56 protein-coding genes and 1 pseudogene are annotated in these 57,072 nt (G+C 34.6%); 20 read left to right on the top strand and 37 right to left on the bottom strand.

What is annotated here, in order from left to right:
* Together A9G32_RS12060 and A9G32_RS12055 are read left to right on the top strand one after the other, a co-directional pair.
* The coding region (locus tag A9G32_RS12060; protein ID WP_141672910.1) for an IS3 family transposase at nucleotides 1-880 on the top strand (880 nt) is incomplete at its 5' end.
* A 454-nt stretch (nucleotides 881-1,334) separates the two neighbouring features.
* Nucleotides 1,335-1,670: a zinc ribbon domain-containing protein YjdM gene (locus tag A9G32_RS12055; protein WP_034909519.1), complete on the top strand. Its 336-nt coding sequence runs from the start codon at nucleotides 1,335-1,337 to the stop codon at nucleotides 1,668-1,670.
* A gap of 206 nt (nucleotides 1,671-1,876) precedes the next feature.
* On the opposite strand, the gene fliR is transcribed toward A9G32_RS12055, so the two are convergent.
* From fliR to fliF, 13 genes and pseudogenes are all read right to left on the bottom strand, one after another.
* Nucleotides 1,877-2,671, bottom strand: a complete 795-nt coding sequence (fliR, locus tag A9G32_RS12050) for a flagellar biosynthetic protein FliR (RefSeq protein ID WP_065590635.1) — start codon at nucleotides 2,669-2,671, stop codon at nucleotides 1,877-1,879.
* A 5-nt stretch (nucleotides 2,672-2,676) separates the two neighbouring features.
* On the bottom strand, nucleotides 2,677-2,946 hold the full coding sequence (gene fliQ / locus A9G32_RS12045; protein ID WP_034909516.1) for a flagellar biosynthesis protein FliQ: 270 nt from the start codon (nucleotides 2,944-2,946) through the stop codon (nucleotides 2,677-2,679).
* A gap of 8 nt (nucleotides 2,947-2,954) precedes the next feature.
* A complete protein-coding gene (gene fliP / locus A9G32_RS12040) occupies nucleotides 2,955-3,692 on the bottom strand; it encodes a flagellar type III secretion system pore protein FliP (protein ID WP_065590634.1) in 738 nt (245 codons plus the stop codon).
* 6 nt (nucleotides 3,693-3,698) lie between these two features.
* On the bottom strand, nucleotides 3,699-4,136 hold the full coding sequence (gene fliO / locus A9G32_RS12035) for a flagellar biosynthetic protein FliO (RefSeq protein WP_065590633.1): 438 nt from the start codon (nucleotides 4,134-4,136) through the stop codon (nucleotides 3,699-3,701).
* A pseudogene (fliN, locus tag A9G32_RS12030) lies at nucleotides 4,136-4,444 on the bottom strand (flagellar motor switch protein FliN); the annotation flags it as partial. The gene fliO and the pseudogene fliN, both read right to left, overlap by 1 nt.
* Nucleotides 4,445-4,508: 64 nt before the next feature.
* Nucleotides 4,509-5,558, bottom strand: coding sequence for a flagellar motor switch protein FliM (gene fliM, locus A9G32_RS12025; RefSeq protein WP_065590631.1), 1,050 nt, complete (start codon nucleotides 5,556-5,558; stop codon nucleotides 4,509-4,511).
* 5 nt (nucleotides 5,559-5,563) lie between these two features.
* Nucleotides 5,564-6,031 carry a flagellar basal body-associated FliL family protein gene (locus A9G32_RS12020; RefSeq protein WP_065590630.1) on the bottom strand — a complete coding sequence of 156 codons (468 nt, stop codon included), beginning with the start codon at nucleotides 6,029-6,031 and terminating at the stop codon, nucleotides 5,564-5,566.
* 179 nt (nucleotides 6,032-6,210) lie between these two features.
* Nucleotides 6,211-7,317, bottom strand: coding sequence for a flagellar hook-length control protein FliK (locus A9G32_RS12015; protein ID WP_065590629.1), 1,107 nt, complete (start codon nucleotides 7,315-7,317; stop codon nucleotides 6,211-6,213).
* Nucleotides 7,307-7,768 carry a flagellar export protein FliJ gene (gene fliJ, locus A9G32_RS12010; protein WP_051634102.1) on the bottom strand — a complete coding sequence of 154 codons (462 nt, stop codon included), beginning with the start codon at nucleotides 7,766-7,768 and terminating at the stop codon, nucleotides 7,307-7,309. Before fliJ ends, A9G32_RS12015 begins: the two co-directional genes overlap by 11 nt.
* Before the next feature lie 12 nt (nucleotides 7,769-7,780).
* A complete protein-coding gene (fliI, locus tag A9G32_RS12005; protein WP_065590628.1) occupies nucleotides 7,781-9,160 on the bottom strand; it encodes a flagellar protein export ATPase FliI in 1,380 nt (459 codons plus the stop codon).
* Nucleotides 9,156-9,926 carry a flagellar assembly protein FliH gene (locus tag A9G32_RS12000; protein WP_176701354.1) on the bottom strand — a complete coding sequence of 257 codons (771 nt, stop codon included), beginning with the start codon at nucleotides 9,924-9,926 and terminating at the stop codon, nucleotides 9,156-9,158. The genes fliI and A9G32_RS12000 overlap by 5 nt, the downstream gene beginning before the upstream one ends.
* Nucleotides 9,919-10,917 carry a flagellar motor switch protein FliG gene (fliG, locus tag A9G32_RS11995; protein WP_065561660.1) on the bottom strand — a complete coding sequence of 333 codons (999 nt, stop codon included), beginning with the start codon at nucleotides 10,915-10,917 and terminating at the stop codon, nucleotides 9,919-9,921. The genes A9G32_RS12000 and fliG overlap by 8 nt, the downstream gene beginning before the upstream one ends.
* The gene (gene fliF / locus A9G32_RS11990; protein ID WP_065590626.1) at nucleotides 10,914-12,647 is read right to left on the bottom strand and encodes a flagellar basal-body MS-ring/collar protein FliF; all 1,734 of its coding nucleotides are present in this window, start codon (nucleotides 12,645-12,647) and stop codon (nucleotides 10,914-10,916) included. Before fliF ends, fliG begins: the two co-directional genes overlap by 4 nt.
* 175 nt (nucleotides 12,648-12,822) lie before the next feature.
* Between fliF and fliE the strand changes: the two genes are divergently transcribed.
* Nucleotides 12,823-13,131, top strand: coding sequence for a flagellar hook-basal body complex protein FliE (gene fliE, locus A9G32_RS11985; RefSeq protein ID WP_065590625.1), 309 nt, complete (start codon nucleotides 12,823-12,825; stop codon nucleotides 13,129-13,131).
* 164 nt (nucleotides 13,132-13,295) lie between these two features.
* Here fliE and fliT read toward each other — a convergent pair whose 3' ends face one another.
* From fliT to fliD, 3 genes are read right to left on the bottom strand one after another with little or no spacing between them, the layout of a single operon-like run.
* The gene (fliT, locus tag A9G32_RS11980; RefSeq protein WP_065590624.1) at nucleotides 13,296-13,643 is read right to left on the bottom strand and encodes a flagellar protein FliT; all 348 of its coding nucleotides are present in this window, start codon (nucleotides 13,641-13,643) and stop codon (nucleotides 13,296-13,298) included.
* Between the two features lie 12 nt (nucleotides 13,644-13,655).
* Complete coding sequence (gene fliS / locus A9G32_RS11975; protein WP_034909484.1) at nucleotides 13,656-14,036, bottom strand: flagellar export chaperone FliS; 381 nt, start codon at nucleotides 14,034-14,036, stop codon at nucleotides 13,656-13,658.
* Between the two features lie 9 nt (nucleotides 14,037-14,045).
* On the bottom strand, nucleotides 14,046-15,479 hold the full coding sequence (gene fliD, locus A9G32_RS11970) for a flagellar filament capping protein FliD (RefSeq protein WP_081296855.1): 1,434 nt from the start codon (nucleotides 15,477-15,479) through the stop codon (nucleotides 14,046-14,048).
* Nucleotides 15,480-15,808: 329 nt separating this feature from the next.
* Between fliD and A9G32_RS11965 the strand changes: the two genes are divergently transcribed.
* The 8 genes from A9G32_RS11965 to flgL all read left to right on the top strand — a co-directional run bounded on the left by A9G32_RS11965 (nucleotide 15,809) and on the right by flgL (nucleotide 23,243).
* Nucleotides 15,809-16,621 carry a flagellin N-terminal helical domain-containing protein gene (locus A9G32_RS11965; RefSeq protein WP_065590622.1) on the top strand — a complete coding sequence of 271 codons (813 nt, stop codon included), beginning with the start codon at nucleotides 15,809-15,811 and terminating at the stop codon, nucleotides 16,619-16,621.
* 183 nt (nucleotides 16,622-16,804) lie between these two features.
* Nucleotides 16,805-17,521: an RNA polymerase sigma factor FliA gene (locus A9G32_RS11960; RefSeq protein ID WP_065590621.1), complete on the top strand. Its 717-nt coding sequence runs from the start codon at nucleotides 16,805-16,807 to the stop codon at nucleotides 17,519-17,521.
* 181 nt (nucleotides 17,522-17,702) lie between these two features.
* Entirely contained in the window at nucleotides 17,703-18,032 is a 330-nt protein-coding gene (gene flhD, locus A9G32_RS11955) for a flagellar transcriptional regulator FlhD (protein ID WP_034909475.1), read from the top strand.
* A 13-nt stretch (nucleotides 18,033-18,045) separates the two neighbouring features.
* Nucleotides 18,046-18,654: a flagellar transcriptional regulator FlhC gene (gene flhC, locus A9G32_RS11950; RefSeq protein ID WP_065590620.1), complete on the top strand. Its 609-nt coding sequence runs from the start codon at nucleotides 18,046-18,048 to the stop codon at nucleotides 18,652-18,654.
* A 51-nt stretch (nucleotides 18,655-18,705) separates the two neighbouring features.
* Entirely contained in the window at nucleotides 18,706-19,593 is an 888-nt protein-coding gene (gene motA / locus A9G32_RS11945; protein ID WP_065590619.1) for a flagellar motor stator protein MotA, read from the top strand.
* On the top strand, nucleotides 19,593-20,486 hold the full coding sequence (gene motB, locus A9G32_RS11940) for a flagellar motor protein MotB (protein WP_065590618.1): 894 nt from the start codon (nucleotides 19,593-19,595) through the stop codon (nucleotides 20,484-20,486). The genes motA and motB overlap by 1 nt, the downstream gene beginning before the upstream one ends.
* Nucleotides 20,487-20,628: 142 nt before the next feature.
* Nucleotides 20,629-22,272 (top strand): flagellar hook-associated protein FlgK, encoded by a 1,644-nt coding sequence (gene flgK, locus A9G32_RS11935; RefSeq protein WP_065590617.1) that lies wholly within the window; start codon nucleotides 20,629-20,631, stop codon nucleotides 22,270-22,272.
* A 14-nt stretch (nucleotides 22,273-22,286) separates the two neighbouring features.
* Nucleotides 22,287-23,243 carry a flagellar hook-associated protein FlgL gene (flgL, locus tag A9G32_RS11930; RefSeq protein ID WP_065590616.1) on the top strand — a complete coding sequence of 319 codons (957 nt, stop codon included), beginning with the start codon at nucleotides 22,287-22,289 and terminating at the stop codon, nucleotides 23,241-23,243.
* Nucleotides 23,244-23,574: 331 nt separating this feature from the next.
* On the opposite strand, the gene flgJ is transcribed toward flgL, so the two are convergent.
* From flgJ to flgB, 9 genes are read right to left on the bottom strand one after another with little or no spacing between them, the layout of a single operon-like run.
* A complete protein-coding gene (flgJ, locus tag A9G32_RS11925) occupies nucleotides 23,575-24,600 on the bottom strand; it encodes a flagellar assembly peptidoglycan hydrolase FlgJ (RefSeq protein ID WP_065590615.1) in 1,026 nt (341 codons plus the stop codon).
* Between the two features lie 11 nt (nucleotides 24,601-24,611).
* Complete coding sequence (locus A9G32_RS11920) at nucleotides 24,612-25,721, bottom strand: flagellar basal body P-ring protein FlgI (protein WP_065590614.1); 1,110 nt, start codon at nucleotides 25,719-25,721, stop codon at nucleotides 24,612-24,614.
* Nucleotides 25,722-25,732: 11 nt separating this feature from the next.
* Nucleotides 25,733-26,410 (bottom strand): flagellar basal body L-ring protein FlgH, encoded by a 678-nt coding sequence (locus tag A9G32_RS11915; protein ID WP_081296853.1) that lies wholly within the window; start codon nucleotides 26,408-26,410, stop codon nucleotides 25,733-25,735.
* Nucleotides 26,411-26,432: 22 nt separating this feature from the next.
* A complete protein-coding gene (gene flgG / locus A9G32_RS11910; RefSeq protein WP_065590612.1) occupies nucleotides 26,433-27,215 on the bottom strand; it encodes a flagellar basal-body rod protein FlgG in 783 nt (260 codons plus the stop codon).
* Between the two features lie 29 nt (nucleotides 27,216-27,244).
* Nucleotides 27,245-28,000, bottom strand: a complete 756-nt coding sequence (locus tag A9G32_RS11905) for a flagellar basal body rod protein FlgF (protein WP_065590611.1) — start codon at nucleotides 27,998-28,000, stop codon at nucleotides 27,245-27,247.
* 14 nt (nucleotides 28,001-28,014) lie between these two features.
* Nucleotides 28,015-29,226, bottom strand: coding sequence for a flagellar hook protein FlgE (gene flgE / locus A9G32_RS11900; protein ID WP_065590610.1), 1,212 nt, complete (start codon nucleotides 29,224-29,226; stop codon nucleotides 28,015-28,017).
* A gap of 16 nt (nucleotides 29,227-29,242) precedes the next feature.
* A complete protein-coding gene (locus A9G32_RS11895; RefSeq protein WP_065590609.1) occupies nucleotides 29,243-29,962 on the bottom strand; it encodes a flagellar hook assembly protein FlgD in 720 nt (239 codons plus the stop codon).
* Nucleotides 29,963-29,975: 13 nt separating this feature from the next.
* Nucleotides 29,976-30,383: a flagellar basal body rod protein FlgC gene (flgC, locus tag A9G32_RS11890; RefSeq protein WP_034909448.1), complete on the bottom strand. Its 408-nt coding sequence runs from the start codon at nucleotides 30,381-30,383 to the stop codon at nucleotides 29,976-29,978.
* Nucleotides 30,384-30,385: 2 nt separating this feature from the next.
* Complete coding sequence (gene flgB / locus A9G32_RS11885; protein WP_034909444.1) at nucleotides 30,386-30,796, bottom strand: flagellar basal body rod protein FlgB; 411 nt, start codon at nucleotides 30,794-30,796, stop codon at nucleotides 30,386-30,388.
* Nucleotides 30,797-30,948: 152 nt separating this feature from the next.
* On the opposite strand from flgB, the gene flgA reads away from it, so the two are divergent.
* From flgA to flhA, 5 genes are all read left to right on the top strand, one after another.
* Entirely contained in the window at nucleotides 30,949-31,608 is a 660-nt protein-coding gene (flgA, locus tag A9G32_RS11880) for a flagellar basal body P-ring formation chaperone FlgA (RefSeq protein ID WP_065590608.1), read from the top strand.
* A 78-nt stretch (nucleotides 31,609-31,686) separates the two neighbouring features.
* Entirely contained in the window at nucleotides 31,687-31,980 is a 294-nt protein-coding gene (gene flgM, locus A9G32_RS11875) for a flagellar biosynthesis anti-sigma factor FlgM (RefSeq protein ID WP_065590607.1), read from the top strand.
* Between the two features lie 28 nt (nucleotides 31,981-32,008).
* Nucleotides 32,009-32,443, top strand: a complete 435-nt coding sequence (locus A9G32_RS11870) for a flagella synthesis protein FlgN (protein ID WP_034909433.1) — start codon at nucleotides 32,009-32,011, stop codon at nucleotides 32,441-32,443.
* 141 nt (nucleotides 32,444-32,584) lie between these two features.
* On the top strand, nucleotides 32,585-33,715 hold the full coding sequence (gene flhB, locus A9G32_RS11865) for a flagellar biosynthesis protein FlhB (RefSeq protein ID WP_065590606.1): 1,131 nt from the start codon (nucleotides 32,585-32,587) through the stop codon (nucleotides 33,713-33,715).
* 17 nt (nucleotides 33,716-33,732) lie between these two features.
* Nucleotides 33,733-35,820 (top strand): flagellar biosynthesis protein FlhA, encoded by a 2,088-nt coding sequence (gene flhA, locus A9G32_RS11860; protein ID WP_065590605.1) that lies wholly within the window; start codon nucleotides 33,733-33,735, stop codon nucleotides 35,818-35,820.
* Nucleotides 35,821-36,042: 222 nt separating this feature from the next.
* On the opposite strand, the gene A9G32_RS11855 is transcribed toward flhA, so the two are convergent.
* From A9G32_RS11855 to carA, 5 genes are all read right to left on the bottom strand, one after another.
* A complete protein-coding gene (locus A9G32_RS11855; RefSeq protein WP_176701353.1) occupies nucleotides 36,043-36,984 on the bottom strand; it encodes a hypothetical protein in 942 nt (313 codons plus the stop codon).
* 736 nt (nucleotides 36,985-37,720) lie between these two features.
* Entirely contained in the window at nucleotides 37,721-41,044 is a 3,324-nt protein-coding gene (cas3f, locus tag A9G32_RS11850; protein ID WP_065590603.1) for a type I-F CRISPR-associated helicase Cas3f, read from the bottom strand.
* Nucleotides 41,041-41,994, bottom strand: coding sequence for a type I-F CRISPR-associated endonuclease Cas1f (gene cas1f / locus A9G32_RS11845; RefSeq protein WP_065590602.1), 954 nt, complete (start codon nucleotides 41,992-41,994; stop codon nucleotides 41,041-41,043). The genes cas3f and cas1f overlap by 4 nt, the downstream gene beginning before the upstream one ends.
* 165 nt (nucleotides 41,995-42,159) lie before the next feature.
* On the bottom strand, nucleotides 42,160-45,375 hold the full coding sequence (gene carB / locus A9G32_RS11840; protein WP_065639641.1) for a carbamoyl-phosphate synthase large subunit: 3,216 nt from the start codon (nucleotides 45,373-45,375) through the stop codon (nucleotides 42,160-42,162).
* 2 nt (nucleotides 45,376-45,377) lie between these two features.
* Nucleotides 45,378-46,538 carry a glutamine-hydrolyzing carbamoyl-phosphate synthase small subunit gene (gene carA, locus A9G32_RS11835; protein WP_065590600.1) on the bottom strand — a complete coding sequence of 387 codons (1,161 nt, stop codon included), beginning with the start codon at nucleotides 46,536-46,538 and terminating at the stop codon, nucleotides 45,378-45,380.
* Nucleotides 46,539-46,808: 270 nt separating this feature from the next.
* On the opposite strand from carA, the gene argF reads away from it, so the two are divergent.
* Both argF and A9G32_RS11825 read left to right on the top strand, forming a co-directional pair.
* Nucleotides 46,809-47,819 carry an ornithine carbamoyltransferase gene (gene argF / locus A9G32_RS11830; RefSeq protein WP_065590599.1) on the top strand — a complete coding sequence of 337 codons (1,011 nt, stop codon included), beginning with the start codon at nucleotides 46,809-46,811 and terminating at the stop codon, nucleotides 47,817-47,819.
* Nucleotides 47,820-47,918: 99 nt separating this feature from the next.
* The gene (locus A9G32_RS11825; RefSeq protein WP_034947327.1) at nucleotides 47,919-48,416 is read left to right on the top strand and encodes a phosphatidylglycerophosphatase A family protein; all 498 of its coding nucleotides are present in this window, start codon (nucleotides 47,919-47,921) and stop codon (nucleotides 48,414-48,416) included.
* Between the two features lie 55 nt (nucleotides 48,417-48,471).
* Here A9G32_RS11825 and nadK read toward each other — a convergent pair whose 3' ends face one another.
* Nucleotides 48,472-49,350 (bottom strand): NAD(+) kinase, encoded by an 879-nt coding sequence (nadK, locus tag A9G32_RS11820; protein WP_065590598.1) that lies wholly within the window; start codon nucleotides 49,348-49,350, stop codon nucleotides 48,472-48,474.
* A gap of 158 nt (nucleotides 49,351-49,508) precedes the next feature.
* Here nadK and grpE point away from each other — a divergent pair, with 158 nt between their 5' ends.
* The gene (gene grpE, locus A9G32_RS11815) at nucleotides 49,509-50,093 is read left to right on the top strand and encodes a nucleotide exchange factor GrpE (protein ID WP_034909401.1); all 585 of its coding nucleotides are present in this window, start codon (nucleotides 49,509-49,511) and stop codon (nucleotides 50,091-50,093) included.
* Between the two features lie 44 nt (nucleotides 50,094-50,137).
* Here the strand turns inward: grpE and def are convergent, their stop codons facing one another.
* A complete protein-coding gene (gene def, locus A9G32_RS11810; RefSeq protein ID WP_065590597.1) occupies nucleotides 50,138-50,650 on the bottom strand; it encodes a peptide deformylase in 513 nt (170 codons plus the stop codon).
* A 156-nt stretch (nucleotides 50,651-50,806) separates the two neighbouring features.
* On the opposite strand from def, the gene dprA reads away from it, so the two are divergent.
* Nucleotides 50,807-51,913 carry a DNA-processing protein DprA gene (gene dprA, locus A9G32_RS11805; protein WP_141672756.1) on the top strand — a complete coding sequence of 369 codons (1,107 nt, stop codon included), beginning with the start codon at nucleotides 50,807-50,809 and terminating at the stop codon, nucleotides 51,911-51,913.
* Nucleotides 51,914-52,000: 87 nt separating this feature from the next.
* Here the strand turns inward: dprA and rraA are convergent, their stop codons facing one another.
* From rraA to A9G32_RS11780, 5 genes are all read right to left on the bottom strand, one after another.
* Nucleotides 52,001-52,492 carry a ribonuclease E activity regulator RraA gene (rraA, locus tag A9G32_RS11800; RefSeq protein ID WP_065590596.1) on the bottom strand — a complete coding sequence of 164 codons (492 nt, stop codon included), beginning with the start codon at nucleotides 52,490-52,492 and terminating at the stop codon, nucleotides 52,001-52,003.
* 89 nt (nucleotides 52,493-52,581) lie between these two features.
* Nucleotides 52,582-53,484 (bottom strand): 1,4-dihydroxy-2-naphthoate polyprenyltransferase, encoded by a 903-nt coding sequence (locus tag A9G32_RS11795; protein WP_065590595.1) that lies wholly within the window; start codon nucleotides 53,482-53,484, stop codon nucleotides 52,582-52,584.
* Between the two features lie 140 nt (nucleotides 53,485-53,624).
* A complete protein-coding gene (locus A9G32_RS11790) occupies nucleotides 53,625-54,785 on the bottom strand; it encodes an ABC transporter permease (protein WP_065590638.1) in 1,161 nt (386 codons plus the stop codon).
* A 17-nt stretch (nucleotides 54,786-54,802) separates the two neighbouring features.
* Nucleotides 54,803-55,942 (bottom strand): ABC transporter permease, encoded by a 1,140-nt coding sequence (locus A9G32_RS11785; protein ID WP_194240465.1) that lies wholly within the window; start codon nucleotides 55,940-55,942, stop codon nucleotides 54,803-54,805.
* Complete coding sequence (locus A9G32_RS11780; protein ID WP_065590594.1) at nucleotides 55,924-56,895, bottom strand: HlyD family secretion protein; 972 nt, start codon at nucleotides 56,893-56,895, stop codon at nucleotides 55,924-55,926. Before A9G32_RS11780 ends, A9G32_RS11785 begins: the two co-directional genes overlap by 19 nt.
* Between the last annotated feature and the right edge of the window lie 177 nt (nucleotides 56,896-57,072).

Genomic DNA, 57,072 nt, shown 5'->3' with positions numbered 1-57,072 from the left:
TAAAGCAAGCAGCACTGATAATAGGACGAAAATCGCTATCCTAAAAGCAAATCGGCATCGTTATAGCATAACAAAGCTATGTCAATATTTAGGATTATCAAGACATTATGCTTATTATCAGTGTAAATTGAATAGACAAAAATCAGTAGGGCTTTATGCCGATAAAATCGTGACGCTATTTAATCAGAGCTATCAGTCTTATGGTACAAGACGAATTCGATTTGATTTACAGAAAGAGAATATTTGGGTGTCACGCCGTTACATTGCTCGGGTGATGAAAGCCTTATTGCTGGTATCAAAATACACCGTTAAACGTTATCAATCTCACACTACGGAGGTGAATGAAACCGCCACAGAAAATCACCTGCAACGACAATTTGATGTAGGTGATAAAAAACAAATTGTTGTTGCGGATTTAACCTATATTCAAGTTAAGCAACGTTGGAACTATTTATGTGTTTTAGTGAACTTATCCGATAGGCAAATTGTCGGTTACCATGTTGGTCAACATAAAACAGCAGAGCTTGTTATGTCGGCATTAAGCCAAATTAAACAACCATTATCAAAATTAGATTTATTTCATTCAGACCGCGGTAAAGAGTTTGATAATCGGTTATTAGCGGATTGTTTTAAGACATTTAATATCACGCATTCATTAAGCAAGAAAGGATGTCCTTATGACAATGCGGTAGCGGAAGCGACATTTAAAACAATTAAAACGGAATTTGTAAAAGGCCAACGTTTCAACTCAACGGCTGAGTTACAACGCGCTTTTTCGGCTTATGCCTATTGGTATAATCATAAACGATTACATTCTTCGTTAGGCTACTTGCCTCCCGTTGAATTTAAAAAACACTTACCCCTTAATTTTTTTGTTTGAAAATGTGTTGCCATTCCATATTTTATCATAACTTTATTATTCCTCATACTTATCTTCTTAAATTTATTGTTATAAAATAAATAGTTAATGTTGTTTTTAGTAATTTTAGCATAAAGTAGTATATAACTACGCTACCATATTTAGAATAAAAACTTCATTTTTCACCTATTTTTTTGTAAAGTTTTGTTAAGCTCCTTCTTTAATAAAAGATCATCCATTGCTCTAAATTTTTTAATAATATAAGATAATGAATCTATTACTTAAAATCACATATTTGCTTATTAATATTAAGACTTAATCATTAACCTTTACAGAAACATAATTAATACTTCCTATATTTTTGTATATCGCTATTTTAGATCCTAACAATAGCGAATAGACAACATCCATGACTTAATAGCATTTTTTTGCTATAGTAAACGCCATTTTATTTAATCTATAAGAGTTATAAGCTATGGAATCTATACCTAATTGCCCTGTTTGCCAATCTGAACACACTTATCATGATGGCAGCTTTTGTGTTTGCCCTGAATGTGCCCACGAATGGGATCCAAACGAGGCTGTGTCTTCTGATGTTGGATTACAGGTAAAAGATAGCAATGGTAATTTACTTGCTGATGGCGACGATATTATTTTGATTAAGGATCTAAAATTGAAAGGATCTTCAACGGTGCTGAAAAAAGGCGCTAAAGCCAAAGGCATTCGTTTAGTCGAAGGTGATCACGAAATCGACTGCAAAATTGATGGCATGAAAATTATGCTAAAAGCCTGCTTTGTAAAAAAAGCTTAGTTAACTATTTTATTAATGCTGATTTTATCAGCATTAATCTGTTTTAGTGTTAATTAATATAATCTATCATACAATAAACATACTTAGTTAGATTATTGTTTTCAATTAAGTATTTATTGTTTTTTTGAAGAATTTATTTCCCATAGCCACAAAAAATAAGTCAAGTTGAATAGGTAAATTAAATACGACTGTGTGATCAATTTATATCACCGAGTTAAATACCATAAAATACTAGAAATTCGCTCAAACATTTGTTCAAAAATAAATTCAGTAAATGCGGGTAGTGTTGTAATTAAATAAGTTAGCATGATTAGCCCTAAAAATAGGGTCGCTGGATAACCAACCACAAATATAGATAGCTGTGGCGTCATTCTGTTAAGTAGTCCTAATGATATATTGATGATTAATAGCAATGTCATTAAAGGAAGCGCTAACATGATCGCGTTGATAAATAATAGTTTGCTGACTTCAATTAATGCTAAGTATCCATTCGCTTGTAATGGCATTACTGCAATCGGAATAATATCAAAACTATTTGATATGCCGTATAACAACCATAAATGACCATCAAGACTGAGAAATATTAATAAAGCAATGATGTTAATTAAGCGTGATAATACTGATGTAGATGGACCGCCAATAGGGTCAAAAAAGGTCGCCATTCCTAGCCCCATTTGCATCCCTATTAATTCTCCTGAAAATCGCACTGTCATAAATGCCAACTGCATGGTAAAACCAATAAGTATTCCAATCATTATTTGTTGTGCAATAATCCATATTCCTATAAATGAGTATATTTTTATATTGTCATCAATATGTGGATGTGGCAGTACAATCGTAGTGAGTAGCGCTAGACCAATTTTAACTCGATTAGGCGTTTCCTTTTCGCCAAAAATGGGCGCTACCATGATCAACGCTAAGATACGAACAAAAGGGAAAAAATAGTCCCTAATCCAAGAAAAGAAATCGATATTAAATAAATTGTTGATATCAAATTCCATTACATTTAACGGGTTAAGTTAGGAATATCTGTAATAACGGTTTGGATATAGTCGATCATGGTTGATAGCATTGATGGCCCCAATATTATTAAAACCACAATGACCACTATGATCTTGGGAATAAATGATAATGTCATTTCGTTAATTTGCGTCGCAGCTTGTAATAAGCTAATGATTAACCCTGTTACTAATGCGGCTAATAATAACGGTCCAGCTAATGATGCCGCAACTTTTATCGCTTGTATGGCTAACGTGCTGATATATTCAGATGACATAGTGCGACTCAACTAAAAAAGCTTTGTGCTAATGATCCAAGTAATAAATGCCAACCATCTGCCAAGACAAATAACATTAATTTGAATGGTAATGATACTGTCGCTGGTGGCACCATCATCATTCCTAATGCCATAAGCGTGCTTGCTACCACTAGATCAATTACTAAGAATGGAATAAAAATTGTAAAACCAATTTGAAACGCTGTTTTTAATTCACTCACCACAAAAGCAGGAACTAATACTTTTAGGGGAACGTCTTCACGTGTTTGAATGTCGTTTTGATGAGACATGTTAACAAATAACGCTAGGTCATTTTCTCGCGTTTGGGTAAGCATAAATTCTTGTAATGGTTTAGTTGCTTTTGTTAATCCTTCTTGCATGGTGATTTGATTTTGTGAATATGGCACATACGCTTCTTGATAAATTTTATCAATGACTGGCGACATAATAAAAAATGTCATAAAAAGCGAAATTCCCAAAATAACTTGATTCGGTGGTGCCGATTGCGTACCTAGGGCATTACGTAACAGACCTAACACAATGATAATTCTTGTAAAACTGGTCATCAATAATAATATTGCTGGTATAAAAGTGAGCAATGTTAAAAAGACTAATGTTTCAACTGGTAACGACCAATTTTGCCCACCTGTTAGGGACTGATTTATGTTAGTTAAAGCTGAAGTTTCAGCATGGCTAGATAAGCTAAATAGCAATAAACTTAGCAAAATAGTTAAATTTAATCGCACTTGTTGTTACTCCTTTTTCACTTTTAAAGCGGATTGTAATATCTGTTGAAATGAGTTAATTTTCGTAAGATTTTTATCTGCTCCATTTTGCGAAAGTAACACTTTGGTTCTTTCTTCATTGATAGTATGTAACAATGTCATTTGTTGAGGAGTAACACCTACCACTAATAATTGGTTATCAACGTGAATAACCATAATACGTTCTTTAGGATTAATGTTATATGTGGCTTTGACATCAATCCATTGTTCGGTCGTTTTTTTCCAACCCATTCGTTTTGCGAGCCATCCTAGCAATAAAATAAAACCGATGATCACAATAAGCGTTAATCCCATTGACGATCCAATTTCGGTATAAATATTTAAATCAGAAGACGATGGCGATAAGGTATTAGTATTGGTTGCACCAACCATAGGTTGAATCAAATTAGGTTGCTTTATTGTCATTAACGGCTTAATCTTCTTACACGCTCTGATGGAGTAATAATATCGGTGATACGTACACCATAGTTATCGCCAACTACCACAATTTCGCCTTGAGCTATTAAATAACCGTTAATTAATATATCTAATGGTTCTCCTGCAAGCCCATCTAATGCAATTACCGAACCTTGGGTTAGATTTAATAGATCTTTAATAGCTATTTTTGTTCGACCAAGTTCAACGCTTAAATCAACAGGTATATCTAATATAAGATTAATATCTTGCTTTTTATCTTTTGTTTGTTGAGGAGATAATGTTTCAAAAATAGCCTCTTTAGTGATGAGTTCATCACTCATTACTTTTTCTTCTTGGTCTTCGCCGTTATTTGGTATAATGTCAGTCATTGAACACTCCCTCATTCAGTTGTTCTATCACAGGATTAATGACCTGTTCTACTTGAATTGCATACTGTTTATTTACTTTACCGTAATGGCCTTTTAATACCGGTACACCACCAACTGTTACATCTATATTTGTTGGTTTTTCAATTGTTAAAATATCATCAACTTTTAACGCTAACAGTTTTTCAACAGTTGTATGAATATGGGTAAAATTGGCAACTAATTCGACAGATGATTGTTTAATTCCAGTGGTTAATGAACTCATCCAGATATTATCGTCTTGATAAGTCTGTTCTTCGATAGGAGGCTTTATTAGCAACTCTTTGATTGGTTCAACCATAGAATAAGGGATACAAATGCAAAATGTCGCTTTGCTATGACCCACTTCGACTTTGAAGTTTGTTGTTAGCACAACATCATCAGGCGAACTGGTAATGTTGGTAAATTTGCTTTGCATTTCAGAGCGAATATATTCGGTTTCAATTGGGTATACATCAGCCCATGAATTTTGATAAATAACTAATGCTAATTCTAATACTCGTTTTATGATTTGCTGTTCGGTGTGGGTAAATTCTCGTCCTTGTGTTTTTATTTTAGTTGTATGCCCGTCTCCCCCAAATAATGAATCAACGATAATAAAGACTAATTCAGGCGAAAATGAAAATAAGCTTGAACCTCTTAATGGGTTAAGATGAACTAAATTTAAATGGTTTTCTGATGAAATATTAGAAAACTCCTCAAATGTTTGTGGTTCAATCGGCGATGCAACTACGTCAGCATTGCGACGCAATCGATTAAATAGCCCAATTCTAAACTGACGAGCAAAACGTTCATTAATGATTTCTAATGCGGTTAATCGTTCAGGAATAAAGCGATGTTTTACCGATAAATCATAAGGTTTAACATCAACCTTTTTACCAGAAGGTAACGAAAAAGAAGAAACATCAATACTGCTATCGTCACCATCGTTAACAAAACTATCAGATAGTTGTTCTGCAGCACTATTTTCATTTAAATCTGTTGTGGGCTCTATCTTATCGGGCATAGTAATCACCGTATAATAAAATCAGTAAATAGAACTTCATCAACTTTTACCCAATGTTTTGCGTCATATTGTCTTGATAAGGTATTTTTTATCTGCTCTTGTAAATCGATCTTCCCCGATTCTTGCTTTAGTTTGTTAACATGCTGTTTTGAAGTTAAAAGTAGTACGTCACTTCTTACTTCAGGTAAATAATCTAATAGCACTGTTCTTTGGTTTTCATCGGCGATACGCAAAACTATTCCAATATAAATAATTTTATTAGTTTCGATATTATCTTCTGAGACAGGTAATGAAATAGTAAACGGTTTTAATGTTAAAAATACCGGTGACGTAACTTCGGGTTCTTCTTGTGCTTTAGTTGTACTTTGTGAGTGATTTTGAAACCACAAATAGGCCGCAACACTTATCGCTAACAACGTAATAAGAATAAGGATCAGATTTAAAACACTTACTTTTTTTTTCGTGGTAGGCATATTTATTCTTGTCTCTATAAATTTAAAAAGATTTATAACCCATTAATTAGGTATAGTTACAAGAATAATAAATCATATTTTTTAAATTGATTTGAAGAATAGGCAACAAAACATTACCTATTTAAACGTTTCAATTGATTTAAAATATAAAATTGCTCAAAAAATAATAATCTTATTAGTTAGGCAAATATACTAAGTCTAGATTTAATTGATCGACTTTCAACTAGAGATTGCTCAATACTATCGTCTATTACATCAAGTGATACGACTTTCTGGGTTTGATTGCTTTTTGTTTGTTGCGGTGTATCAGATTGTTTTGAATCATTCATCATTGAAAAATCACCGATATTTGTTTGCTCTAGTGTAATACCTTGATCTTCTAATGATGTTCTTAAAAAAGGTAAAGCCGATTCTAACATACCTTTAACAGCACTATGTGCAGCCATCATATGAAGATTCATTTTATCATCATTCATTGCAAGCTTAATGTACATTGAGCCTAACTCTTGTGGATGTAATTTTATTTCGGCAGTTTGAATACCTTGACGATTAAACATGATAATTTGTTCAGTTAATGAAGTTTGCCACTGCATAATATTTTGTGTAGGTAAATTTATTGTCGCTGATCTTGCGCTAATACTAGTTTGTGATAATAGCTGGTTTTGTCCATTGGTATTGGCTAACAAAAATGGCTCTTGATTAGTAGCCATTTGTCCTTCATCATCGTAATTATTTATTAATTGGACTTGATTCATCACTACTTTCTGCATAAATTCACTAGCTTTATGCGATTCATTTTTTGAGTTAGCAAAATTATTAATATTATCTTTAATATTTGTCGTTCCTTTATCCACAGGTTTAGTTTTTATTCCTGTTTGTGATGTTACTTTATTAATTAAATCTTCACTGTCATAAATAGAAGTAAGTAAATGCGTTGCTTGCTCATCGATTACCACTTCTGATGATGATCCATCGAATAAATTAACATTTAATGTTTCAGTATTTTGATCTATTTTTATATCACTATCTTGTGCTATTGGTGTTTGTATATTAAAGGGATAAATTTCCGTAATTAATATTTCAACATTATGATCATTATCTTCTTGCGCATCATCGATACCTTTTAATTTGGCATTAACTGTTTTTTTATTATGTTCGGTTTGATTTTCACTTTGTTGTAATAATTGTTGAAAGCAATCATTACCATTATTCGTTAAATTGGTTTCAACAAGATCTGATTGATGAGAAACAGTAGGGTTCAATCCATTGATAAGATTAACATTCATTTAATACTCTCCTTGCTAATTGTAACTGCGCAAATTCATCTGTCAGTTTTTGCTGTAACCGATTTTGTCGTTGCAAATATTGGTTATACTGCTTATTTAATAGTGTGGTATATGTGTTTAAGCTTTTTTGTGATTGATTAAGCTGATTTGTAATTTGTTTTTGTTTAATATCTAACGATAACAATAGTTTTTTTTGTTGCTCAATACCTTGTTCAATTGAAGCAATAAACGATTTAAAATTGTTTAACTCGCTACCTTTAATACCTTCAAATAAGGCATTATTTAATTTTTGTTGATATTCAACATAATAATTATTTAAAACATTTAGCTGTGATTGTGCATTTTGATGATTTTCATTTGCTTTTTTTAGTTTTATCAAATTATCGTCTACCGACTTTTGCGCCAATTTTTTTAATGTTGAAAATGCAAGTTGCGAAGGATTTTTATTCATTATGATATTTCCCTAACGAGCTAATGGTGGCTCAACAATGGCCGCTAATTGTTGATAAGCGTCTTGATAACAGCAATGTTCATTAATACCTTGTTGTAAAAATTTTTGCATGGCAGGATATAGCGTTATTGCTCTGTCTAATAATGGATCTGTGCCAGATACATAAGCACCAACATTAATCAAATCACGGTTTCGTTGAAAAATTGAAAATAATTGTTTAAATAATCTAGATTTTTTTTCATCTTCAGGGGCAGTAAGATCTGTCATTACGCGACTGATTGAAGCTTCAATATCAATAGCTGGATAATGCCCTGATTCAGCAAGAGATCGAGATAAAACAATGTGTCCATCTAAAATTGCTCGGGCCGAATCTGCAATCGGATCTTGTTGATCATCACCTTCGGTTAATACTGTATAAAATGCAGTAATTGAGCCTTTCCCTTCTTCATCATTACCAGCTCTTTCAACTAATGCGGGTAGCTTTGCAAAGACTGATGGTGGGTAACCTTTAGTTGCTGGGGGTTCACCTATTGCTAAAGCAATTTCTCGTTGTGCCATAGCATAACGAGTTAAAGAGTCCATAATCAATAAAACGTTAAAACCTTTATCACGAAAGTTTTCAGCAATTTTTGTTACATATGCCGCTCCTTGTAAGCGTAATAATGGTGAAACATCCGCTGGTGCCGCTACAACAACCGCTCGAGCCAATCCTTCTTCGCCTAAAATATTTTCGATAAAGTCTTTAACTTCTCGACCTCGTTCACCAATCAACCCGACAACAATAATGTCCGCTTGCGTATAACGAGCCATCATGCCTAGTAAGACACTTTTACCAACCCCTGATCCAGCAAATAAGCCCATTCGTTGCCCTTTGCCAACCGTTAGCAAGGCATTTATAGCTCTGACACCAACATCAAGAACCTGATGAACAGGAGTCCGTTGTAGTGGATTGAGGGATTTATTGGCTAATCCAGCATACTCAATATGCTCAGGTAATGGTTTATCATCCAAGGGATTTCCCATAGCATCAACCACTCGACCTAATAATCCCATTCCCATAGGTAATACTTTATGATTAAAATGTGTTAGATCATATTGCTTAGTATAGACTCGTGCCCCTAATAAAATACCGTCAGTTGATTCAAATGGCATTAAGTAAAGTGTTTTATCACTAAATCCAACTACCTCACACTCAACGGGCTCAATTCGACCGTCGGTTTGTCGTTCAACCAAGCAGTTAGACCCCAAAGGTAACTTTAGTCCAATAGCTTCTAGCACAAGTCCCGATGCTTTAATCAATCTTCCATATTGGCGGATTAGTGATAGTGATTCAAGTTGTTGTGTAGCTTGGTCAATTTTATTTAGCCATTGTGCAGAATATCTCACGTTAATGATTGTCCTCTTTTAAGCTATCAGACATTATTTGCCAGTGTTGATCGATATTTGCATCAATTTCATTAGTTTCGGTAAATATCTTGCATCCACCCTGTTCTAGGTTAGAATCGGCAATAAGTTGCCAATGATGTTGACTGATTTCATCATTCAGCATGGGTTCTAACCACAGTAAATCAGCTGGATTAAGATGCAATGCAATAGGTTCAGACAAAACTGAGCACTGTTCAACTAATGTTTTTATGGTATAAATAAGCTGTTTTTGCTTAGCTTTGGGTATCGTGCCTACTGTTTTTTGCGCAGCAATCAATGCTAAATCAAGCAGTTTAGGAACAATTAATTCATCGATCTCGTTAATCGAATTTTGAAAATTAGCTATTAAATTAGCTATAGCTTGAACGGCATTTAATTTTTCTTCATTAAGTTGTTGTTCAATGAACTGGCGCCCTTCTTGCTCGCCAATTTGATAGCCTTCATCATAACCAGCCTGTTTACCTGCATTGAAACCTTCTTGTTGACCTAAATTAAAACCGTCCTGATAAGCCTGTTTTTTTACCTCTTCTTTTAATTGCTCTAACTGTTGTGCCTGATTTAACTCTGGTTCAATTACAACATTATCTATCTCGGTAGCAGTTAGTTCTGTTTCAGGATCATCAGTTCCAACGTTTATAGCAACTTCATTTTTACTTAATTTCGGTAATTCGGGTAAAGAGAAATCTTGAAAACTTAATGGTTCCCAATTTAATCTATCTGGCCGATTACACATATTCATCATCACCGCTACTTAGGATCACTTCACCACTTTCTGCTAATCGACGAGCAATAGCCAATATTTTTTTCTGTTCAGTTTCAACTTGAGATAAACGTACAGGAGGTCGATTTTCTAAATCTTCACGTAAGATAGATGCCGCTCGCTGTGACATGTTACTCAATAGTTTTTCTCGTAATTCAACCGATGCACCTTTCAATGCAATTATTAATATTTCATTATCGACTTCTTTAAGTAAGCGTTGAATACTTCTATCATCCACTTCAACAAGATTTTCAAATAAGAACATTTCATCAATAATTTTTTGGGTTAACTCGCCATCATAATCACGCAATGCATTAATAACTTGCTCTTCTTGCTGCGTTTTCATTAAGTTAATAATTTCTGCCGCAGTACGTATACCACCAAGATTATTAAGTTTGATATTTTGACCATGTAGTAAAGTCGATAATGAAGTTGAGAGTAATTGAAGTGCAGAAGGCTCTACTCCTCCAAAAGTTGCAATACGTAACATGACATCGTTTCGTAATTCATCATCAAATAGATTTAGAATTTCTGCCGCTAAATCACGATTTAGATGAACTAAAATAGTTGCAATAATTTGTGGATGTTCTTTTTTGACCAAATCAACTGCTCTTGTAGCATCGACATAGTTGAGCATTTCAAGACCATCGGTTGCTTCTTCTTTTCCTGTATCTAATAATTCATCCAGTAAACGTTCGGCTTTTTCACTACCAAGAGATCGACCCAATATTGTACGTAAGTAACCATCTGGATCGGTATTTAAAACAGCGCATTCTTCAAGAGCAACTTGGCACTCGTTAAGTATACCTTTCAACTGTTCTTGCGAAAATTGAGGTAATGACATCATCGCACTACTAATTTGTTGCACTTCTTTATGGTTAAGATGTTGCATAACTTGTGCCGCTAACCCTTCACCTAACACCATTAAAATCGCAGCTACTTTTTGAGATTCACTTAATATCATTGCTCAGTGTCCTCCTTATTTATCCAATTACGAATAATTAGTGCCATTACACGCGGTTCTTTTTCAACAATTTTCCGTATATGCTGTTGTTGTTGCGTATTATCTTCAAATATTTTTTGCTGTTGTTTACTGTGAGCTTTATAATCTAACTTATCGTCTACGGTAGATTGAGAAACTAATGATTCTCCATTATCAATAAAGAATTTACGTTGTAATTTTATCCATACCGAACGTAAAACCTTACGCCACGCAAACCATAAAATAATAATATAAATTAGATACTTAATTACTGTTTTAGCAGAATCATAAAATTCAGGAGTTTTCCAAAATGCCATATTATCGTTGTCATCAAGTGTTTGATCGGTAAATTTCAAATTTGCAACAGTCAAGCTATCACCACGTAAATCAGAAAAACCCATTGCCTGACGGGCTAATGCTTCAATATTTTTCAGTTCATCACTATCTAGCTTTACCCATTGCTCAGTTATGGAAGATGACTTGTTTTTGTCATTGTCATTGTCATTATCACTGTCAACATCCTCAGATTTAACATTATCTGGCTCGGTTGTAACAAATTTATAATTCACCAAAACAGCAACCGATAAACGTTTAATACGACCTTCAGGTATTTGACTGTGTATAACCTTTCTATTTACTTCAAAATTAACGGTATTATTTGATTGCAAGCTGTAATTTCCTTGCTTATCGTGTTTTTCAGTCGATTCTTGTTCATCGATTGGCGCGCTAGATGCAGGTACAGGTTGATTAGACAACGCTCCTGGCACACCACCTACACCATAGCTTTTAGCTGATTGACGATTTTCTACTTGTTGCTTACTGCGAATAGTTTGATTAGCAATATCACTATTAGGATCATAAGTTTCTGATGTTGATTCTTGTCGACTGAAATCAATATCAGCATTCACTTGTACCTTGACATTATTTTTACCCAAAATTGGCGTGATAATTTTTTCTACTCGTTCACGAATATTATTTTCAATTCGCTCACCAAATTCGAGTTGAGCAACATTTGTGTTTCTATCACGATAACCTTCACCAGTTAACAGGTGACCATGCTGATCGATAATGGTCACTTTATCTGCTTGTAATTCTGGCACACTACTAGAAATTAAATGGATAATGGCATCGATTTGACCTTGTGATAACGATCGCCCAGGAAATAACGTTAATGCCACCGATGCTGAAGGAGATTTCCTTTCCCTGACAAATAAAGAAGGTTTAGGCATTGCTAAATGCACTCTAGCATCATCAATACTACTGATGATGGATATTGTTCGGGATAATTCGCCTTCTAAAGCTCGTTGATAATTTATTTGTTCATTGAATTGGCTCATACCAAAACTTTCTTTGTCGAGCAATTCAAAACCAACTGCCCCACCTTTTGGTAAACCCTGCTGAGCAATACGTAATCGGGTATCGTAAACTTTATCTTGCGGAATTAAGATTGTGGAACCAGAAGACGAAAATTGATAAGGAATATTCATCTTATCAAGTTGGCTAATAATTTCACCACCATCTTTATCATTTAAATTACTGAATAAAACTGCATAAGACTCATCTTTAGCCCATAAATAAATAAAACTAATAATGGCTATTATAATTACAGCTGCAATTAACAATGCCATTTTGGTGTTTTGTTTTAGTTGATTTATAAAAGGCAACTTATTTAATATTGATTCACCTTTATTATTGACTGTTTGACTAGCCATTGGCACCCTGACTCTAAACTATTTAGATTAACTCTGTTCGTTATTATCCATGTATTTAAAAAATTCAATGGCGAGAAAAGCGTGCACTTTTTCCCTTACTTATACCCTTTGTTTTTTTATTTATATGTTAAATTTAGCCATACAGTAACAAAAGAGCTAAAAAGCAGTTATCAAAATGAATACAATCAATACATTCAATCCAATTGAGCTAACTGATTTAAATAAATCAACGTCAATATCTCCAAAAACGCATTTTGCAGATAAAAACTTTGTTTCAGAATTAAAAACCGCTTTAGATAACATCAGTCAAATACAAATACAGGCAAATAATGAAGCAAAAGCTTTTGAAATGGGAGATGCAAATATTTCATTGAATGAAGTCATGGTTAATATGCAAAAATCATCGGTTTCATTGCAGTTTGGTATTCAAGTACGCAATAAACTAGTTGCTGCTTATCAAGACATTATGAATATGAATGTTTAATTCATAGCCTCTATTAGATAATAAATAAAAAGAGATATTTTTTGTGTGGTTGTTTTATGTATGATTATTTATTCTGGCATAAAATAATATATTTAATCAACACAGTAATAGATTTTTATGGCCTTATTATGAAAAATAAGGCCCGAATCAAACGCTTCTAAAATTTATACTAAACTCGCAATTTTTTGGTAGTTTCCTAATTTGTTATGATAATCAACATGTTTACCTATTAAACCTCTAAGCTGAGAATGACGAGTAATCATTAATTGGGTTAACTGCTGCTGATAGCTAAGTATATTTTTGATATACATTCTAATCATGTCTTGATGTTGCAATGGTAAGTTTTCAATTTTTGCAAAATCATCAACCAACATAATACCTTTCGATAATTGAAGGTATTTTGCCTGCCAACTCAACAATAAGTCCCATTTTTCATTCTGTGCATTAACCAACATTTGTTCCACAACATAGTTGAATTGTTCGTATTGTTCTAATAAGTTATTTCCTTGCATAATCATCCTTTTTTACTTAGCTATCTCACGCCACGACTCAGCAATATTGTTAAGTAAATCGAAACAAGTCTGTAATTTTTCTTGATCATTATGTAAATTAGCCAATAACAATTGTTGGCTAATATAGTGATATAAACGATCTAAATTTTCGGCAATTTCACCGCCTTTTTCTAAATCTAGACAGCTTTTAAGACCATTATCAACAATATTAATCGCTTTAGAAATTGCGTTACCTTTACCAACAATATTGCCTTTTTGAATATATAAGCTAGCCAATTTAATGGCGTTAAGTGCACCATCAAATAATAAGACAATCAATTGATGGGGAGACGCTTGACTAATACGTGTTTCTAAATTCACTTGCTCATAAGCATGAGATCCCATTTTATACATTACTATTCTCTATTTTTTTAAATTTGCCATCATATCAAATTGGGTAGTTAAATAATTACTCATACTATCTAATGAGTTGATTAAAATATCCAATTTAGTAAATTGAACTCGGTAACGCTCAATAGTTTGCTCAATAGAACTGCTTACTTGTTCATGCCGTTTATCTAATGATTTTAAGGTAGAATTTAAGCCATTGGTTGCTGAATCAATCATGCCATCACTATCAATAAACCCTCTCACTTTGGAAAAAATTTCATTAGCAATACCCGTTGTTTTACCATCACCAGTAAATAATATTGCCACCGCTTCACTGTTTTCACTGAGTGCTTTTTGTAGCTCGCTTTCTTTAATCGTTAACATGCCATTTTTGTCCATGTTAATGCCGATTTGAGCTAAAACAGAAAATTCTCCGTCTTGCCCTTTGGCAAATATTGAGCGGATACTTTGATCTATATTACGTAATGTTGAATCCCCAATAAGTGGACCATTATTGCTATTTAGTTCTTTTGAATTTGTCTCTTCTGCGGTGAATTTTGTTAATGTTGATATTGTTGTTTGTAATTGATTAAATGCCTCGACCCATTCTTTAATGGCTTCTTCCACTTTTTCATTATCCGCTGTTATAGCAAGATTCTGACTAATTGTTGTGGTCTGTTTTAATGTAATATCCACACCTTGAACCACATCTTTAACAGTATTAGAATTACTAGTTATGGCAATACCATTAAACGAAAATTTAGCATCTTGCGCTTTTGCAACTTCATTCATATGACTATTGCTGGGTTGATTAATATCAAATCCAATAACATTATTTAACATTTCGTCATCTGATGAAATAGACGTAATACTTTGTTGTTCACCTGTTTCTTTCGATGTGATGACTAATTGATAACCATCTGCTCCAGAACGAATAATGGCAGCATTCATTGTTGAAGGGCTGGTTGTTCCATCTTCATTAGTAACTTTGGTATTATTAATGGCATTTGCTATTGATTGCAAAGATGTCTCATCCTGAGATAAGGTTACATCAAGTTTTTGACCATTAGCTTGTTCAATCGTAATAGTTCGCGTTTGGTTATCATTACCTAACTTAGCATTTTTATCATTGATCGTCGATGTAGCAATACCATGAGATGTCGCTAATTGATCAACTGTCACTGTATAATTACCTAATGCTGCTTTGCTATTTGCTTTTACCAAAAAATAATTGTCATTTCCTGTTGCTATTCGGCTTTGAAAAAGCTCTTTTTTTTGAAGTTTTTCCGTTGCAGTATTAAATGTTGTTAATGCACTTTTTAATTTACCAAAACCACTAATTTTCGCATTAATTGCTTTTTGTTGCGTTGTAATTGGGGTTAAACGTGTTTTTTCAGCCACTTCTAGTTGATCTAAAATACCATTAAGATCGATTCCAGAACCAATGCCTAATGCGCTCATTGCCATGATTTAATCTACCTATAACAATTATTCAATATTGTTTATATCGGCTGACAATTAAAAAAATTTAGTCTTCTTTTAAATATTTATTTAATAAATTGATAACAATCTATTTTTTTGAATAAAAAATCATTGGGAAATTTTAAAAAAAAATAACAATATGATTTATTTAATAATATTATTTTAATTTGCAACTAAACTGCTGCTATAAAAAAATAATCATCAAAAATATTAAAGTTCCCTATTTTGTTACCGATAAGTTATTTGCCAGCAAGAATATTGAATTAAATTTAAATATCTTGTTGATTTTAATATTTATATTATTGGAGAAAAAAATGGCACAAGTAATTAATACAAATACAATGTCTTTAATGGCAAAAAATAACCTTAACAATTCTCAAAGCGTTCTTAGTACTTCTATTGAGCGCCTTTCATCAGGTATGCGTATTAATAGCGCAAAAGATGATGCAGCAGGTCAAGCAATTGCTAACCGTTTTTCATCAAACATCAAAGGATTAACACAAGCTGCTCGTAATGCAAATGATGGGATTTCACTTGCACAAACTACTGAAGGCGCATTAAACGAAATCAACAACAACGTACAACGTATTCGTGAATTAACTGTTCAAGCGGCAAATGGTACCAACTCTGAAAGTGATTTAGTATCAATTCAAAATGAAATTGATCAACGTCTAGATGAGATTGATCGTGTTTCTAAACAAACTGATTTCAATGGTTCTAAAGTATTATCTGAAGATAAAACACTTAAAATTCAAGTAGGTGCAAATGACGGCGAAACCATTGAAATCAATTTGAAAAAAATTGATAGCACTGAACTTGGTTTAAATGCATTTAATGTATCTGATTCACCAACAGCAGATCCATTAAAAACAATTGATACTGCACTATCAAAAATTGATGCATTACGAGGACAACTTGGTGCGGTGCAAAATCGTTTCGAATCAACAGTAACCAACATTAACAATACTGTAAATAACCTAAGTTCTGCACGTAGCCGTATTGAAGATGCGGATTATGCAACAGAAGTATCAAACATGACTCGAGGTCAAATTTTACAACAAGCAGGTACTTCAGTATTAGCACAAGCTAACCAAGTACCTCAATCTGTACTTTCTTTATTACAATAATTCTATTTTGATTTTTAGTTATTTTAACTCTGTCATATAGTCATGATAGCCATAACGGCATTTTATAATGCGGTTATGGCTAATAATGATAATTAGCTATTTTTTAGCCCTTTATTCAACCCATTAAATTTGCTAACCATCGTCATAATAATGTTAGACATTTTTTTTAACATTGGTTCAAAAATGGATGATAGCTTATATAACTCACGCGGTGTAATTCACCAAATCGATTGGCAGCAATATATTCATTTGGTGCGTAATGAAGCTTTAAAATTAGCAGTTCGTTTACCTGCAACAGTCGAGCTTGATGATTTATTACAAGTTGGCTATATCGGTTTATTAGACACTATAAAACGTTATGACTCATCTCAAGGCAGTGCTTTTGCTACATTTGCCATACCAAGAATTAAAGGTGCAATGCTTGATGAGTTACGTAGCCGAGATTGGTTACCAAGACAAACTCGTAAAAAAATTAGAGATGTTACAACTGCAATTAATGAATTAGAACAGAAGTTAGGTGCACCCCCTAGCGATTATCAGATTGCTAAATACTTAGAATTACCTATAAGCGAATACCGAAAAATTTTATTAGATTCAAATAATAGCCAAATATGTTCGTATGATGAAATTCATAAAAAACTGGGTGATAACATTGATACCATTATTAAATGTGATGAAGATAATAATCCTTTTTCAGCGCTAATAGATGAGGAAATTCGTAACACAATTATTCAACAAATAGAAAGACTACCTGAAAAGGAAAAACTTGTTTTATCGCTTTATTACCAAGAAGATCTCAATTTAAAAGAGATTGGTAAAGTAATGAATATCAGTGAATCAAGAGTAAGCCAATTACATAGCCAAGCGATCAAAAGAATACAAAGTAAAGTTAATTTTTAGAAAATATAAAAAGGCAATTAAAATAAAGTGTAATTAAAAGAAAAAATAATTGAAATTATTTTTTTATTGACCTTTTGCATTTAAAAATGTAATTTTAAGCAAAAAAAAACTAATGCTATTTAATTTTACTAGTTGTTCGTTTTTTTATGCGAAACAAAACAAATATGAATTGGTGACTAAATTGGGAAATTTATTAGATGACGATATTCTTAAATGTATACATCATTTGAATCTATCAACACTACTATTAAGCCAGAAAATGATTGAAAAAGATAAAGTTATGGCAATGTATCGATTAGGTATTGACGAAGAAACTGCTGACATACTTAGCCGTTTAAACACATCTCAAATGTTGATTCTATCAGAAACAAATCAATTAACTTTTCAGTTGCGATTTGAAAATGCTGAAATGATGAAAAAACTTACTGAAGAATCTCGCATTGGTGATATTAAACAGATGCATACAGGAATTCTTTTATCAAGTTTGCTATTAGATTCAATCAATAAGTAGCTAAGGAACTAAGATGACAAGTACAAGTATTATTCAAAAATATGAGGAAACTCAACTCGCTATCAAATTGATTTCCCTAGGTGGAAGAATTCAAATGCTGGAAAGTGAAACCAACTTAAGTCGAAATAAACTTATCAAGCTTTATAAAGAGATTCAAGGTTGTCCTCCACCTAAAGGTCTATTACCATTTTCAACCTCGTGGTTTATGACATGGGAACCGAATATCCATGCGAGTATTTTTTATAACGCATACTCTTATTTAGTTAAAAATGGTCTAAAATCAGGCATTCAAACTATCTTAAAAGCTTATCAACTTTATTTAGAGCAATGCCAATTTTTATCACATAAGGATAAACCTGTTTTAGGATTAACCAGAGCGTGGATATTAGTCAAATTTGTCGAAAAGAAAATAATGCAACAATCATGTTGTAACACATGTCGTGGACGTTTTATTACACACGCTTATCATCCGCAAAATACTTTTACTTGCAGTTTATGTCAGCCTCCATCAAGGGCAGATAAGAATAATAAAACACAAAAAGAAAACGACGAAAAATGCATGAAAGTGTTATCGAAACCAAGTTATTTAAATTTATCAGTTGCCAAACAGATCACTGCTTAAATAAATATTAAAGCAATTCAGCCGTTATTTTATGGAGAAAGAAGAAAGTCAATGCTAATAGTTATAGGATATATCGTAGTGATCGCTTCGGCGCTACTTGGCTATGTACTCAGTGGTGGTTATTTAGCCGTACTATTTCAGCCACTCGAATTGCTAATTATTGGTGGTGCTGCTATAGGCGCTTTTATTGTTAGTAATGAACAAAAAACAATAAAAGCCACACTTAAGTCTTTAGGTCAATTGTTTAAAACATCCAAATATAATAAGAATCTATATTTAACACTCATTAATTTTATGTATACCATTTTGACGAAGATTCGCCAAAGTGGAGGGCTATCCATTGAATCAGATATTGATAATCCGCATGAAAGTGAATTATTTAAACAATATCCACTTATTTTAGCTAATCCAAGAATTTGTGATTTTATCACTGATTACTTACGTCTTATGATTAGTGGCAATATGGATGTATTTGAAATAGAAACACTGATGAGTGAAGAAATTGAAACATTTGTCCACGAACTTGAAAAACCTGTAGATGCCATTTCAGGAATTGGTGATGGCCTACCTGCATTTGGGATCGTCGCTGCTGTAATGGGCGTAATTAATACACTTGCTCAAGCTGATAGACCAGCAAGTGAACTCGGTGAGCTTATCGCTCATGCTATGGTTGGGACTTTTTTAGGAATTTTGCTTGCTTATGGTTTTGTTTCGCCATTAGCTGCTTTATTAAAACAAAGAAACGCCGATACAGTGAAAGTTCTAGAATGTACCAAAGTAATACTTATTGCCAGCATGCATGATTATGCGCCACAAATTTGTATTGAATTTGGGCGAAAAACGTTATTTTCTCATGAAAGGCCATCATTCTTTGAATTAGAAAAATACATACAAGAAGTTAAAGACAAAAAATCTAATCCAAATGAAAATAAAGAATAATGAAAGATAAATCTGTAAGAATAATTATAAAGAAAAAATCAGGGCATGGTGGTGGACATCATGGCGGTTCGTGGAAAATCGCTTATGCCGACTTTATGACCGCAATGATGGCGTTATTTTTAGTCATGTGGTTAATTTCTACATCTACCCCTCAAGAATTGAAAGGGATTGCTGAATACTTTAGAACCCCTTTAATTCTTGGCTACAATGGTGGTAAAAATATTAGCGATAGTGAAAGTCCGATTCCTGGTGGTGGTGATGATGTTAGTAAACAACTTGGTGAAGAAAAGAGCTATCATTCTACCCTATCACAGAATGAAGTTGAGAAACAGCAACTTGAAAAAATACAGATGATTGAAGCGGCACGTAAAATTTATGATATTTTTGAAATTGATGAACGTCTAAAGAAATTAGCTCCTAATCTTATTATTGAATTAACTGAAATGGGGTTACGGATTCAAATTTTAGCTTCAGATGATAAACCCATGTTTGATGTTGGTAGTACAACCATTGATCCTAATATGCAAGAAATTCTGCATGCATTAGCGCCAATTATCAATTCTTTACCAAATAAAATCACTTTGTCAGGCCATACTGATGAACGCCAATATACAACAGGTGATAGAGGATATAGCAATTGGGAACTATCTGCAGATAGAGCTAATTCGTCAAGAAGAGAGCTTATAGCTGGTGGGTTAGACTCAAATAAAATTATTCGAATTATTGCACTTGCCGATACAGTCAATTTAAACAATCCTAACTATAGTAAAGATGCTAATCGCCGTATCAGTATCTTAATTTTGAATAAAATAGCACAGCAGTATATTGAAGAAGAAAATAACATGACCGGAACCGATTTTTTAAGACAATCACAACGGACTAAATCAGAATAAATTCATTTTTGAAAAAATGAATTTATTTGAAAACTTTTTTAAAACACGCATAACAATTATTAAAGTTTTGTGAATTTAACCCGATATAAAAAAGACTTATTTTAATTGATATTATGAACTCAAACTATATTGAGAGGATTTTATGGCGAATTCATTAATGAATACTGGTATTAGTGGGTTAAATGCAGCACAAAATATGCTGAATGTAATAAGCAATAATATTAGTAATGCTCATACAACTGGTTACAATCGTCAACAACAAATTTTACGCCAAGCAAATGGAACTCAGCATAGTTTTGGGTTTGTCGGTAACGGTGTTTGTGTATCATCTGTTAATCGCGCTTTTAATAATTTTGTTGTAGGACAACTACGACAATCACAATCACAAAATGGTTCTATCAAGGCTTATTATAATGAATTATCTAAAGTAGATAATCTGTTAGCAGAGAATGACAATAGTATTTCATCTCAAATCAATAATCTTTTTGCCAGTTTAAATAAACTTGCATCAAATGCTAGTGATGCATCGACAAAACAAACTGTTATTAGTGATCTGACATCTTTAACTAGCCAATTTAATAAAACAGAAACAAATTTAAAGAACCAAATTGCCAACGTTAATACTGAATTAAATAGTAATGTTGATAAAGTTAATACCTATACTCAACAAATTGCCGAACTGAATCAAAAAATATCACAACTACAGTCGGTAGGCGGTGGAAATGAACCTAATGCATTACTTGACCAACGCGATCAGTTAGTCAATGAATTAAGCGAAATCATTGGCATTACCGTTACTGAACAAAATGGACAATATAATCTTTCGCTCGCTAATGGTTTAAATTTAGTTCAAGGCTCTTCTATTAACTTATTATCAGTACAACCTTCAACAGATGATCCTTCTTTAAATACTATTATTTATACTCACCCTTCAGGTGCAACACAAGAATTGACAAGCCAAAACATTACATCAGGTACGTTACACGGCTTATTAACCTTTCGTGATGGACCATTAACCGAAGCCCGCAATCAACTAGGCTTAATTGCATTAAATTTAGCGGAACGTTTTAATGAAGTGCATATGTCGGGTATTGATATTAATGGTAATCAAGGTGAAAAGTTGTTTGATTACAATCATCCTAGTTGTGTCACAAATACTAAAAACCAAGGTAATGCTTCAGCCAAAATTGAGTTTAATGCTTTGAATGAAGTAAAAGCTTCTGATTATAAAATAGAATTTGATGGCAATAATTGGATCGCCACAAGATTATCTGATCATCAGCTAATTACTCCAGAAATCAAAGATGGTAAATTGTTTTTTGATGGACTGACCATTGAGATAAGTGGTAATGCGGTTAATGGAGATTCGTTTATCATAAAACCTGTTGCCGATATTGCTTCGTCATTACAACTGCTAGTGAAAGATGTAAATAAACTAGCAACAGGTATTAACGATGAAGAAAATGGTGCTGGTGATAATCGCAATGTAACCAAATTATTAGAAATCCAACATGAAAAACTTGTTAATGGTACAACAACATTAAAAAGTGCTTATACCCGCTTAACTAACTATATTGGTAGTGAAACTCAAACAGCAAAAATTTCTGCTCAATCAAGCAAAAATATAACTCAGCAAATTTATGAACAAAATCAATCGATTTCAGGGGTTAATATTGAAGAAGAGTATATCTCTATGCAGGTTTATATGCAGTATTACCAAGCAAATGCCAAAGTGATTGATGCGGCAACAACACTATTTGATACCATTTTAGGTTTAACTAAATGATTAAAGGATAAAAAATGCGCCTTAGCACAAACTCAATTTATCAAAAAAACTTAAACAGTATTTTAAACACCAACAGCAAATGGCAAAAATCGGGGTTGCATTTGGCAACAGGTAAAAAGATTTTAACTCCTTCTGATGATCCAATGGGAGCATCACAATCATTAATAATAAAGCAAGCGCAAGCACAAAATGAACAGTTTCAAGCAACACGCGAAAATGCCGATAAATCACTTAGTCGCCAAGATACGATCTTATCGGAAGCCAATACTGTTATCCAAACAATTCAGGAAACATTGGTCTATGCATCAAATGAAACATTAAATGAAGAAAATAGACTCGATCTTGCTAATAAATTACAAAGTTTAAAAGATCAACTTTTATCATTAGCTAATGCAAAAGACACCAATGGTAACTATCTTTTTGCTGGTAAGAAAAACGATACACCTCCTTTTGTTATGAATGAATCAGGTGAAGTGAGTTACGTAGGCGGTACAACTTCTATCAATGTATTAATCGATGACTCGCGAGAAATATCGCTAAGTTTTACAGGTATTCAAGTATTTATGACTGGCTCAAATGTTAAAGAATCTGATGGTTCACCAGCAGAAAGTAACATATTTGCAAGTATTGATTATGCAATTGAGGCATTAAAAATAGATCTAGATTATGATAATGATGATACCGTTGAACAATTTAGATCTGGGTTGTCAAAAGCACGTCATGGAGTAGACAATTCTTTTAATAATATTTCGACACTTAGAGCAGAAGGCGGCTCGGTATTATCCGAAATTGATAGATTAACCACATTGGGTAAAACATTAGATATTGAATTTCAAACTCAAATCAGCCAACTTGAAGACGTCGATTGGTACGAAGCCATTTCAGAATATGTAATGCTACAAGCTAATTTACAAGCTGCACAATATACCTTTATGACTATGCAAAGTATGTCACTGTTTCAAATGAAATAAGGTTTTGTAATCTAATTTTACTTAAGCAATGTTTTTTTACTCTAAGTCGTGAATCGCCTCAAACTATTCATCCCATCCAAAGGAGGTTTACCGCCTCCTTTTTTATTATTGCTAAAAAGTTTCAAAAACAATGTCATTATGCAATATAAACCATCAATTTAAACGAGTGACGCTTAATTATAAAAAATTCAATAAAATCAATGCTCTACCTGAAAGTTTTTTGTTGATTTATTTCTTATTTAATCCATAATTATTTGTTTTTAAAATTAATTTTATGATATTTTTACTAGCAAAATATTGGGCATTGTATTCAAACCGAGTGATCCTATTATTAATTAAACGCAATTTTCCTAAATCCTGATACAGTGGTTAACTGATTATTTTTTGCAATTTTTTCAATACGACCAATGATTTGAATAAGCTTATCACTATAATTTGGATCAGTTGCGTAATGTGCAGCTTGTAATTCTTTAGCAGCTGTTCTGGCATCAGGAGCTTTAATAACTGCATGATAACGAGGACTTTTAGTTAATAAATTGAGGTAGTCGGTTAATGCATGATGTTTACTATTATAGACTCTAAAATTATCTTCAATTTTCATCATTTTATTATTAACAAATTCATGTGTGGTTAAACGAGTTGAATTGCCATTCCATGATGATGTTGCTTTGACACCAAAATAATTGTGGCTTGATTGATTATTAGCGGTTTTAATTTGCTTTTGCCCCCACCCAGTTTCTAGTGCTGCTTGGGCAATAATAACCTCATACGGAATACCAGATTTTTTAGCAGCTTGCCTAGCTGGCTCTAGCCATTCCATAACAAATTTTGTGACATAATCTTCGTTTACATTATCAAATTGTGTTTTTGATATTGCCTCGTTATGTTTAATTTCAGCTGCTTTGTTAGCATTATAGTTACGATATAGTATTTGCCCTAGCGCTTCAGGCGATAAATTAGGTGATGCATTACTAAATAAAGATTGAGCTAATTGCAGATTTTGCTGAGTATTGGTTGTATTAGATTGTAGGTTAACATTAATTGATGGTGAAACTTTATTAGTTAACTGTTTAATAAGCATATCTGCTAATCCAAATCCTTTACCCGCTGCTTGCTGTGTAATTTGTTGGTCAAACATTGAAGTAAATAGTTGTGTAGCAGACTGGCTAAATAAACCACTCTCAGGTACAGCCTTTCGCATACTTTGCATCATCATATTAATAAATAATGACTCAAACTGCTGAGCAACTTGCTTAATACCTTCAGCAGAGCCATTAACTACATTTCGCTTTAATTGATTAATATCCGAAAAATCATAAGCGAAACGATTCAAAGATTGTCCAATTTTATTATTCATAAAGTCTTTTTTTAGATAGTTTCTAAGGAGGCATGTAAACAACCAGCTGTTTTTAGCGCTTCAAGTATTGACATTAATTCTGTAGGATTAGCACCTAATACATTTAGCGAATTAATCACATGATTTAAATCAGCGCTAGAGGATATATTGTGTAAAGCCCCTCCTTCTTGTGCAACGCTAACTTGATTATCTGGTGTAACGGTTGTTGTACCTCCTGCTAATGGAGTGTTGGGTTGACTTACCTTTAATTTGTTATTTACCACAACAGATAAATTACCATGTGCAACCGCACAATTATCTAATTTAACCTTTTGATTCATAACTACAACACCGGTTCTAGTATTTATAACGACTTTTGCTGAAACTGGCGTAGCACTAATTTCAAGATTTTGTATTCGTGAAAGCAGTTGTACTCGTGCACTACTTTCTTTTGGCATATGTAATGCTATCGTTGTACCATCTAATGCTACTGCAGTATTTTTTTGTAACCTATTAATTGCATTAGATATTTTCAATGCTTGAGTGAAATCAAATTGATTAAGGTGTAAATGGATAATATTTTGTTCATCTAAACGAGTTGCAAGCTCTCTTTCTATGGTTGCACCATTAGGTATGGTTGCCCCTGCAGTTTGATTCACACTTACACTGCTACCTTTACTACTTGCACCCATTCCACCTACAAAAAGGTTACCTTGCGCAATAGCATATACTTGATTATCGACACCTTTTAGTGGCGTCATAATCAATGTGCCTCCACGCAAGCTTTTTGCATTACCGAGCGAGGATACCACCACATCAATTTGTTGCCCTACTCGAGAATAAGAAGGTAATTTAGCCGTAACCATAACAGCAGCAACATTTTTTAATTGCATATTGCTCCCAGACGGTACGGTAATACCTAATTGAGATAACATGTTAGTAATACTTTGAATGGTAAAAGGTGTTTGTGATGTTTGATCACCTGTACCATCAAGACCGACAACAATACCATATCCAACCAAGGCATTTTCTCTTACACCTTGAATGGTGACTAAATCGCGGATACGTTCAGCATGGCTCGCTGGTATCACTAATACCATCATAAAGACAAAATAAACAAAAATACGCAATTTTTTTAACATAATGATACTCGTTAAAAAGGGGAAAGATTTAAAAATAGGCGCTGTAACCAACCCATCGTTTGGGCTTCATCAATGTATCCATTACCAACATACTCAATTCGAGCGTCAGCAACTTGTGTTGAGATAACAGTGTTATTTCCACTAATTGTTCTTGGATTAACTACCCCAAAAAAACGGATAAACTCGGTACCTTGATTAATCGCAATCTGTTTTTCACCAATCACTTTTAAATTACCATTGATCATGACATCCTGAACCGTGACGGTGATTGTGCCACTAAAGGTATTTTTAGCGTTAGCCCCGCCTGATCCCTTAAAATCATTATTTCCAGACATTTCAGTACTAGCTTTACCTCGACCGACTAACCCATCAAGAAATTTAGGTATCGTTTTTACCCCTAGATCCACTGAACCATTTCGTCCTGCATTAATCGATGAACTTTTACTAGCACTGACATTTTCTTGTAAAACAATGGTTAATACATCGCCAACATTACGCGGGCGACGATCTTCAAACATTGGTTGGTAACCATAGCTACTAGGCTGAGCAGCTTGATAAATTGAACCTGTCGTATTTACATTGTCTGGCAATTTGGGGACAACACTTGTTTCACCTTCAACTAAAGGCTTTTTAGGCAATTGTGCACAGCCACTGAAAAAAAATGCTATTAAAATATAAAAATATCTCATTACCTTTAGCATATTGTTAACTTTACAGTTGATTTAAACGTTGTAGCATTTGATCAGAGGTTGATATTGCTTTGCTGTTAATTTCGTAAGCACGTTGAACTTGAATCATATTCACTAGTTCTTCAGCAACATTAACGTTAGATGTTTCGGTATAGCCTTGATATAAAAGCCCTGCACCGTTTAGCCCTGGCGTATTTTCCGTTGGCGCACCTGAACTTTCGGTTTCTAAGTAAAGATTTTCCCCCATACTTTCAAGTCCAGCATCATTAATGAAAGTATGTAAAGTTAGTTGCCCAACTTGGACTTGTGTTGATTGATTAGCTAATGTCACATTTACTACACCATCGCGCGCTACCGTCATTTTGATTGCATTGGATGGAATACTAATTGTTGGTTGAATTTCGTATCCTGCTGCAGTCACCAATTGACCATTTTGATTGACTTGAAAAGCACCACTACGAGTATAAGCTTGTGTACCATCGGGTAATAAAACTTGGAAAAAACCTTGCCCATTAATAGCAATATCACTACTGTTATCAGTTGCCTCTAAATTACCTTGGCTATGAATTCGTTCTGTCGCAACAGGGCGAACTCCTGTACCAATCTGTAACCCAGAAGGTAATGTTGTTTGCTCAGATGATTGTGCTCCAGGTTGGCGAACAGTTTGGTATAATAAGTCTTCAAATACCGCTCTTTGTTTTTTAAAACCATTGGTACTAACATTGGCTAAATTATTGGAAATAATATCCATATTCATTTGTTGTGCCGTTAAGCCTGTTTTGGCAATCCATAATGATTTAATCATTGTTATTCCTGTCTAATGTATTGATAAATTTAAGTTAAAGATAAAATTTGGTTTGCTTTTTGTGCATTTTCATCAGCAGTAATAATTTCTTTCATTTGCATTTCAAACTGGCGAGCATGACTAATTAAATCAACCATAGCCGTAACAGGGTTCACATTACTCCCTTCTAATACACCTGACATAAGCTTAGCTTTTGGATTGTCTGGCATATTCTCACCACGTTCATTACGTGTTTCTTCCGTTAGTCGAAAAAAACCATCATCACCACGTATAATTTCATTATGCTCAAGATGGACTTTCTTTATTTTACCTACTTGAGCAATGGTCGTAGGTTTATCACCTGCACCTAATGCGGAAAGTGTTCCATCACTACTAATACTGATTTGAGATCGTTGAGGCACCGTCAAAACACCATTATCACCAATTAATGGATTACCTTGTATGTTAAGAGTACCATTTTCATCAATTTGAATTGCTCCATTTCGTGTATAAGCTTCGCTACCATCAACTAATTGTACAGCTAGCCAGTGATCCTCAGTTAAAGCAACATCCAAGTTTCGGCCTGTGTAATTAAATGCCCCCATCGTTGAATCAAAAGTGGGAGTTGTTGCTGTTACCATGGTTCGTGTAGGTGTATCATTCCCCACAACAGGAACTGCTTTCATCGTCGTTAACTGTGCACGAAACCCCACTGTGGATACATTAGCTAAGTTATTAGTAGTAATTGATTGCCGATTTAATGTCTGGCTAGCTGCTGACATTGCTGTATAAATAACACGATCCATAAATAACCTTTAAATTAACGCAAATTGACTAATGTATTTAGAATTTGATCCTGCGTTTTAATTGTTTGTGAATTAGACTGGTAATTGCGCTGAGCAACAATCATATTCACTAATTCCTGACTCATATCAACATTTGACGACTCTAGTGCACCGCTCGCTAACGAACCAAAAGTACCAGAATTTGCACTGCCCAATACTTCTATACCAGAATTAATAGTTGTCCTCCAGTTATTGTTGCCAGCAGGTTCTAGCCCATTAACATTGGCAAAATCAGCCATTGCTATTTGACCTAATAACATTGTTTGTTGGTTAGAATAGACACCATAAATAGAACCATCATCATTAATGCTATACCCGACCAAATCTCCAGGAGCATATCCATTCACAACAGGGTTTTTAATACTACCCAATTCTTTTCCCATATTTTGTTGAGAACTTTTGGCTAATGATAAAGTAAAGCTATTATCAGCAGATCCATTTATCCCATTAATATCGATGGTCATTTCGGGATCACTAATCAATTTACCAGAAGAATCAAATTCCATTTCTCCCGCTTTTTGCAAACTTCCATTAGGATCACTGCTATCAAGATAATGAACATCCCATTGGTTATCAGCGGTTTTAACGTAAAAGAGCTGAATATTGCGTTGATTACCAAGCGAGTCATAAGTAGTAATGGTCGTAGAATAATTAAATGTATCAGCATCAAGAGCATTGACAGGTTGTTTTGCCGGAACTTTACTATTGGAATTTAAGTTTGTTTGCAAAGAAGCCTTGGTTGTCGCTGATGCATTTAGCATTTCTTGCGAAATTTTTAATGTACCTGGAGCTGCACCTTGCTGCACTTGAGGTGGAGTTCCGGTTGCAAGATAGCCAGTCAGATAAAGACCATCAGCAGAAATAATATTTCGTTCGGCATCTAATTGAAACTGTCCATTGCGGGTATAATAGGCTTGCCCATTACTATCCACTAAACGGAAAAATCCATTGCCAGAAATAGCCACATCTAAACTATTGTTGGTTGTTGTAGCTATCCCATCATTAAAGTTTTGCATAATCGCAGCCACTTTAACCCCCATACCAACTTTTGAGCCAGCATAGATATCAGCAAATGAGATACTAGCACTCTTAAATCCTACTGTTGCTGAATTGGCAATATTATTCCCAATAACATCTAATTGCTTTGATGCAGCATTCATACCACTCACTGCTTGAGAAAATCCCATCTGAACTTTATCTCCTTTAAAGAATTTGACGTACTTCGTCAATACTAATTGAACCAAGTATTCCTAAATCAAGTAATACTTTATTATTAACTTTACTATTGATAACACCATATACTACTGAATAAGATAATGATGTTGATGATACTTTTTTCCCGTCATAACTTGCATTAACTGAAAAAGTATAACTGCCATCTAGTGCATTCGTTCCATCATTTAGCACACCATCCCAAGTGAAAGAACTAACGCCTGCTGGAATTGCGCCTAAATCAACTTCACGAACTACATTGCCATTTTCATCTTGAATAGTAATAATTACTGAGTCAGCTTCATGTACCAACTCAAAACCAAATGGCGTGGTAACGGTTTCTTCTTTTGAGTCTGAACTTTCAGATTCTGAGGTTGCAACCAAAATTTTATTGCCAGGAACCATCACTCCCTTGCCAATCATATTACTGGCATTGACTGATAAACTATCATCAATCTGACCAGAAACCATTCCTAACGTTGTATTAAGACGTTCTATACCTGCTAAAGTATTGATTTGAGCTAGCTGTGATGTTAGCTGACTATTATCCATTGGATTAGTTGGATCTTGGTTCTTCATTTGTGCAATTAATAACGTTAAGAAATTATCTTGTAATTCTTTACTTGAGTTACCATCAGATGCCGTTTTTTGTGTCGTTTGAGGTTTTGTCATCCCCGATGATTCTGAAACAAGAACATTAGCTATACCCATCAACCACTCCTTTTTATTGCCCTAATGCCAGTGTTTTTAACATTAAATTTTTGGCGGTATTAATTACTTCTATATTTGCTTGATAACTTCGTGATGCTGAAATGGTATTAACCATTTCGGCAACCACATCGACATTAGGTTTCTGAATATATCCTTTAGCATCGGCCAATGGATGATTAGGTTCATAAACCAAATTCATTGGTGAAGGATCTTCAATAACTTGTGACACTTTAACCCCTGCAATTGGGTTAAGTTCACCATTATCATCCACTTGAAAAATAACCTGCTTAGCTCGATAAGCTTTGCCTGAAGTACTGGTAATACTGTCTGCGTTAGCTAAATTACTAGCACTTACATTCATTCGTTGTGTTTGTGCCAATAATGCTGATCCTGAAATTGCAAAAATAGAAAAACTCATCATGATTATCCTTGCTGTAATACCGCCATAATATTTTTAAATTTTTCACCTAAAAACGTTAAATTACTTTGGTAGTGAATACTATTATCAATAAAAGCTGTACGTTCTTGATCCATCTCGACCGTATTACCATCTGCTGCAGCCTGATAAGGTATACGATAAAGTACATCATGATTTGTCATGATTGGGGCTTTTATCTGAATATGATGATTTGAAGTGATATTAAGCCCAACGTTATTAATCTTATTCTGATTGTTAAGTGCTTTGCTTAACTCAGCATTAAAATCAATATCTCGAGCCTGATAGTTAGGCGTATCGCTATTTGCAATATTTGCAGCTAATATATTTTGTCGTATTTCACGTATATTTAATGCTTGCTGATGAAAATTAACCCATGTATCTAATTTATCAAACATAAAATCATCTCATTTTTTTTGATAATGAGAATTTTAAGCGAATAAAAAAAAAGTTATTGCGCAAATAACGATAAAAATTGCCCTTATTTCAAGATTCATTTCTTGCAATCATAAAGTAAAATCAGCTTATGAATAATTTAGAATAAATAAGCATGATTAAAATCGCAAAATTGATACTCGCTATTTTTATACTATTTAGTTGGAATAATGTTTTAGCAAATTCGCTTGATAAACAGATTAACAATTTAATATCACAGCAATTTGGTCATAAAGCGGACGACATTTTAATTACTTATCTTACTGCTAAACCGCAATTAAATTGTAAGACTCCAACACTCTCTTTATTAAATAAAAAAAAACAGTGGGGCAACATGACTATCAGTGCCCAATGCAATAATAAAAAAAAATTTATCCAGATTAATGTTGCTGTCAAAGGGAACTATATTGTAGCTAAACAAGCAATAAGTGCAGGGACGGTAATCAACGAAGATTATATACAGATACAATCAGGTTGGTTGGATAAACTACCTTCGACTGTTATTTTGGATAGAGTTGACGCAATTAATCATATAGCTTTACGAAATATTAATTTGGGTGAACCAATAAAAACAACAATGCTTCAAAAAAATTGGCAGGTGAAAGCAGGACAAATAATTAAAGTAATAATAAATGGAGAAGGTTATGAGATAACAACTAATGGTAAAACACTTAATAATGCTATATTAAACGATAAAATAAAAGTTAAACTAAATTCTGATAAAATTGTTGAAGGCACGTTAACTCACCAAGGTGTAATTATTTTCAATAAATAATATTAATGATTTTTTTATTATTGCCGATAATAAAATTATACAAATCACTTAAATCTTAAATTTGATTAAAGGTATTTTATGACTATAGATGCAACTAAATCCGTTACAGCCATAACAGGGCTAGTAAGCCGCGATGTAATTAACGAACAACAAAATACTCACAATGCATCTGTACAAACTAAAAACAGTACTAATATAAGTACTAACGTGAGTATAAATCAAAATTCAATACACCTTTTACATTCAACCAACAAAGATATCGATGTAGAAAAAATTGAAAAAATAAAACAGTCCATATCCAACGGAACATTGGTTATTGATACACATAAAATTGCAGATAAATTAATTAAACAATTACTAGAAGATTTTTAAAAATAAGACAGAATTATAAGGATAAAAAATGTTAGCACTTAATGACATCCTAAATAAAATAGCTGAGATGTTACAAACAATTTCAGAAATTCTACAATCAGAGCAAAAAATATTAATTGAAAATAGTTCAACAAACCAGTTAAGTGAAACTATTAACAAAAAAAGCCAATTACTAATTCAACTAAAGCTACTGGATGAAGAACGCATAAAACTAAGTGAACAATTTAATATTCAACCACCCTATAAAGAAAATCCTACAATCGAAGCTCTTTGGCTATCAATTACTGATACAACAAAATTATTAGCAGATATAAATCGTGATAATGGGCTAATTATTCAAAACCGCATGAATCTAACCCAGCAATCAATCAACTATCTTAAAAGTATTAAAAGTCCTGCTGTTTATACTAATAGTGGCTATCAACAAACTGAAATTATTTCGTCAAAACGAGCCAAAGTTTAAAAAATTAATATTTATTGACGGTAAACGCCATAAATACCCCCTAAAATGCCCTCTTATTAAGCCAACAACCCAGTAGTAATTAGTTCATACTGTTAGTATTGTAAATCTTTATTAAACTATAGCGTTTTATTTAACTTCATCATGGCTGACGATAGTGATCTAGATAAAAGCGAACACCCCACCGATAGCAAAATAAAAAAAGCTAGAGAAAAAGGGCAGATCCCTCGTTCTCGTGAATTAACTTCGTTATTAATTTTGTTAATAGGTATTATTTTATTTGGATTAATGGGATCACACTTAGTTAACCAGTTAACTACGATCATTAAAACAGCAATGAAGTTTTCGTATAAAATAGAGGATGATAAGTTAATCGTCTTCAATTTAGTTAACTTATTAACCGATGGTTTTTGGGCAATTGTACCCATTTTTTTTGGTCTAGTTATCGTTGCTATATTTGCACCACTTTGTGTTGGCGGTTTACTATTTAGCCTGCAATCAATTAAGCCTAATTTTCAAAAACTAAATCCGATATCTGGATTTGGTAGAATATTTAGTATTAGAGTTTTTTCTGAATTACTAAAAAGCATACTTAAAGTTATTTTTATTTCTATAGCTTCAACATTGTTTGTAATGCACCATTTTCCTCACATGCTTTCGTTACCCAATATGCATTTAAATAGCGCATTAACTAAAGCAATACAGCTAGTGATTCTTTGTGGAATTTTTAGTGTTATATCTTTAATACCCATGGTTGGTTTTGATATTTTCTATCAAATATGGAGTAATTTAAAGAAACTGAAAATGTCAAAACAAGAAATTAAAGATGAATTTAAAGAACAAGAGGGAAACCCACAAATCAAAGGGCGCATTCGTCAAATGCAACAGACTATTGCTAGACGCCGTATGATGAAAGATGTACCTAAAGCTAATGTGATTATTACCAACCCAACGCATTATGCCGTCGCTCTGCAATATGATGAAAAAACAATGATTGCTCCAAAATTATTAGCAAAAGGAACAAATAAAATTGCGTTACGCATCAAAGAAATTGCTAATGAACATAATATCCCCCAGTTAGAAGCGCCACCGCTTGCCCGTGCTTTATACCGTCATGGTGAAATAGGCGAAACAATACCAACCGAATTATATACCGCGGTTGCCCAAATTCTAGCGTGGGTTTATCAATTGAAACATTGGTATAAATATGGTGGCGATAAACCAATAGCGCCAAATAATTTACCCATACCTGAGTCATTATCCGTAAATAAATAAAGGTAATAACTAGTCTTATGATTAAATCTAAACTACTTAATTTATTATCAACCAATACATTAAAAAATGGGCATTATCAAGTCTTAGCTGGACCATTGCTAATTTTATTGATTCTTTCGATGATGGTATTACCACTACCTGCATTTATTTTGGATCTGTTTTTTACTTTTAATATTACATTATCAATTATCATCTTGATAGTAGCATTGTTTACTAAAAGAGTGCTTGATTTTGCAGCATTCCCGACCGTTTTATTATTTGCAACTTTATTAAGATTATCGTTAAACGTTGCTTCTACGCGGGTCGTTTTATTAAAAGGTCACACCGGTAGTGCTGCTGCTGGGCGGGTTATTGAGGCTTTTGGACACTTTTTGGTTGGTGGTAATTTTGCTATTGGTATTGTGGTATTTATTATTTTAGTCATTATCAACTTTATGGTCATCACCAAAGGAGCAGGTAGAATAGCTGAAGTGGGCGCACGCTTTGCGTTAGATGGCATGCCCGGAAAACAAATGGCTATTGATGCCGATCTGAATGCGGGTTTAATTGGTGAAGATGAAGCTAAAGCCCGTCGAGCCGAAGTTTCTCAAGAAGCCGATTTTTATGGGTCAATGGATGGTGCCAGTAAATTTGTACGTGGTGATGCGATTGCGGGATTATTAATAATGGGTATAACCATTATTGGGGGGTTATTAGTTGGAGTTGTTCAACACGGTATGGCTTTTTCTGATGCTAGCGAAACCTATGTTTTACTAACTATTGGTGATGGTTTGGTAGCACAAATACCATCACTCATTATTTCAACCGCAGCTGGCGTTATTGTTACTCGAGTCACATCACAAGATAACATCAGTGATCAAATGATTACACAGCTTTTTAATAATCCTCAAGTATTGATTTTAACAGCTGTCGTCATTGGTTTACTTGGACTAATTCCGGGTATGCCAAATTTAGTTTTTCTACTCTTTACTGCTATTTTATTAATCATATCTTGGTGGCTAACTAAACAGAAAAAGACAGAACAAAAAATGGCACCCAAACAAGCTAATGTACAAGCAACCACGCCAGCTAATATAGAAGCAACATGGTCAGATGTTAATATTGAAGATATATTGGCAATGGAAGTTGGTTATGGATTAATTCCCATGGTAGATCAAACTCAAAATGGTGAGTTGTTAGGGCGAATTCGTAGTTTACGCAAAAAATTTGCTCAAACACTGGGTTTTTTACCACCTCAAGTTCATATAAGAGACAATCTTTCATTAGCACCTTATCAATATAAGATATTTATAAAAGGTGGTGAAATTGGCAAAGGTGAAATTGTTAATAATAAATGGTTAGCGATCAATCCCGGTAATGTAACTGAAACCATTGAGGGCATTCCAACAACCGAACCTGCCTTTGGATTACCAGCGATATGGATAGATGAAAGTAATAAAGAAAATGCACAAATATTGGGGTATACCGTTGTTGATACAAGCACCATGATTGCTACTCATTTTAATCATTTATTACAGCAATTTGCTAGCGACTTATTAGGACGTTTAGAAACTCAAGAACTGCTCGACAGAATAAAACAAGATATGCCGAAATTAGTGGAGGACTTTATTCCTGGTGTTGTTACACTAACCACATTTCATAAAATATTGCAAAACTTGATCGCTGAAAAAGTGTCAATCCGTGATATGCGTACCATTATTGAAACCATCTGTGAGTACGCACCAACCCAAAATGATGCTTATCAGCTACTAAGTATGGTAAGAATTGCTTTAGGAAGAGTCATCACACAACAATGGTTTCCTGGATCTGAGCCAATCAATGTAATAGGATTAAATATCAATTTAGAACGTTTGTTATTACAAGCACTCCAAAATACCAGCAATGTTGAACCAGGGCTAGCCGAACACATTGTCGAGCAAATTAAACAAGCCATTCATCAACAAGAAGCTATCGGTGCACCACCAGTGTTATTAGTGAACCATTCATTAAGACCTATGCTTTCACAATTTCTAAGACCAAACTTTCCTCAATTAGTGGTGCTATCGAATTTAGAAATCACCGATAATCGAGAGATAAAAATGAGCACGCAAATTGGCACAGAATAGTTACTTTATAATACTAATAATGAAGTGTTTCAGTTAATAAAAACTAGAAACACTCATTTCTAAATTACCTACACGGCATTGAAGTCTGCGATCCCTTTTATTGTTTTTACGTCATATTTCTAAACCGCCTACACGGCGGTAAACAATTTTATGATAGTTAAAGTATCAAAATAGGAATTTCTAAATATTGGCCTCGGCGACCTAAGGACTAGGAAATAAGGACTAAGGTCTGAGGTCCGAGACGCAAACAACATAAAAGCTGCCCATTGAGCTGCCCGTCCTAATATCGCCATAGGCCGAGTCCACAACGTACATGAAGGAAGTATTCTTATTATTTTCATCCTCGCTCGACAAGTGGTAGTTGCGGCCAAAGTCGGCACCTTTGTAGAAGTCCACGACGCCCCACTCGGAAAAAAAGCCGGCATCAATATGACGCATGTAATTATTATATGGCGAAGATGGGCTAGCACCTACAACAGGAGGAAGAATACCTCCGTTATTAACATTAACCGCGTTGGTTAAATCTCTGACCCTTGGCATATGGTAGCCTATATTATGACACCATTTTAACATATCATAATAATAGCTCTTATCACCCCGATGGATGAACCACTGCTTCAACACAAATCCATATTTTACTACCTCAACGTCATATATATCTCTACCCACTAACTCAAACGTTTGCGGTAACCTTGGCTTAACTACACTAGGTTTAGGATTGTCCCATCGATATCTTGCCACTGGACCTGTTAACTTAACACGTGCTACCCACTCTTTACAATCCTCATAAGGAATCCAACTGTCACAAACTACATCATTTGTCACTGTTGCTGTAATTCCCTCATGCGTGACCGGTTCCCATGTCAAGTCTCTCACATCTATTCCTGTTATAAGTAAATCAAAATATAAATTATGCGCTCCTGTAGTCGGGAAATTTAAATTGTATGATTCAGGATTGATTGATTGAACTAAAAAGCCCTTCTTAGGATTCCATATGTCAGCTGGGCCTGCGTATTTATCTTTACCCAAAATTAGATTCGGTCTTACATAATTGATAACTGGCTGCGACAGTTGTAGCATTATTGCATCACTACGATTACCCGTTCGAACCTTTTTGCCATTCGCCTGTACATTCCATAAAGAAGACAATAATAACAATACCAATACTAACGGAACTTTTCGGAATAATTTTGATAATAATTTGAAAAATAACTTTGAAGATATAAACGTGGCGGAGTTAAAAATCCAACTAGTGTGTTTATCTGATAAATTTAAGACATAGGTTTGCCAGTGCTGGTGTCTGGTGTCTGGTGTCTAAAATGATAATGCATTACGGTTCACCTGTCAAGTAAATTAATGATTTATTTTAATTTTTATGTTTATTTGATTGTTTAATAAACTATTCCTTTAAGGAGGTTAAAGTATAGCCATTTTAAAAAAACTTGGCTAGTTTTTTATGCAATTTTTTAATTAGCATATGGTGTTAGGTTTTGTAAGTCTTAACTTTTGTGAATATCATGAATATTGGTGATAATTTCTAAACCAAGGAATTAGTGAATTACCTAACAACCAATGAACATATAATCCTTACCATGTTATAAGATGTATTACGCCCATAAAATCGCTCAGGTAGAGCATTGATTTTATTTAATTTTTATTTTTATTAAAATCAACCAGTTATACAGAAATTTCTACTTTTATACAAAAGACCACCTATACGGCATTGAAGTGTCTACTATTGATGCACGTTTAACTTTACATTTTCTAAACTGCTTACACAGCAGTATCATCAAGTATAAAAGAATTCCCTACCTTTTACTAGCGACTATTATTCACCTGACGATATTTTGTCAAAAAGTTTCAGGTAACTATGTGTTTCAGTATAAAAACTGATATTCTTTTATCCTTTCTTTTCATAAAATCCTAAATAAGGATGAAAACACCAACTGCAATTGCGATATAAGCTTACGCTACAAAATTCATTTGCTAAGCGATATGGCGTTTTATTTGGGAAATATTCGGTTACTTTTGCTATGGCTTGCCCGACACTATTAATTAGCCAAGGTTGGATATTAGGATTATCAAATGACCAGTTTTTATATTCAATTATACTATTTTGTGTATCTTCGCAGCGCTCATCTGGTGTTTGCCATGCGATATCTGCATAGCTAAATTGATAATCGCCATCGTCGTCGAGTTGGCAAATATATTCATCTTGTGTCTTATCATTTCCTCTAAATGGCGAAATCGCCTGTAAATGCACACAATGGTGATGAGCTAAGCCTTGTTGCCAATAGCTGGTCACATAATTACTTTTACGGGCATTAATTGCAAAAAGATCTGCCATGACCTTATGTTCTAATTCAGCTAGCGTTAGCCCATCTTCAGGGCAGGACTTAATACGTGGAACCGCATCAATATTTACTAACTGATGAACTGGAATTAGTTCATTGGTTTTATGGGTTTTCAGCAAAAATAATGGTTTTTCTTCAAACCCCGGTTTAGTAAAACAGGCTTTATCCGTACAATACTTAGATTCAATTGCTTTTAAATTCGAGCCTAATATGGCCACATTGGCCTTTTGTGCAATTTTTTGTGGTCGGTGACGCCATACTCGCCCTACTAACTGAATAATAGAGCGCATGGATGATGGTTCGACAATCGCCCAATCATAATCGTGATCACGCCCGACTTCGGTGACTGGTGTGCCAATCACAATAAAGATATGATTTTCTTTTTTACTACCTTTTATAGATTGGCGAATTTCGGGTTGGCTAAATAGAGCCTGTTCATCACTGCGATTTAAAATTCTATCAAGTTTTTCTTCTAACTGGCTACGCAATAACAGCAGTTGTCGAGCATGATAAACCACGATATGAAAAGCAGTATCACTAGGTAACTTCTTTTGTTCGTAAATTTGTTCGGTAAGTGAAATAACATCTGCTGTATGGGCAAAACGCATTAAACCGATACTTACCTTTTTTTGTGATTTTTTATCAATTTGATGATGATCTTGGTGAAATTGATAAGCTTGATCTAATAATTGTTTAGCTAGCACACCATAATTAATTTTTTGGTTTTCTGTTTTATTTTCTTGGTAATTCAGTAGATCTAAGATATGCCCTTGGCGACGAACTGCGCTTTGTGCTAATTGATGAATGCGCATTGCTACAAATTGTTGATGATGATCGCTAAACGTTTTAGTATCAGCAATTTGTGATATCGACTGTTCATATTCATCAAACCAACCACATACAATGGCATTATTGGCATATTGGTTATTTTGATTCCAAATTTTTCGCCCTGCTTGGTAAGCATCAAATAATCCAGCAATTAAATCTGGCGTTAAGGTCGCCGATGACAGTAGTACTTTGCTCCCAAACAATCCAGCTAAATGGACTAAACGCGCCAGCGCTGGCAAGTCGTGTTGATCAAAATCATCAGGTTCATCTAAAATCAAATCTGAGGTTAACAATCTTAACGTTGGTGCAATATATTTACCGCCTCGGCTACATTCGCTAGCTTGAATAATATGGTCAATTGTACATGTCACAATAGGTGCATAAAGTAATTGTCGTGCTTTACTGTCTTCAATAATAGTACCTAATTCACAATCCGCAATACCACTTTCTGCTACATCAATATATTCATCAAGTAACGATTCGATAGATTCACTACCTTGGTTTTCTGATTTTTTTTGAGAATCGTTTTGTTGAATTTCTTCACTACTCAGTTCAAACAAGGTTTTTGTGGCTCGCCCACCCACTAAAATCGCCAGATGTTCATCACTTAAGTGTAATCTTTCTCTTAATGCTTTACCTGTTTGCAACGTTAAAACACGTAATCCCAATGCAATGGTAAAACGCACGCCCCGTTTTGGATTTGAAAGCGCATACATAATCCGCCCATTGGCTAAGGTTTTACCACAGCCAGTCGATGCCATATTAACACCAAAAAAGCCACATTCATCAGATAGTTGTTGATAACTTTTTGCTAAATCAAAAGCATGATTTTGCCATTGGAATCGTTTTATAGTTGTTCGTTTGGTAAAAGGTTTATGTTGATTGATTGCGGGTAATTCCGTGGTTATTTTAGGTAATAAACGAGCAAAACGGGCTGAAAAATTAGCAACACCGACCAAATGATCATCCAAACACTGTTTGGCTTCTTTTTGGTAATTTGTGTTGGCAATCAGTATTGCCCTATTTTTTTTTGCCTCGTCATTTGATAAAGATAAACTTGAGTAGTTATGATCAGCCACCATTAAGCTTAAACGTGAAATATGCAATAAAAACGCGTCAATATTAGACAATTGCATTAAGGGAACATGATTTATGGCTTTGGTTGCATAACGGCTTAGTTTTTTCAGCCAAAGCTGGCTTAAGGTAATATCGCTCTTAAGCTGCCAAAAATCATCGGGCGAAGTATGCTGACTATGACTATTTTTAACCCACCCATCAACTGCATTCAATATTTTATAAAAGGTAGTTATTTTTAAGCCTGAGAGATATGAATCTTTTTCTTGTTTCTTTTTTTTATCACCATCTAATGAAGTCGTTAAAAACGGCATTCGATGATGCGACACAATGAGCCACGCAATCCATTGTGCCAATAACGGTAACTGCGTGAGATCATTTTTGTCGACTTTGGTTAGTTGCTGGTACCAATTAGGATTCTGTTGTCGGTATTGATCAAAATGCGCTAATCGATCAAATAAGGCTTCGTTGGTGGTGCAGTCTTGAATCATTAATAAAAATAATTGTAACGAAATCCACTCATGTCGGTAAGGATCAGCCGCCACAGCCGTTTCTGCTCGTAATTTAGATTGAAAACCAATCGTTGCTTTACCTAAATCATGAAGTAGTGCCGCTATGGTTGTAATTAATTGGATACTGGTTGCATATTGCCAACAATTTTCGCTGTCACTGCGTAAAATATTACGTTTAGTACGATTAGTTGGGACTCGTCCCTCTTGATTAAACTGACTGCGATCACCCACAATCCACAAAAGATCAGTTAAATTTTTACCATGTGTCCAGTAACATGCAACAGCAGTATTTTTTCGTGCAGTTTTGCGTAATAATTTATAGAGCGTTTGTAACCCTGCTTCGGTCATTGGGCTTTGCCATGTTCGTTCACCGCAGCGCTCAGCGAACTGATCGATAATCCGCCTTGTTTCGGTTAAGGCATTTTTTTTGCATTGACTAACAAGTAAAATATTCATATTTGATCTGCTATCTGTTTTAAAGTATCAATAATCCTATCAAGTGCACCTAATTGAGCAAATTGCGCAATACATGCCATACGAAATTCTTTTTCACTATCGCCTTGTTTGGCTGATAAAAAGGCCTGAGGTAATACAATGCCATCTTTAATAATATCTGCCGCATCAAAAACTAATCCACCCCGGCGAGTTTTTCCGTGTAAAATAGCAAGTCCATGAGGGAGACCTAACACCCAACAAGCCGTTGCGCCGAGTCCATAAGCTAAATAGTTACCATGGTCTAAAAATTGATTAGCGGGATCATGACTCTTGCCTCGTGTGCCTTGTTCCCGTTTAAATTTGTCATCTTGTAAGGTTAATTGATTTGCCATGCTATAAAGACGTTTGCTAATTCGCCCTTCTGCGGCTAAAAGTGCTTGGCTATTATCAACATCGGTAAATTGTTGTGTTGCATCAGTAAGAATATGCGCTAACTGCGTTTTATCAATATCCCAATCAAATTGCGGCCAACACTCACTAATAATATTAAGCCGTGTTTGTTGCAATAATTTAGCTGCTTGTAATCGACGTTCATCATCAAACCAAAATTGACACCAACTTTGTAGATATTCTGTCGGGCGATATTCACTTTGTGGCGAAAAAAATTGACAAGCGAATTCAGATTCGGTTGATGAAAATAGAGGCGTTCCGCCTCCACCACAAAAGCCAATCATGACACCTGCCCGTGAAAGCTCTCGCACTGCCGCTTGCGTTAATGATGTTCCCGTGCCTAATAAAATACAGGTAGTATTAGCTATTGGAATATTCCAATATAACGATTGTTGACCTTGCTCAGTAACATACTCAACTCGCCCGCCATTAACCAAAACACGGCAATGCTCTAAATAATAAATATTGGCACGCTTGGAATGCATGATCGTTTTTAGATCAGAAGAATGAATCATATCCATGATAATAACTAATTAAATTGATTGAAATATAGCAAATAAATTAACATTATTCTGTATCAAAAACGAGCATTTTATTGTTTATTAAGAACAATTGCATGATTTCTAAGTTATTATATTGTGGATGGAATTTTTAAAGACGAGTGATACTCGTCTTTATCTTTGTGATTAGCAATAAAGTTGCTGTAATGGCGTTACAGTTTGTGCTGGATCGTAATCTAGCGCTGCAGTTGTAGCATAAGCAGCATTCATCGTGGTATCGTAATGTACCTTATATTGAATGGCACTTCGACATAATACTTTTGAGGCTTCAATAGCTGCTCGCCCAGAGGTGGTATTAAGAATATAGCTATATTCGCCATTTTTTATATGGTCATGGATATTTGGTCGCCCTTCGTTTTCTTTTTTTACGACTTGGCATGGTATATTTGCTTGTTGTAATACCTTTGCCGTGCCAATAGTTGCATCAATACTAAACCCATGAGTAATTAACCGTTTAGCTACCTCTAACAGCCTTGTTTTATCCTGATCGCGAACCGATAATAATGCTTTCCCTGATTTTTTCATATTGGATAAACTACCTAGCTGGGCTTTAGCAAAGGCTTCAGCAAAGGTTTTACCGATTCCCATTACTTCACCAGTTGAGCGCATTTCAGGACCTAAGATTGGGTCGACGCCACTGAATTTATTAAACGGTAATACCACTTCTTTTACCGAATAATAAGGAGGAATCACCTCTTTAGTCACATTTTGCTTGGCAAGTGATTGCCCCGTCATCACGCGAGCCGCTATTTTCGCCAATGGTAAACCTGTTGCTTTTGAGACAAAAGGTACAGTGCGAGCTGCACGAGGATTGATTTCGATCAAATAAATTTGATTATCTTTCACCGCAAATTGCCCATTCATTAAACCTTTTACATTGAGTTCAAGTGCTAATTGTTTGGCTTGTTGTCGTAGTTTGTCTAAAATATCTGCAGTTAAGGTGTGGGTTGGCAGTGAGCAAGCAGAATCACCAGAGTGAATGCCTGCTTGTTCAATATGTTCCATAATGCCACCAATCAGGATTTGCTCACCATCAGCAATTACATCAATATCAACTTCAATTGCATCATCTAAAAAGTGATCAAGTAAGACTGGTGCATTATTTGATTCGCTTACTGCTGTTTTAAAATAACGCCTTAAATCTTGTTCATTATAGACAATTTCCATTGCTCGACCTCCTAATACATAAGAAGGTCTAACCACTAATGGATAACCTATTTTTTCTGCTTCAATGACAGCCTCATTAATATCGGTCACTGTGGCGTTGACAGGTTGTTTTAATTTCAGTTTATCGACGACTTCTTGAAAGCGTTTACGATCTTCGGCTTTATCGATAGCGTCAGGTGAGGTACCAATAATTGGTAGCCCTGCAGCTTCAAGCGCACGAGCAAGTTTTAGCGGTGTTTGCCCACCGTATTGCACAATAACACCATTTGGCTTTTCAACATGTGCAATTTCAAGCACATCTTCAAGCGTGACAGATTCAAAATAGAGGCGGTCGGAAGTATCGTAATCGGTTGAAACCGTTTCGGGATTACAGTTAACCATAATGGTCTCATAACCATCCTCACGCAGTGCCAATGCCGCATGTACACAGCAATAATCAAACTCAATACCTTGTCCGATCCGATTAGGACCACCACCAAGGATCATAATTTTTTTACGACTAAATTGAGGATTAGCTTCACACTCTTGCTCATAGGTTGAATAAAGATAAGCGGTATCTGTTGCAAATTCAGCCGCACAGGTATCAACACGTTTATAAACAGGGTGAATTTGATATTGATGACGTAAATCGCGAACAGCTTGTTCTGTGGTATTAAGCAGTTTGGCGATGCGTAAATCTGAAAAACCTTTACGTTTTAATTGCCACAATGTTTCTTGATCAAGCTGTGCAAGTGATTGTTCCTTTAGCTTATTTTCAAGGTTAACCAACTCTTCAATTTGTACTAAAAACCAACGATCAATATTGGTTAGTAAAAAGATATCTTCTAAGTTGAATCCTGCCCTAAAAGCATCAGCAATATACCAAATCCGATCAGCGCCCGCTTCTTGGAGCTCATAACGAATTTTGGTGATATTTTTTTCATCAGCATAATTATCAATTTTAGGATCAAATCCTGAAGCGCCAACTTCAAGCCCTCGCAACGCTTTTTGTATTGATTCTTGGAAGGTACGCCCAATGGCCATCACTTCACCAACTGATTTCATTTGTGTGGTTAAACGATCATTACAACCAGCAAATTTTTCAAAATTAAAGCGTGGAATTTTGGTGACAACATAATCAATTGACGGTTCAAATGAAGCGGGGGTTTTTCCGCCTGTTATATCATTAGATAATTCATCAAGCGTATAACCGACAGCCAGTTTAGCGGCGATTTTCGCGATAGGAAAGCCCGTTGCTTTCGAAGCTAAGGCAGATGATCGCGACACCCGTGGATTCATCTCAATAACAATTAATCGCCCTGTCTTTGGATCAACCGAAAATTGTACATTGGAGCCACCAGTTTCAACACCAATTTCACGCAGTACCGCGATCGAAGCGTTACGCATGATTTGGTATTCTTTATCAGTCAAGGTTTGTGCTGGAGCCACCGTAATTGAATCACCTGTATGAATACCCATTGGATCAAAGTTTTCAATTGAACAAACAATAATGCAGTTATCATTTTTGTCTCGAACTACTTCCATTTCATATTCTTTCCAACCAATTAATGATTCATCAATAAGTAGTTCATTGGTTGGCGAAAGATCAAGTCCTCGAGTACAAATTTCGTCAAACTCTTCGGTATTATAAGCAATACCGCCACCGGTGCCCCCCATGGTAAATGATGGACGAATAATGCAAGGAAAACCGACTTGATCAAGAACGGCGTAAGCTTCTTTAAGCGAATGAGCAATCCCTGAGCGAGCGGTATCAAGACCAATTTTTTTCATCGCCTCATCAAAGCGTTTTCGATCTTCGGCTTTATCGATAGCATCGGCTGTTGCACCAATCATTTCAACATTAAATTCTTTTAATACACCTTGTTTTTCAAGCTCTAATGCACAGTTTAACGCTGTTTGACCGCCCATGGTTGGTAAAATGGCGTCTGGCCTTTCTTGTTCAATAATCTTACGAACGCTTATCCAATGAATGGGTTCAATATAAGTGGCATCAGCCATTTCAGGATCTGTCATGATAGTGGCTGGATTAGAGTTAACTAAAATAACACGATAACCTTCTTCACGCAGCGCTTTACAGGCTTGAGCACCAGAATAATCAAATTCACATGCTTGGCCAATAACAATTGGGCCAGCACCAATAATTAGTATACTTTTTATATCTGTTCGCTTAGCCATGATTATTGCTCCTGCTTATAAATTTTAATTAACTCAATAAAGTGGTCAAAAAGTGATGCTGCATCATGAGGCCCAGGACTGGCTTCGGGATGACCTTGAAAACTAAAAGCTGGTTTTTGATTGTGATGAATGCCTTGTAATGAACCATCGAACAGTGATTTATGCGTCGCTCGTAAATGAGCTGGTAAGCTTGCTTCATCTACAGCGAAGCCGTGATTTTGTGCAGTGATCATTACCTTATTATTTTCTAGATCTTTAACAGGATGATTACCACCATGATGACCAAACTTCATTTTGATAGTTTTAGCACCACAAGCAAGCGCAAGAAGTTGATGACCTAAACAAATGCCAAAAATAGGAATATCTGTGTTTAAAAACTGTTTAATGGCATCAATCGCATAACTGCAAGGTGCAGGATCTCCTGGACCATTAGATAAAAAGATCCCATCTGGCTTTAAAGCAAGGACTTGTTTTGCTGTCGTTTTGGCTGGTACAACAGTTAATTTACAACCACGCTCAACTAACATTCGCAAAATATTATGTTTTACACCAAAGTCGTAAGCAACAACATGATATGGTAATTGGCTTTCTGGTTTTGGAGCAGGCTGTTGCTGTTGCCTTGTCCATATGCCTTGTGACCAAATATAACTTGTCAAACAAGTCACTTCTTTGGCTAAATCAAGCCCACTTAATCCTTTAAAATCGATCGCCTGCTGTTTAGCTATTTCGGCTTTTTCAAGTAAGGTCGTTTTGTCCGTTGCTGTTATGATGACGCCATGCTGTGCACCTTTTTCACGCAAAATACGGGTTAAGCGCCGCGTATCAATATCCGCAATGGCAATAACATTATGTTTTTTTAAATAGCTAGAAAGGCTGAGTTCGCTTCGATAGTTGCTAGCTAATAATGGCAAATCACGAATAATCAAGCCTTTTGCATAAACTTGGTTCGATTCGGCATCGGTATCATTCGTTCCTACATTACCAATGTGCGGGTAGGTTAATGTAACCAATTGCTCACAGTAAGACGGATCGGTAAGAATTTCTTGGTAACCTGTCATTGAGGTGTTAAATACCACTTCCCCAACTGTTTGACCATCAGCACCAATTGATTTCCCGATAAATTGCGAACCATCTTGTAACATAAGGAGGGCATAAGTTTGCATGACTAAAAGATCCTTTGAATGAATTATCACGAATTTTGAATAAAAATTCAATTTTACCTAGCTACAAAGATACAATATTTGGTCATTTTATTACACTTTTTTGTACAAAAAAAGCAATATTATAAAAATTATTTTAATAATTAAGTCTAATTTTTGAGACTTATCTCAACATAAAGGTAAAATGTTAGGGTTATTATGATGTTTAACTTGAATTTGCATAATTATTCAAATAGAATCATTTACATCATTACGGTTATTAGGAGCTATATCATGCACGGTTTTTATCAGCGTCATTTTTTACGATTACTTGATTTTACCCCTACCGAAATCAATCAATTAATTAATCTTGCTATCGAATTAAAACAAACCAAACAACAAGGGCAAGAACAACAACATTTGATTGGTAAAAATATTGCATTAATTTTTGAGAAAGACTCCACCCGTACACGTTGTGCTTTTGAGGTTGGTGCATTTGATCAAGGTGCAAATGTCACTTATTTAGGACCAAGTGGTAGTCAAATCGGTCATAAAGAATCAATTGCGGATACCGCACGCGTGCTGGGTCGAATGTATGACGGTATTGAGTATCGTGGTTATGGTCAAGAGATCGTTGAAACATTAGCCCAATATGCTGGTGTACCAGTATGGAATGGCTTAACGACCGAAGCACATCCAACCCAAATTTTAGCCGATTTTATGACAATGAAAGAGCATATAGGCAATCGCCCATTAAGTAGCATTAAATTTGCCTATTTAGGCGATGCCCGTAATAACATGGGAAATTCGTTAATGGAAGGTGCGGCTTTAATGGGAATGGAAATTCGTTTAGTTGCACCAAAGGCCTGTCATCCCGAAGCCGAACTCGTACAAAAGTGCCAAGATATAGCAAAAAATACGGGTGCAAAAATTATCTTAACCGAAGATGTTGCCAAAGGAGTTAAAGACGTCGACTTTTTATATACTGATGTATGGGTATCAATGGGTGAGCCTAAGGAAGTTTGGGATGAGCGTGTTAAATTATTAACACCTTATCAAGTGAATGAAAATGTTATTAAACTTACCAATAATCCAAATGTCAAATTCATGCACTGTTTACCAGCTTTTCATGATATGAACACTACCGTCGGTAAACAGATGGCAGCTCAATATGGTTTAACCCATGGACTTGAAGTGACTAATGATGTGTTTGAATCTGAACATAGTATTGTTTTTGATGAAGCCGAAAACAGGCTACATACCATTAAAGCGGTAATGGTTGCAACATTAGCCAAAGATGAATAATATTGTCATAATCAATACTTAAATGCTTAGCTAAAAAATTAGGCACTTTCTTTTTGCCGGCTTAATGTCGGCAAATTTTATTTAAAAGAATATTAGATTATGACAAAACAAGAACGAAATAAAGATTTTAAAAAATTCCTCAAGTTAACCAATCCCATTCATTTTTTAGCTGTAGGACTAGGTAGTGGTTTATCTCCAATTATGCCGGGAACAATGGGATCGTTAATGGCGATTCCACTTTGGCTATTATTTTATGGTTTACAACCAGCTTTATACTGGGTATTTATTTTAGTGACTTTTATTTTTGGTTGTTTTATTTGCCAAAAAACATCGGATGATACCCATACGCACGATTCAGGGCATATAGTATGGGATGAATTTGTTGGCATGTGGATCACCCTATTTTTTATTCCACAACTTTCTGTTATGTGGATTGCGATAGCCTTTGTAGCATTTAGGATTTTTGACATGGCAAAACCGTGGCCAATTCGTTGGTTTGATAAACGTATACCTGGCGGTTTTGGTATTATGGTGGATGATGTGATTGCAGCTATCTTTTCATCATTCACCGTTTATATCATGACATTGGTTATTTAAAATGTAATCTTATACTAAAATACATACTTTCCTGAAAGTTTTTTACAAAAATAGATTAAAACATCTTTTGCGACCATCCTAACTTAGTCGAAAGATTATTAAAATAATCATAATCTTTGGTATGAATTAAATTAAATTCATATAAAGATCGACGAATAATCACATCTTGCGTTGGTTTGACCGGTAAAATAATTTGGCTATCACAGGCAATATTTAAATCAAGCGCAGTAGTTGGAAATTTAAGATGAATTGGGTTATTGTCTTTGATAACCAAAGGTCTAACTGCTAACGAATGCGGAAACATTGGCGTAATAATTAATGCATCTAAATGAGGCGCTAAAATAGGGCCTCCAGCCGATAACGAGTAAGCGGTAGAGCCTGTTGGCGTTGCAATAATTAACCCATCAGCTCGCTGTGAAAACGCATTACGTTCATTAATGTAAACATCATAGTCAATCATATGCGCTACAGTGTTAGGAGTGACGACAATTTCGTTTACGGCGAAACTCGAATTAATCAAATTACCATTATCATAAATGGAAACTTCTAATAAAAAACGAGGATCATCCTCATATTCACCGGCAATAACAGGACTTAATTGTTCAATTACTTGTTCATGCGAGATATCCGTTAAGAAACCGAGATTACCTCGATTAACACCAATCACTTTGATTTTATAGTGTGACAAGTACCTAGCCGAACGTAGCATATTTCCATCCCCCCCCACAACAATGGCTAGGTCAGCTTGCTGGCCAATTGCTTCTAACGAAGCGTAATGGCTAACTGGAAATTGAATATGATCCGCTAAGCGATCTTCAACTAGCACATGAATACCAAGACTAACAAGCCAATCATAAAGCACTTGATGAGTTTCGATTGCCTCTAATTTACGAGGAAGCCCAATGAGACCAATGCATTTAAAAGGTGTATTCATAAAATATCCTTGTTATTCTTTTATATAAACAATATGTATTTTTTCGTCACAGGTCAAAAAATTACATATCAATTTACTGATAAGCTTGTAATCATAAAAATTGTCCCCATAATAACCGTAATTCACTAAGTTTTCGACTACATTATTTGGAGTACCTTATGACAGAGCAAGATAAAAATATGTCAGAAAATGAAACTAACATTGACACACCAGCTGAAGAAACAACAGAGCAAGAAGCTCCAGCGCAACCAAGTCTAGAAGAGCAATTAAACGCAAAAGATGCACGTATTGCAGAGCTAGAACAAGCATTACAGTTGGCTAAAAAAAATGAAAGCGAAGCCATGATTCGTGCGCGAGCTGAAATTGATAATGTTCGTAAACGTGTTGAACAAGATGTTGATAAAGCTCGTAAATTTGCGCTAGAAAAATTTTCTAATGAATTATTACCCGTTATTGATAATTTAGAACGAGCTTTAGAATCTACAGATAAAACCAACCCTGAGCATAAAGCTACTGTTGAAGGGTTAGAACTGACATTAAAATCATTCCTAGATACTGTCAAAAAATTTGGTATTGAAGTGATTAATACTGAAGATTCACAACTAAATCCTGATGTGCACCAAGCAATTAGTATGGTTGAATCACCAGAACATCAATCAGGTCAAATAGTAAATACCATCCAAAAAGGCTATACCTTAAATGGCCGGTTAATTCGTCCTGCGATGGTAATTGTTGCTAAATAGTTATCTTTAGATAGGTTAACCGCCAATCACTGTGGCGGTTAATTTTATTGATTCCGTTGCTCCTCACGAGCAAGTTTCTTCATTTTTTGTTCAATTCGTTGACGTTTTAATGGTGAAAGGTAATCAACAAAAAGTTTACCTTTTAAATGATCCATTTCGTGTTGGATACAGATAGCAAGTAACTCATCGGCATCAAGTTCGTAAGGATTGCCATGGCGATCTAGGGCTTTAATTTTGATTTTTTCTGCTCTTGGCACAAATCCACGACAATCAGGAACCGATAAGCACCCTTCCTCAATACCCGTTTCACCTTCTTGGCTTATCACTTCAGGATTGATGATCACATAAACTTGGCTTTTATCTTCTGATACATCAATAACAATAATTTGTTCATGTACATCAACTTGGGTTGCTGCAAGCCCAATACCATTTTCGTCATACATGGTTTCGATCATGTTATCAATGATCGTTTGTAGCTCAGGGGTGAACTTGGTAACAGGCTTAGCAACTTTGCGAAGTCGCTCATCAGGAAAACGTAATACCGGTAAAATAGCCATAAATTCTTCGATCTACTCCTCAAATTTCGGGTTTATTCAAACTATTGCTCATTGTAAACATTTATCATACTGATGAATAGCCCTTGTTGGCTATTGGTAGTATTTATCTTATCAATTCAAGATATCTAAATCATTTAAAACGAGTGCGGAAAGATTATGATGAGTAAATATGAATTCTTATTAAGAATTTCAATGGTTGGATATGGAAAACAAAATATTTTTGAAAAAATTGGACAGTTTTTTGCTAACGGTTTACCAAGTAGCATACAAAATGTGCCTTGTTTGTTAAATAAACTAGGATTGTCGGATGTTCAAATAGTGCGTTTTTATGAAACATCATATCTTCATTTAGAACCAATACTTCAATGGTTAGAATCACCCCACCCACAAAAACACCTTATTGCTTATTGTGATAACGATTATCCTTTATTACTTAAACAAATTTGTTCTCCGCCTTTATTGTTGTTTGTTTTAGGTAATCGACAGTTATTACATTCACCTCAATTAGCCATGGTTGGAAGTCGTGAATTTAGTGAATATGGAGCACAGTGGGGACGATATTTTGCTAGTGAATTAGCTATTAATGGTTTAACAATTACCAGCGGTTTAGCGCTTGGATTAGATGCTATTTGCCATCGTGGCGCACTTGAAGTATCGGGTCATACCATCGCAGTGTTAGGTAGCGGTTTAGCAAAAATTGCACCAAGATCAAATTTAAACTTAGCCAATGATATTTTGGAGCAAGGTGGAGCTATTGTGTCCGAATTTTTTCCATTTGAAAAAGCCAGATCCGTCTATTTTCCTCGTCGGAACCGAATTATTAGCGGGTTAAGTTTAGGAACTTTCGTGGTTGAAGCTTCAGAAAAAAGCGGCTCGTTAATTACTGCGCGCTATGCACTTGAACAAAATCGAGATGTATTTGCCTTACCAGGTGATATTAACAATGAAAACTGTAGTGGAACTCACTATTTAATTAAACAAGGCGCTTATTTAGTTTCTAAACCAGTTGATATTTTAGAGCATTATTATAGTTATTTATCAGCAGTAAATAGTTCGTGTAATCAGCTTAAAGAAGAACAGAATAATTCTATTTTGTATCCTGAAATTTTTGCTGTGATTCATCATCAACCTATCCCTATTGATATTATTGCTCAACAAGTAAATATGTCGATTTCAGAAGTGAGCGTCAAATTATTAGATATGGAACTAGAAGGTTTAGTAAAGACGGTAACAGGTGGTTATATTCGTAATCGAGTGATTTAAAATTAAAGATTTTTGTTAAAAAGTTTCAGGTAAGTATACGTTTAAGTATAAAAACCACCGATATGTACCGGCGGTTCACACTATTTTTTATTTATCTTCAATTTCAAGAGCAATTTCAGATAAGATGATACCTGTGTTATCAGCATAGACAAAATCACCTGAGAAGAAAGTCACTCCACCAAAATTAACACGAATATCAATTTCACCAATGCCTTGATCTTCAGCACCAACAGGAATAGCTGCTAGAGCTTGAATGCCAATGTCGGCTTCAGCTAGATAATCAACTTGGCGAACAGCACCATAGATAATTATTCCTTCCCATTGATTTTGAACAGCAATATCTACTAGCTCTGCATCAATTAGCGCTCGACGAACAGAGCCACCTCCATCAATAACAAGGATTTTTCCTGAGCCGTCTGATTGCAAAATTTCGTATAGTAAGCCGTTATCTTCAAAACATTTAACTGTTACAGCTTGACCTGAAAACGATGCTACGCCACCAAAATTACTAAATATTGGTTCAACTACGTTAACATCTTCTGGGTAATAATCGCAAAGAATTGAAGTATCAAACTCCATTATCAAGTCTCCTTTTGCTGTGATATATAAGTTTATTTAGTATAACGCTAATGCCAAGTAAAATGATATTAAAATTAAATAAACGTGAACTAGCTCAAAATAATCCCCAAACAATAAAGTAAATTAGTCAATAAAGCAAGTTTGACCATCTGTAATAATAAAGGTACCCCTTCTTTGTGCGTATTAAATTGAAAAACCATATAAATATGCTTAATAAATAACGGTAATGTTAATATAAACAAACCGCTCCAGATTGTTTGTAATTTATTGTATGCAAATAAACTTAGCGAACAAAATGCTATGAGTAATAGCAATAAATGATAATATCGCCCCATACATTTACCAATCATTACCACTAAAGTACGCTTATTACTTTTTCGATCTAGTTCTATATCACGAAGGTTATTGATATTAAGCACAGCAACGGATAACAAACCACAGCCTAAAGAAGGTAAAATAATGGATAAAGAGAATACCTTAGTTTGCAAGTAGAAACTCCCCATGACACCAATCAAACCAAAAAAAGTAAGTACTGATAGATCGCCAAATCCAATATAGCCGTAAGGTTTTTTACCTATGGTATAAGTTATTGCGGCAACAATAGATAATAATCCTAATAATATAAAAATAAATAATTCATAAATATTATTACAAGCAAATATAAGCAAAATCAGCCCAAATAAAATACATAAAAAAATATTAATCCATAGCGCTATTTTTAGCTGCTTAAGTGTAATTAAGCCTAATTGTATACCTCGATTATGGGCAGTAAGATTGTTTTGATCGCTACCTTTAATTTCATCTCCGTAATCATTGGCTAGATTAGAAAGAATTTGTAACAATGACGCTGTAATTAATGAAAACAGTAGTATCCAAAAACTAAATTGATGTTGCCAATAAGCTAGTGCATTACCTACTAATATCGCAGAAAGAGAAAGAGGTATGGTTTTTAACCGTAAACTAATAATCCATGGGTAAAATTTATTGTACATTCAAAGCGTTATTATTTTTAGTGAAAACTATAAATCATAATAACAGGAATACTGAATTAATTCAATGTGTTATTAATAAAAAGCTCCTTCAGTAAAACTCAGATTATTTTCCGTATATGCACTTTACCCATATTTATCATTTAGCTACGCATTTTTAAATATCGAAATGTTTTCATTTTTCTAAATATACTTCTAACTTTTCCTTCTCGTAAGGCTGATATAAAAATACCTAACGAGCTATATATTACTCCTAGTAAAAGTATCATAAATATATTTAGCCAGTTATCTGATAAGCTTAACCCCATTTGATTCACTCCTGCAATCATATTGGTTGCCCAAGTTGAAGGTAGAGAATAAGAAACACATTTCACCCATAATGGCATTGCATCAATAGGCCAAATGGTTCCTGAAAGATAGAAAACAGGTGTGGTTAAAAATGCTAATGTAAGATATATCATCTCAGTACGGCGTAAACATTCTGTTAGTAATTTGCTCAAACCTAGCGCCCCAAGCAATAATGGAAATGTCATGATTAATATTTCGGGAATGCTAGCTAATTGCCGATAACCAAGTATCCAAGGCCATAAACCAAATAATACAATAGATAAAAATAACCAAATAGGTAATAACCCACATAAACTGCCAAAGACAACAATTTTAGGCGGTTTGCCTTGAGGTAGCGAATTTAAAGTGATATTAGTACGAGTTGAAGCAATTAAAAAAGAGTGTTGTAGCAACATGACTAACAAACCTGGAAAGGTAATGGCGGCAAAACTGATGCCTGCATTATAAAGTGGTTCGGTTTGACCTTTTATAGGTGATAAAATAATATTGATCTGTTTATCTGAAAATCCGTTATTACGCATTATTTTAGTATTATATTCGGTCAATATCTGCTGATATATCCCTTTTATATCAACTTGTATTAAACCATTAGCTAAACGACTTGAAGCATCACCATATGCAGGAATTGTAACTTCTTCACCATTTATTAGACGCTTTTCAAAATCTCTTGGAATTGTGATCACAGCAAAAAGTTTACGATTATTGATATCATCATAAGCCTGAAGAGAGCTTTCATAAATAATTGTATCAATTTTTGAACTTGTTTCTAATGAGCGGATTAAACCACGGCTTGTTGGAGTATGATCTTGATCAACAATTGCTATCGGTAAATTAGTGATAGTTCCATTAATATAAACAAGGCTCATTAATGATACTGACAATAGTAACAATAACCACATTGGTCGTCCTAACAGATAAAAGAATATTTTTATAAATGAAGACCAAAATATTTTAATCATCTAAATTTATCCTCTTACTGTGAATGTAAACGTCTTACTAGACGCTTTCTGACTAACACGGTAATAATAATTGGATAGATCATTAAAATTCCGCATGTTTTTAACACCGACAAATAACTAGAGTGACGCAAAAACAGATCGAACAGTTTATTTAGTGCATAAGTTAATGGTTCAAGCGAAGAGATAAATCTAGCAATCCATGGCATGGATAGTTCAGGTACAACAACACCAGAATAAGTTAATGCAAGTCCAACTAAAATACCTATATAAGTATAGGCATCAATAGGAGTTTTAGTAAAAGTGTATAGCAAAATACCAATGCTTTGTGCTGCAATAACATAGAAAAATACCACTATCATCATGGCAAACGGAGAACCTGATACACGCGCATTAGAAAACAAAACGAGCATGGCAATTTCAAAAATAAGCAGCATAGTAAACCAAATTGTATAAGGTGCTAATTTTCCTAAAACAAAAGGGTAGCTAGGACGAGTTCGCTTTGGCAACTGTGCTAAAATGTGAATTGTTGTGGTTACAACAAATAGCTGCAATAAATGCACTACTGCGGAAAATTGTTGGAAGTACATTGAGTTACCACTAGCATTAAATAAACCATCATAATTAAAGTTAACTTTTGCCAATGGGGGAACTGGCATGCCAATGCTAGTAGCCATGGTGGTTCGATATTGGGTATTGATTGTTGCTATCAACCCAGAATAATCCATGATCGAATATAATCCAGCACTATAATATAACGCATTATAATAAAGCATTGGTGTAGGTTGGCGACCTGATAATACATCCGCTTCAAAATTAGGTGGAATATAAAGTAGCGCATAAATTTTTGCTTTTTGCAGATCACGCTCAGCATCAAAAAGTTGGCTATCATAATTGATAAGATCTGCATGTGCTGCAGCATTAAGATTACGCACGAGTTCGCGTGATAAAGTACTCTTATCTTGATCAATATAACCTACTGGTAAATCATATAATACACCTCGATAAAAAATACTACTAATTAACACAAAGATAATTAGTGGCATAATCCACATTAGCCAGTGAAAGGTAAACCGCCTAAAAATTTGTGGTATTTCGGCGTTAAACGCCTCTTTAAAACGATGCCAGAAATCTAACATTATTTGTCTAGCTTCCATAATGTGCTCATACCTGCACGTAAACCTTCAACAGGTGCAATAGGATAGAGTCTTACTTCAAAGGTTTTTAAATCAAAATCTCCTGTTGCTCTTGTTGCACGTTTAGTTGCATAATCGCCCATTGGTGCTATATAACGAATTTCGGCTTCAATTTCTTTGTGATTGAGTGCAGGTACTTCAAGTATAATATGATCACCTTTGCGAATATTAGACATAATATCTTCACGCAAGTTAAATACGAAATAAGCTTGAGGTAATTGAATCACTGTTAACAATGGGCTGTTAGCATTAAACAATTCGCCAACTTCAGCAGGAATAGAACCAATTTCACCTGCTACTTGCGCTTTAACTTGTAAATCATCATATTGTATTTGTAGCTGTTTAAGTTGCTCTCCGGCTTCTTCCAATTTGGCAGCATAAATTTCACGTTGCTCAATGCGATCTCCATTTTTAGCTTGGTCTAAATTAGCTTGTGCTGATTGAACTTGTTGAAAAGCTGAGTCACGTGTTTTTAAAGCATTATCTAAGATAGATTGAGAAACATAACCTTTGGCCGAAATAGCTTTGTTACGCTCATATTCTTTGGAAGCATTATCATATGTTACCTTTGCTTGCTCAAGAATTGCTTCATAATAACGAATGCTTTCTTCACGAGTTCCATGCTCCGAAAGTGCTAATTGAGCTTTTGCTTGGTCTCGCGCTGCTTCAGCCGCTTTGACTTGAGCTAAAAGCTCAGGGCTATCGAGAGTAATAAGAATATCACCAGGTTTAACGTCATCACCTCGATGAACATGAATAAATTGCACTCTACCTTTGGCTTTAGAAGCAACGCTAACATTCGGTGCATCAACTTCTCCTTGTAGGATAAACTGACTATTGTGTGAGCGAATTAAAATCGTCATTGATATTAAAATAACGATTAACGCAATAATAGTAAAAACTTTTTTGTTCATAAAATTTTGTATAGAGTGGTATTAAAGAGATAAGAAATAGAGAATTAAAATTATTATATACTTTGTAAAATAAGCATATGTAAAATTTACTCTCTCCCATTATACGAAAATTGCTTTATTTACACAAAGCATATCAATTTAATTTAAAAATGAATTAATATCAATACTAAGTTATTA

The sequence above is a fragment of the Gilliamella sp. Gris3-2 genome, from assembly GCF_001690345.1.
Classification (GTDB): domain Bacteria; phylum Pseudomonadota; class Gammaproteobacteria; order Enterobacterales; family Orbaceae; genus Gilliamella; species Gilliamella bombi.
The sequence above is the reverse complement of the archived record's forward strand: the minus strand, read 5'-3'. Positions and strand labels throughout refer to the sequence as shown.

Excerpts from the sequence above, each read along its gene's own strand:
- A9G32_RS12055 (WP_034909519.1), top strand. The coding sequence starts at position 1,335 with ATGGAATCTATACCTAATTGCCCTGTTTGCCAATCTGAACACACTTAT.
- fliR (WP_065590635.1), bottom strand. The coding sequence starts at position 2,671 with ATGGAATTTGATATCAACAATTTATTTAATATCGATTTCTTTTCTTGG.
- fliQ (WP_034909516.1), bottom strand. The coding sequence starts at position 2,946 with ATGTCATCTGAATATATCAGCACGTTAGCCATACAAGCGATAAAAGTT.
- fliO (WP_065590633.1), bottom strand. The coding sequence starts at position 4,136 with ATGACAATAAAGCAACCTAATTTGATTCAACCTATGGTTGGTGCAACC.
- fliM (WP_065590631.1), bottom strand. The coding sequence starts at position 5,558 with ATGCCCGATAAGATAGAGCCCACAACAGATTTAAATGAAAATAGTGCT.
- A9G32_RS12020 (WP_065590630.1), bottom strand. The coding sequence starts at position 6,031 with ATGCCTACCACGAAAAAAAAAGTAAGTGTTTTAAATCTGATCCTTATT.
- A9G32_RS12015 (WP_065590629.1), bottom strand. The coding sequence starts at position 7,317 with ATGAATGTTAATCTTATCAATGGATTGAACCCTACTGTTTCTCATCAA.
- fliJ (WP_051634102.1), bottom strand. The coding sequence starts at position 7,768 with ATGAATAAAAATCCTTCGCAACTTGCATTTTCAACATTAAAAAAATTG.
- A9G32_RS12000 (WP_176701354.1), bottom strand. The coding sequence starts at position 9,926 with ATGTGTAATCGGCCAGATAGATTAAATTGGGAACCATTAAGTTTTCAA.
- fliG (WP_065561660.1), bottom strand. The coding sequence starts at position 10,917 with ATGATATTAAGTGAATCTCAAAAAGTAGCTGCGATTTTAATGGTGTTA.
- fliF (WP_065590626.1), bottom strand. The coding sequence starts at position 12,647 with ATGGCTAGTCAAACAGTCAATAATAAAGGTGAATCAATATTAAATAAG.
- fliE (WP_065590625.1), top strand. The coding sequence starts at position 12,823 with ATGAATACAATCAATACATTCAATCCAATTGAGCTAACTGATTTAAAT.
- fliT (WP_065590624.1), bottom strand. The coding sequence starts at position 13,643 with ATGCAAGGAAATAACTTATTAGAACAATACGAACAATTCAACTATGTT.
- fliS (WP_034909484.1), bottom strand. The coding sequence starts at position 14,036 with ATGTATAAAATGGGATCTCATGCTTATGAGCAAGTGAATTTAGAAACA.
- fliD (WP_081296855.1), bottom strand. The coding sequence starts at position 15,479 with ATGGCAATGAGCGCATTAGGCATTGGTTCTGGAATCGATCTTAATGGT.
- A9G32_RS11965 (WP_065590622.1), top strand. The coding sequence starts at position 15,809 with ATGGCACAAGTAATTAATACAAATACAATGTCTTTAATGGCAAAAAAT.
- A9G32_RS11960 (WP_065590621.1), top strand. The coding sequence starts at position 16,805 with ATGGATGATAGCTTATATAACTCACGCGGTGTAATTCACCAAATCGAT.
- flhC (WP_065590620.1), top strand. The coding sequence starts at position 18,046 with ATGACAAGTACAAGTATTATTCAAAAATATGAGGAAACTCAACTCGCT.
- motA (WP_065590619.1), top strand. The coding sequence starts at position 18,706 with ATGCTAATAGTTATAGGATATATCGTAGTGATCGCTTCGGCGCTACTT.
- motB (WP_065590618.1), top strand. The coding sequence starts at position 19,593 with ATGAAAGATAAATCTGTAAGAATAATTATAAAGAAAAAATCAGGGCAT.
- flgK (WP_065590617.1), top strand. The coding sequence starts at position 20,629 with ATGGCGAATTCATTAATGAATACTGGTATTAGTGGGTTAAATGCAGCA.
- flgL (WP_065590616.1), top strand. The coding sequence starts at position 22,287 with ATGCGCCTTAGCACAAACTCAATTTATCAAAAAAACTTAAACAGTATT.
- flgJ (WP_065590615.1), bottom strand. The coding sequence starts at position 24,600 with ATGAATAATAAAATTGGACAATCTTTGAATCGTTTCGCTTATGATTTT.
- A9G32_RS11920 (WP_065590614.1), bottom strand. The coding sequence starts at position 25,721 with ATGTTAAAAAAATTGCGTATTTTTGTTTATTTTGTCTTTATGATGGTA.
- A9G32_RS11915 (WP_081296853.1), bottom strand. The coding sequence starts at position 26,410 with ATGAGATATTTTTATATTTTAATAGCATTTTTTTTCAGTGGCTGTGCA.
- flgG (WP_065590612.1), bottom strand. The coding sequence starts at position 27,215 with ATGATTAAATCATTATGGATTGCCAAAACAGGCTTAACGGCACAACAA.
- A9G32_RS11905 (WP_065590611.1), bottom strand. The coding sequence starts at position 28,000 with ATGGATCGTGTTATTTATACAGCAATGTCAGCAGCTAGCCAGACATTA.
- flgE (WP_065590610.1), bottom strand. The coding sequence starts at position 29,226 with ATGGGATTTTCTCAAGCAGTGAGTGGTATGAATGCTGCATCAAAGCAA.
- A9G32_RS11895 (WP_065590609.1), bottom strand. The coding sequence starts at position 29,962 with ATGGGTATAGCTAATGTTCTTGTTTCAGAATCATCGGGGATGACAAAA.
- flgC (WP_034909448.1), bottom strand. The coding sequence starts at position 30,383 with ATGATGAGTTTTTCTATTTTTGCAATTTCAGGATCAGCATTATTGGCA.
- flgB (WP_034909444.1), bottom strand. The coding sequence starts at position 30,796 with ATGTTTGATAAATTAGATACATGGGTTAATTTTCATCAGCAAGCATTA.
- flgA (WP_065590608.1), top strand. The coding sequence starts at position 30,949 with ATGATTAAAATCGCAAAATTGATACTCGCTATTTTTATACTATTTAGT.
- flgM (WP_065590607.1), top strand. The coding sequence starts at position 31,687 with ATGACTATAGATGCAACTAAATCCGTTACAGCCATAACAGGGCTAGTA.
- A9G32_RS11870 (WP_034909433.1), top strand. The coding sequence starts at position 32,009 with ATGTTAGCACTTAATGACATCCTAAATAAAATAGCTGAGATGTTACAA.
- flhB (WP_065590606.1), top strand. The coding sequence starts at position 32,585 with ATGGCTGACGATAGTGATCTAGATAAAAGCGAACACCCCACCGATAGC.
- flhA (WP_065590605.1), top strand. The coding sequence starts at position 33,733 with ATGATTAAATCTAAACTACTTAATTTATTATCAACCAATACATTAAAA.
- cas3f (WP_065590603.1), bottom strand. The coding sequence starts at position 41,044 with ATGAATATTTTACTTGTTAGTCAATGCAAAAAAAATGCCTTAACCGAA.
- cas1f (WP_065590602.1), bottom strand. The coding sequence starts at position 41,994 with ATGGATATGATTCATTCTTCTGATCTAAAAACGATCATGCATTCCAAG.
- carB (WP_065639641.1), bottom strand. The coding sequence starts at position 45,375 with ATGGCTAAGCGAACAGATATAAAAAGTATACTAATTATTGGTGCTGGC.
- carA (WP_065590600.1), bottom strand. The coding sequence starts at position 46,538 with ATGCAAACTTATGCCCTCCTTATGTTACAAGATGGTTCGCAATTTATC.
- argF (WP_065590599.1), top strand. The coding sequence starts at position 46,809 with ATGCACGGTTTTTATCAGCGTCATTTTTTACGATTACTTGATTTTACC.
- A9G32_RS11825 (WP_034947327.1), top strand. The coding sequence starts at position 47,919 with ATGACAAAACAAGAACGAAATAAAGATTTTAAAAAATTCCTCAAGTTA.
- nadK (WP_065590598.1), bottom strand. The coding sequence starts at position 49,350 with ATGAATACACCTTTTAAATGCATTGGTCTCATTGGGCTTCCTCGTAAA.
- grpE (WP_034909401.1), top strand. The coding sequence starts at position 49,509 with ATGACAGAGCAAGATAAAAATATGTCAGAAAATGAAACTAACATTGAC.
- def (WP_065590597.1), bottom strand. The coding sequence starts at position 50,650 with ATGGCTATTTTACCGGTATTACGTTTTCCTGATGAGCGACTTCGCAAA.
- dprA (WP_141672756.1), top strand. The coding sequence starts at position 50,807 with ATGATGAGTAAATATGAATTCTTATTAAGAATTTCAATGGTTGGATAT.
- rraA (WP_065590596.1), bottom strand. The coding sequence starts at position 52,492 with ATGGAGTTTGATACTTCAATTCTTTGCGATTATTACCCAGAAGATGTT.
- A9G32_RS11795 (WP_065590595.1), bottom strand. The coding sequence starts at position 53,484 with ATGTACAATAAATTTTACCCATGGATTATTAGTTTACGGTTAAAAACC.
- A9G32_RS11785 (WP_194240465.1), bottom strand. The coding sequence starts at position 55,942 with ATGGAAGCTAGACAAATAATGTTAGATTTCTGGCATCGTTTTAAAGAG.
- A9G32_RS11780 (WP_065590594.1), bottom strand. The coding sequence starts at position 56,895 with ATGAACAAAAAAGTTTTTACTATTATTGCGTTAATCGTTATTTTAATA.